At 67.2% G+C, this 52,697-nt stretch carries 56 protein-coding genes; 28 read left to right on the forward strand and 28 right to left on the reverse strand.

The window, feature by feature from the left end; all coding sequences use genetic code 11:
• Positions 1 to 191: transposase (locus tag DIE08_RS31905; protein ID WP_148096083.1), on the reverse strand; the 191-nt coding region annotated here is incomplete at its 3' end.
• Between the two features lie 68 nt (positions 192 to 259).
• Here DIE08_RS31905 and DIE08_RS31910 point away from each other — a divergent pair.
• Positions 260 to 511, forward strand: coding sequence for a hypothetical protein (locus tag DIE08_RS31910; protein ID WP_124905656.1), 252 nt, complete (start codon positions 260 to 262; stop codon positions 509 to 511).
• 70 nt (positions 512 to 581) lie between these two features.
• On the opposite strand, the gene DIE08_RS31915 is transcribed toward DIE08_RS31910, so the two are convergent.
• The 7 genes from DIE08_RS31915 to DIE08_RS31945 all read right to left on the reverse strand — a co-directional run bounded on the left by DIE08_RS31915 (position 582) and on the right by DIE08_RS31945 (position 7,380).
• Positions 582 to 1,241, reverse strand: coding sequence for a hypothetical protein (locus tag DIE08_RS31915; protein ID WP_124905658.1), 660 nt, complete (start codon positions 1,239 to 1,241; stop codon positions 582 to 584).
• A 153-nt stretch (positions 1,242 to 1,394) separates the two neighbouring features.
• Entirely contained in the window at positions 1,395 to 1,934 is a 540-nt protein-coding gene (locus DIE08_RS31920; RefSeq protein WP_185715931.1) for a hypothetical protein, read from the reverse strand.
• Positions 1,935 to 2,016: 82 nt separating this feature from the next.
• Complete coding sequence (locus tag DIE08_RS31925; protein ID WP_124905660.1) at positions 2,017 to 2,256, reverse strand: hypothetical protein; 240 nt, start codon at positions 2,254 to 2,256, stop codon at positions 2,017 to 2,019.
• Positions 2,257 to 2,308: 52 nt separating this feature from the next.
• Positions 2,309 to 3,613: a tyrosine-type recombinase/integrase gene (locus tag DIE08_RS31930; protein WP_124905662.1), complete on the reverse strand. Its 1,305-nt coding sequence runs from the start codon at positions 3,611 to 3,613 to the stop codon at positions 2,309 to 2,311.
• Between the two features lie 84 nt (positions 3,614 to 3,697).
• Complete coding sequence (locus tag DIE08_RS31935) at positions 3,698 to 4,381, reverse strand: Fe2+-dependent dioxygenase (protein ID WP_124905664.1); 684 nt, start codon at positions 4,379 to 4,381, stop codon at positions 3,698 to 3,700.
• Positions 4,378 to 5,133 (reverse strand): tetratricopeptide repeat protein, encoded by a 756-nt coding sequence (locus DIE08_RS31940; RefSeq protein WP_124905666.1) that lies wholly within the window; start codon positions 5,131 to 5,133, stop codon positions 4,378 to 4,380. Before DIE08_RS31940 ends, DIE08_RS31935 begins: the two co-directional genes overlap by 4 nt.
• A gap of 3 nt (positions 5,134 to 5,136) precedes the next feature.
• Positions 5,137 to 7,380 carry a TonB-dependent siderophore receptor gene (locus DIE08_RS31945; RefSeq protein ID WP_124905668.1) on the reverse strand — a complete coding sequence of 748 codons (2,244 nt, stop codon included), beginning with the start codon at positions 7,378 to 7,380 and terminating at the stop codon, positions 5,137 to 5,139.
• A 240-nt stretch (positions 7,381 to 7,620) separates the two neighbouring features.
• Here DIE08_RS31945 and DIE08_RS31950 point away from each other — a divergent pair, with 240 nt between their 5' ends.
• Positions 7,621 to 7,890 (forward strand): hypothetical protein, encoded by a 270-nt coding sequence (locus DIE08_RS31950; protein WP_260436607.1) that lies wholly within the window; start codon positions 7,621 to 7,623, stop codon positions 7,888 to 7,890.
• Positions 7,891 to 8,055: 165 nt separating this feature from the next.
• Here DIE08_RS31950 and DIE08_RS31955 read toward each other — a convergent pair whose 3' ends face one another.
• On the reverse strand, positions 8,056 to 9,351 hold the full coding sequence (locus DIE08_RS31955) for an aspartate carbamoyltransferase (protein WP_059526663.1): 1,296 nt from the start codon (positions 9,349 to 9,351) through the stop codon (positions 8,056 to 8,058).
• 233 nt (positions 9,352 to 9,584) lie between these two features.
• Here DIE08_RS31955 and DIE08_RS31960 point away from each other — a divergent pair, with 233 nt between their 5' ends.
• Positions 9,585 to 9,719, forward strand: a complete 135-nt coding sequence (locus tag DIE08_RS31960; protein WP_006752948.1) for an entericidin A/B family lipoprotein — start codon at positions 9,585 to 9,587, stop codon at positions 9,717 to 9,719.
• A gap of 90 nt (positions 9,720 to 9,809) precedes the next feature.
• Here the strand turns inward: DIE08_RS31960 and DIE08_RS31965 are convergent, their stop codons facing one another.
• The 3 genes from DIE08_RS31965 to DIE08_RS31975 form a co-directional block, all read right to left on the reverse strand.
• A complete protein-coding gene (locus DIE08_RS31965) occupies positions 9,810 to 10,358 on the reverse strand; it encodes a permease (protein WP_124905670.1) in 549 nt (182 codons plus the stop codon).
• Positions 10,359 to 10,509: 151 nt separating this feature from the next.
• Positions 10,510 to 11,433, reverse strand: coding sequence for a DMT family transporter (locus tag DIE08_RS31970; protein ID WP_124905672.1), 924 nt, complete (start codon positions 11,431 to 11,433; stop codon positions 10,510 to 10,512).
• Between the two features lie 193 nt (positions 11,434 to 11,626).
• Positions 11,627 to 12,424, reverse strand: coding sequence for an AraC family transcriptional regulator (locus tag DIE08_RS31975; protein ID WP_124905674.1), 798 nt, complete (start codon positions 12,422 to 12,424; stop codon positions 11,627 to 11,629).
• 170 nt (positions 12,425 to 12,594) lie between these two features.
• Here DIE08_RS31975 and DIE08_RS31980 point away from each other — a divergent pair, with 170 nt between their 5' ends.
• Positions 12,595 to 13,428, forward strand: a complete 834-nt coding sequence (locus DIE08_RS31980; RefSeq protein WP_124905719.1) for a molybdenum cofactor biosynthesis F family protein — start codon at positions 12,595 to 12,597, stop codon at positions 13,426 to 13,428.
• On the forward strand, positions 13,425 to 14,234 hold the full coding sequence (locus DIE08_RS31985) for an SDR family oxidoreductase (RefSeq protein ID WP_124905676.1): 810 nt from the start codon (positions 13,425 to 13,427) through the stop codon (positions 14,232 to 14,234). Before DIE08_RS31980 ends, DIE08_RS31985 begins: the two co-directional genes overlap by 4 nt.
• 100 nt (positions 14,235 to 14,334) lie before the next feature.
• Here the strand turns inward: DIE08_RS31985 and DIE08_RS31990 are convergent, their stop codons facing one another.
• Positions 14,335 to 15,012, reverse strand: a complete 678-nt coding sequence (locus DIE08_RS31990) for a dihydrodipicolinate reductase C-terminal domain-containing protein (protein WP_124905721.1) — start codon at positions 15,010 to 15,012, stop codon at positions 14,335 to 14,337.
• A gap of 321 nt (positions 15,013 to 15,333) precedes the next feature.
• Here DIE08_RS31990 and DIE08_RS31995 point away from each other — a divergent pair, with 321 nt between their 5' ends.
• Positions 15,334 to 16,047, forward strand: a complete 714-nt coding sequence (locus DIE08_RS31995) for an SDR family NAD(P)-dependent oxidoreductase (RefSeq protein WP_059686051.1) — start codon at positions 15,334 to 15,336, stop codon at positions 16,045 to 16,047.
• Between the two features lie 175 nt (positions 16,048 to 16,222).
• Entirely contained in the window at positions 16,223 to 16,426 is a 204-nt protein-coding gene (locus DIE08_RS32000) for an oxidoreductase-like domain-containing protein (RefSeq protein WP_059600306.1), read from the forward strand.
• Positions 16,427 to 16,489: 63 nt separating this feature from the next.
• Here the strand turns inward: DIE08_RS32000 and DIE08_RS32005 are convergent, their stop codons facing one another.
• Positions 16,490 to 17,950 carry an MFS transporter gene (locus tag DIE08_RS32005; protein WP_124905678.1) on the reverse strand — a complete coding sequence of 487 codons (1,461 nt, stop codon included), beginning with the start codon at positions 17,948 to 17,950 and terminating at the stop codon, positions 16,490 to 16,492.
• 160 nt (positions 17,951 to 18,110) lie between these two features.
• Here DIE08_RS32005 and DIE08_RS32010 point away from each other — a divergent pair, with 160 nt between their 5' ends.
• From DIE08_RS32010 to DIE08_RS32020, 3 genes are read left to right on the forward strand one after another with little or no spacing between them, the layout of a single operon-like run.
• Positions 18,111 to 18,983 carry a LysR family transcriptional regulator gene (locus tag DIE08_RS32010; protein WP_124905680.1) on the forward strand — a complete coding sequence of 291 codons (873 nt, stop codon included), beginning with the start codon at positions 18,111 to 18,113 and terminating at the stop codon, positions 18,981 to 18,983.
• Positions 18,984 to 19,034: 51 nt separating this feature from the next.
• Entirely contained in the window at positions 19,035 to 19,301 is a 267-nt protein-coding gene (locus DIE08_RS32015; protein WP_124905682.1) for a hypothetical protein, read from the forward strand.
• 26 nt (positions 19,302 to 19,327) lie between these two features.
• Positions 19,328 to 19,648: a hypothetical protein gene (locus DIE08_RS32020; protein ID WP_124905684.1), complete on the forward strand. Its 321-nt coding sequence runs from the start codon at positions 19,328 to 19,330 to the stop codon at positions 19,646 to 19,648.
• Between the two features lie 40 nt (positions 19,649 to 19,688).
• Here the strand turns inward: DIE08_RS32020 and DIE08_RS32025 are convergent, their stop codons facing one another.
• Positions 19,689 to 20,588, reverse strand: coding sequence for a LysR family transcriptional regulator (locus tag DIE08_RS32025; RefSeq protein WP_124905686.1), 900 nt, complete (start codon positions 20,586 to 20,588; stop codon positions 19,689 to 19,691).
• Positions 20,589 to 20,687: 99 nt separating this feature from the next.
• Here DIE08_RS32025 and DIE08_RS32030 point away from each other — a divergent pair, with 99 nt between their 5' ends.
• A complete protein-coding gene (locus tag DIE08_RS32030) occupies positions 20,688 to 21,668 on the forward strand; it encodes an NAD-dependent epimerase/dehydratase family protein (protein WP_124905688.1) in 981 nt (326 codons plus the stop codon).
• A gap of 76 nt (positions 21,669 to 21,744) precedes the next feature.
• Here the strand turns inward: DIE08_RS32030 and DIE08_RS32035 are convergent, their stop codons facing one another.
• The 5 genes from DIE08_RS32035 to DIE08_RS32055 form a co-directional block, all read right to left on the reverse strand.
• Complete coding sequence (locus DIE08_RS32035; RefSeq protein ID WP_124628223.1) at positions 21,745 to 22,446, reverse strand: DUF2848 domain-containing protein; 702 nt, start codon at positions 22,444 to 22,446, stop codon at positions 21,745 to 21,747.
• A gap of 49 nt (positions 22,447 to 22,495) precedes the next feature.
• The gene (locus DIE08_RS32040; RefSeq protein WP_124905690.1) at positions 22,496 to 23,815 is read right to left on the reverse strand and encodes an MFS transporter; all 1,320 of its coding nucleotides are present in this window, start codon (positions 23,813 to 23,815) and stop codon (positions 22,496 to 22,498) included.
• 68 nt (positions 23,816 to 23,883) lie between these two features.
• Positions 23,884 to 24,582 carry a DUF4286 family protein gene (locus tag DIE08_RS32045; protein WP_124628227.1) on the reverse strand — a complete coding sequence of 233 codons (699 nt, stop codon included), beginning with the start codon at positions 24,580 to 24,582 and terminating at the stop codon, positions 23,884 to 23,886.
• Between the two features lie 98 nt (positions 24,583 to 24,680).
• Positions 24,681 to 25,715, reverse strand: a complete 1,035-nt coding sequence (locus DIE08_RS32050) for a LysR family transcriptional regulator (protein ID WP_124905692.1) — start codon at positions 25,713 to 25,715, stop codon at positions 24,681 to 24,683.
• Between the two features lie 190 nt (positions 25,716 to 25,905).
• A complete protein-coding gene (locus DIE08_RS32055) occupies positions 25,906 to 26,697 on the reverse strand; it encodes an SDR family NAD(P)-dependent oxidoreductase (RefSeq protein WP_124905694.1) in 792 nt (263 codons plus the stop codon).
• Between the two features lie 426 nt (positions 26,698 to 27,123).
• Here DIE08_RS32055 and DIE08_RS32060 point away from each other — a divergent pair, with 426 nt between their 5' ends.
• The 11 genes from DIE08_RS32060 (at position 27,124) to DIE08_RS32110 (ending at position 40,231) form a co-directional block, all read left to right on the forward strand.
• Positions 27,124 to 28,002, forward strand: a complete 879-nt coding sequence (locus DIE08_RS32060) for a neutral zinc metallopeptidase (RefSeq protein ID WP_059599167.1) — start codon at positions 27,124 to 27,126, stop codon at positions 28,000 to 28,002.
• Between the two features lie 421 nt (positions 28,003 to 28,423).
• Complete coding sequence (locus DIE08_RS32065; RefSeq protein ID WP_124905696.1) at positions 28,424 to 29,164, forward strand: helix-turn-helix transcriptional regulator; 741 nt, start codon at positions 28,424 to 28,426, stop codon at positions 29,162 to 29,164.
• Between the two features lie 218 nt (positions 29,165 to 29,382).
• Complete coding sequence (locus DIE08_RS32070) at positions 29,383 to 30,885, forward strand: aldehyde dehydrogenase family protein (protein ID WP_124905698.1); 1,503 nt, start codon at positions 29,383 to 29,385, stop codon at positions 30,883 to 30,885.
• A 95-nt stretch (positions 30,886 to 30,980) separates the two neighbouring features.
• Positions 30,981 to 32,321, forward strand: coding sequence for an aspartate aminotransferase family protein (locus tag DIE08_RS32075; protein WP_124905700.1), 1,341 nt, complete (start codon positions 30,981 to 30,983; stop codon positions 32,319 to 32,321).
• Positions 32,322 to 32,574: 253 nt separating this feature from the next.
• A complete protein-coding gene (locus DIE08_RS32080) occupies positions 32,575 to 34,077 on the forward strand; it encodes an APC family permease (protein WP_059599171.1) in 1,503 nt (500 codons plus the stop codon).
• Complete coding sequence (locus tag DIE08_RS32085) at positions 34,074 to 34,664, forward strand: DUF3156 family protein (protein WP_124905702.1); 591 nt, start codon at positions 34,074 to 34,076, stop codon at positions 34,662 to 34,664. Before DIE08_RS32080 ends, DIE08_RS32085 begins: the two co-directional genes overlap by 4 nt.
• Positions 34,665 to 34,724: 60 nt before the next feature.
• Positions 34,725 to 35,663, forward strand: a complete 939-nt coding sequence (locus DIE08_RS32090; protein ID WP_124905703.1) for a helix-turn-helix domain-containing protein — start codon at positions 34,725 to 34,727, stop codon at positions 35,661 to 35,663.
• A gap of 171 nt (positions 35,664 to 35,834) precedes the next feature.
• Positions 35,835 to 37,043: a porin gene (locus DIE08_RS32095; protein WP_124905704.1), complete on the forward strand. Its 1,209-nt coding sequence runs from the start codon at positions 35,835 to 35,837 to the stop codon at positions 37,041 to 37,043.
• Positions 37,044 to 37,231: 188 nt separating this feature from the next.
• Positions 37,232 to 38,470 carry an ABC transporter substrate-binding protein gene (locus tag DIE08_RS32100; RefSeq protein WP_124905705.1) on the forward strand — a complete coding sequence of 413 codons (1,239 nt, stop codon included), beginning with the start codon at positions 37,232 to 37,234 and terminating at the stop codon, positions 38,468 to 38,470.
• Between the two features lie 34 nt (positions 38,471 to 38,504).
• Entirely contained in the window at positions 38,505 to 39,374 is an 870-nt protein-coding gene (locus tag DIE08_RS32105; RefSeq protein WP_124905706.1) for a carbohydrate ABC transporter permease, read from the forward strand.
• Positions 39,371 to 40,231, forward strand: a complete 861-nt coding sequence (locus tag DIE08_RS32110; RefSeq protein ID WP_124905707.1) for a carbohydrate ABC transporter permease — start codon at positions 39,371 to 39,373, stop codon at positions 40,229 to 40,231. The genes DIE08_RS32105 and DIE08_RS32110 overlap by 4 nt, the downstream gene beginning before the upstream one ends.
• A 9-nt stretch (positions 40,232 to 40,240) precedes the next feature.
• Here DIE08_RS32110 and DIE08_RS32115 read toward each other — a convergent pair whose 3' ends face one another.
• Complete coding sequence (locus DIE08_RS32115) at positions 40,241 to 41,263, reverse strand: LacI family DNA-binding transcriptional regulator (RefSeq protein WP_124905708.1); 1,023 nt, start codon at positions 41,261 to 41,263, stop codon at positions 40,241 to 40,243.
• Between the two features lie 6 nt (positions 41,264 to 41,269).
• Between DIE08_RS32115 and DIE08_RS32120 the strand changes: the two genes are divergently transcribed.
• Positions 41,270 to 42,190 (forward strand): phosphatidylinositol-specific phospholipase C, encoded by a 921-nt coding sequence (locus DIE08_RS32120; protein ID WP_185715932.1) that lies wholly within the window; start codon positions 41,270 to 41,272, stop codon positions 42,188 to 42,190.
• 390 nt (positions 42,191 to 42,580) lie between these two features.
• A complete protein-coding gene (locus DIE08_RS32125; protein WP_124628250.1) occupies positions 42,581 to 43,009 on the forward strand; it encodes a hypothetical protein in 429 nt (142 codons plus the stop codon).
• 90 nt (positions 43,010 to 43,099) lie between these two features.
• On the opposite strand, the gene DIE08_RS32130 is transcribed toward DIE08_RS32125, so the two are convergent.
• Positions 43,100 to 43,711, reverse strand: a complete 612-nt coding sequence (locus tag DIE08_RS32130) for a LysE family translocator (RefSeq protein WP_059686100.1) — start codon at positions 43,709 to 43,711, stop codon at positions 43,100 to 43,102.
• 83 nt (positions 43,712 to 43,794) lie between these two features.
• Here DIE08_RS32130 and DIE08_RS32135 point away from each other — a divergent pair, with 83 nt between their 5' ends.
• On the forward strand, positions 43,795 to 44,322 hold the full coding sequence (locus tag DIE08_RS32135; protein ID WP_124905709.1) for a GNAT family N-acetyltransferase: 528 nt from the start codon (positions 43,795 to 43,797) through the stop codon (positions 44,320 to 44,322).
• 15 nt (positions 44,323 to 44,337) lie between these two features.
• On the opposite strand, the gene DIE08_RS32140 is transcribed toward DIE08_RS32135, so the two are convergent.
• The 3 genes from DIE08_RS32140 to gcvA all read right to left on the reverse strand — a co-directional run bounded on the left by DIE08_RS32140 (position 44,338) and on the right by gcvA (position 46,824).
• Positions 44,338 to 45,399 carry an alkene reductase gene (locus tag DIE08_RS32140; protein WP_124628256.1) on the reverse strand — a complete coding sequence of 354 codons (1,062 nt, stop codon included), beginning with the start codon at positions 45,397 to 45,399 and terminating at the stop codon, positions 44,338 to 44,340.
• A 71-nt stretch (positions 45,400 to 45,470) separates the two neighbouring features.
• Positions 45,471 to 45,779, reverse strand: coding sequence for a helix-turn-helix transcriptional regulator (locus DIE08_RS32145; RefSeq protein WP_059449595.1), 309 nt, complete (start codon positions 45,777 to 45,779; stop codon positions 45,471 to 45,473).
• A gap of 145 nt (positions 45,780 to 45,924) precedes the next feature.
• Complete coding sequence (gcvA, locus tag DIE08_RS32150) at positions 45,925 to 46,824, reverse strand: transcriptional regulator GcvA (RefSeq protein WP_124905711.1); 900 nt, start codon at positions 46,822 to 46,824, stop codon at positions 45,925 to 45,927.
• Positions 46,825 to 46,945: 121 nt separating this feature from the next.
• Here gcvA and DIE08_RS32155 point away from each other — a divergent pair, with 121 nt between their 5' ends.
• On the forward strand, positions 46,946 to 47,650 hold the full coding sequence (locus tag DIE08_RS32155; protein ID WP_124905713.1) for an SDR family oxidoreductase: 705 nt from the start codon (positions 46,946 to 46,948) through the stop codon (positions 47,648 to 47,650).
• A 27-nt stretch (positions 47,651 to 47,677) separates the two neighbouring features.
• On the opposite strand, the gene DIE08_RS32160 is transcribed toward DIE08_RS32155, so the two are convergent.
• The 3 genes from DIE08_RS32160 to DIE08_RS32170 form a co-directional block, all read right to left on the reverse strand.
• Complete coding sequence (locus DIE08_RS32160) at positions 47,678 to 48,817, reverse strand: patatin-like phospholipase family protein (RefSeq protein ID WP_124905715.1); 1,140 nt, start codon at positions 48,815 to 48,817, stop codon at positions 47,678 to 47,680.
• Positions 48,818 to 48,933: 116 nt separating this feature from the next.
• Positions 48,934 to 49,275 (reverse strand): cupredoxin domain-containing protein, encoded by a 342-nt coding sequence (locus DIE08_RS32165; protein ID WP_124628263.1) that lies wholly within the window; start codon positions 49,273 to 49,275, stop codon positions 48,934 to 48,936.
• A 23-nt stretch (positions 49,276 to 49,298) separates the two neighbouring features.
• Complete coding sequence (locus tag DIE08_RS32170; protein ID WP_124905717.1) at positions 49,299 to 50,243, reverse strand: metallophosphoesterase; 945 nt, start codon at positions 50,241 to 50,243, stop codon at positions 49,299 to 49,301.
• Between the two features lie 255 nt (positions 50,244 to 50,498).
• Between DIE08_RS32170 and DIE08_RS32175 the strand changes: the two genes are divergently transcribed.
• Entirely contained in the window at positions 50,499 to 50,723 is a 225-nt protein-coding gene (locus DIE08_RS32175) for a phosphate transporter (protein WP_260436608.1), read from the forward strand.
• 80 nt (positions 50,724 to 50,803) lie between these two features.
• Positions 50,804 to 52,558, forward strand: a complete 1,755-nt coding sequence (locus DIE08_RS32180; protein ID WP_124628265.1) for an ABC transporter permease subunit — start codon at positions 50,804 to 50,806, stop codon at positions 52,556 to 52,558.
• The last annotated feature ends 139 nt before the right edge of the window (positions 52,559 to 52,697 follow it).

A 52,697-nucleotide genomic window follows, 5' to 3' on the forward strand; every position in this document is an offset into this window, starting at 1 on the left:
TTGTTGTTCTCCTGCTCCAGTTCCTTCAGGCGCTGCGCTTCGGAGACCGTCATCCCGCCGAACTTCGCTTTCCAGTTGTAGTAGGTCGCTTCCGAGATGCCGTGCTTGCGGCACAGCTCCGCCGGCTTCAGGCCAGCCTCGGCTTCCTTCAAGATGCCGATGATTTGCTCTTCGGTGAATCGCTTTTTCATTGCCGTTCCTCTCTGGAACGGACTCTACACCGTCACCGTACTAAACGCGGGGAGCAGGTCAAGACTTCATGGCGTCAGAGATCCATAAGAACGCATGCTTCGAAGATTACGTTCCGGAGCGACGCGCTATTCGCAAGGCGATCGAGGACTACCACTACGCGCTCGACACACGCCGGCATGGCGGAGTCGCGCTTAGCCACGCATTCGACGCGATCTGCAAAGCGATGGGCATGCAGTGGGAGCGGGGCAAAGAAGCCGCACGTCGTGCCGAAGCTCAGTCGCGAGAATTGAACCAGACGAACAACGGGGTCAACCAATGAGCTGCATAAGTCGGGACGCGACCAGACAGTCTCAGTCAGATAAGGTCGCAAGTGGCTGTCGAGATTTGCGTCAGTTAAACGACTGTCGCCCCATAATCTTCGCCAGCTTGCAACTCATGTAATACCCCAGGTCCGCGTGTAGCGTTAGGGCTCCACTGTAAAGCCGGGTCCACTGGTCCGATGTGACCATAGCGTCGTTTGGTGAAAGATTTTGTCTTGTTAAGAAGTCTTGCATGTGAAGAGAGTAATCAGTCACGGAAAGGAGCGCTCGTGTAGCACGTTCGAGCTTCTCCGCTTCCGGATTTTTCCGGTATGTCACGAGGACTGGGACTGTCTCAGGTTTGAGAATCTCAGCAATCTTCTGTTTTGCCTCCACAAGTTCTTTGCGAACGTTCCAGACAGCGTAAAGAGGCCGCGCTTCAAGTGCCGCATACCGCAAGTTACCTTGCCCTTGAAGGGGCGTCTTCCAATTGTTCTTTTCCAACTCCTCCTCGTAGACCTTCTTGGCGGCGGCACTTTCTGCCGTCAGGTATCGGTCTTCTTCGGGCGGGATGTTCGGCAATACCCGGTCAGCGTAATCGAGCTGCCCAATGACATTTTTTAGGCTGGCGTCGTCAAAGAAACCGCATCGGGTTTCTGCAGGGTCATAGTCTTTTGGGAGGTCGGCACTGAACGCCGGAACTGCCAAGTTAAACAGCAGAGCAAAAGAGGCCGCATATGCGAATTTCATATGATCCCCGAACGTGGTTTATTACGTCAATTCGCAGAGGCCAGGATGCTGCTTGAGCAGCGCCGGGCTGCGGCCGAACTGCGCCGAACGCGACCTGACGTCGTCTGTCCAATCAAGTCCAAATTCTGCACATGAGCAAGACCATGCTCTTCCTTACACATCGTCGGACTTGGCGACTTTGTCGGAGTCGTAAGCTACCGTTTCGCTGCCGTCCTCAGCAATATGATTGATCAAAACGTGTTCGGAAAGCTGCACGCCGACGTCTTCGTTGAGCCCTACGTGCAGCTTTCCCAACCACTCGCCGAAGTATGCCGCTGTGGTCGATTTCGGGTCGAGCTTAACCTCATGAATGTTGGCAGACGCGGCAACTTTCTTGGCGCCGGATTGCAGCCCCTTGGGCGACACGAGAACCCCCCCTGCGGCATCAGTGTCCTGGATCTGAAAAGCCAGCGAGCCAGTGATTGCTTGGCTGATTGCGGTCGATTTGTGTTTTTTGCACTCGACCAGAAAGTGTGCAGTGTTGCCCTCGGTCCAACCACGGGCGTCCACTTCCCATTCAGTTCCGCTTTTCCCTGCGACATCTTGCTTTCCCTCGACCCTCGATAGGCCGAAGTCCTCCGCGCATTGATCCAGCACGAAAGCCGCGATTTGCTCGTAGGTTTTCCAAGTGGGGTCGGTCTTTTTCTTCGCCATTTCTTCTCCTCAGTGGGTCAGGTCTAGATCTATACGTTGCAGGTGACGGCGGGCGGAACGCAAAAGCCGGTCGTTTCGCGAACTACTCGCCGCGCGCCCAGCCTTCGACATCAGGATCGAAGCGCACGCCGGCTTCCATTTGCTCGCGGAACCACGCCTTTTCAGCCTCCTCTTCTTCTTCGATCGTCGGCCGGCCTTCGGCCTTACGCATAGCGTTCATACGATCGATATCAGCTTGAAGCTCTGAGGCAAGTGCGGCTACATGGGTGGCCGCCCCATAGCCGATCGCGTCGGCTAATTCCTTATCGAAAAATTTCGTCATGACCGGTTTACGGCGTGTCGCTCGGAAGGTTTAGGGGCGGTCGCGGTTCTCATTATGCTGCGGCCTTCATTTCATGCTCCTGCGGGTGCTCCGAGGACGCGGCAGCTAGTTGCTCAAGATGCGTGTCGAGTTTGGTAATCCAGTATCGCCGCTCACGATCGTAGGTATGGCGGTTGTAGGTGCCTTCGACGCCACCCAGAACGTGTCCCAGCATCACCTCGCCCACATCCCGAGGGCAGCCTAGCGACGCCAAGATTGTGCGCACGGTGCGTCGTAGATCATGTGGTGACCAGTGCGTCACGGTCAATCTCGGGTGAAAGCCCCGGCTCTTGCTATAGGGCTGCCAGTGGTAGACGGCAGTCTGAACGATCAACTGGTTCGTCGCTTCTCCCTTCTTGTTGGGGAAGAGGTAGCCGTCTCCGAACCGTAGCATGCGAGCCAATACTATCTCTTTGGCGCGACCCACCAGAGGAACCCGCATGTCGGTAGCGCTATCGACGTTGTGATTCTTGGTTTTGGCTTTCGGTATGGTCCACCACCAACCGTCCGATTCCTCAGAGATTTCCGCTCCTTCCATCGAACAGATTTCGCCGCCGCGCGCTCCAGTCCACCGGTAGAGCGTCAGTGTGTCGTGGAGTAAATCTGAGCAGCGGGGGAACCAGCGGAATAGTTCAATGAGCTCCGATGCGGACAGGACGCGCTTCTCTTTACGGAGAGTGCCACCTTGCCGTTTCCCTTTGCTCCGCAGCTTGCCTCGCATTATGTTCTGCCACCAGTTCGGTGTGGTTTCCGGAATGCGGCCTGCGTCCATGGCATGAACCCAAGCCAGGTTGAGTTCGCATCGTAGCTTGGTCGCCATCGCTGGAATGTGTGCAAGTGACTGGAGCAGATCGAAGCACTCGGCGCGTTTCAGATTCTTGACCTCGATGTTCTCGATGCGCTCAAGATACTGTTCGAACATATACTCAACGAGTTCGGCACCTCTGGTCTTCCGTGCCTTGAGGATATGCTCGTTGTAGTAGTCCGTGCAGGCCATCCTGACGGTGTAGGGCGGTCGAGCCGCTTCCCTCTGCTGCTCAAGTAAGCGCTGCTTTTCCAGCTTTCGGTTCAGAGCTACGTCTAATCCTGAGCTGCGAATGCGACGCTGCTCCTCCCAGGCTGCTATTGCTGCCGCGAAGGGCATGGCGGGCCATTCACCGAGCTTGACCCGCTTCATCTTGCCGTCAAGTGGGGATTTGTATCTGTAGATCCATACCTTGCGTTTGCTTGTTGTCGCGATCCGAAGCCCGGCGAAGCCATCAATTGGTTCGTTAGCTCCAGTGGTGAGTTTTCTTATCTCATTCGCGTCAAATTTCAATTTGCCCCCCCCCAAATAAACTTACGCCAAAAGTTACGCTGTGGTTTTGGCTTGGAGGGGAATTCAGGTGCTTACCGACTCGCGCTACGCATCCGCCCACTTCCTCAACAGGTTGTGATAAACCCCCGTCAACGCAATGACCATCGGATCCTTCGCCCCTTTCTCGCCAGATAGCGCCTGAATCTGCGTATCGAGCTGGAACAGCAGCGTGCGATCGCCGTCGTCGCGCACCATGCTCTGGATCCAGAAGAACGACGCGACGCGTTCGCCGCGCGTCACGGGCGTCACCCGATGCAGGCTCGACGCCGGATACAGCACGAGATCGCCCGCCGGCAGCTTCGCGCGATGCACGCCGTATGTATCTTCCACGCACAGCTCGCCGCCGTCGTACGCGTGCGGTTCCTCGAGAAACAACGTCGCCGACAGGTCGCTGCGCACGCGAAAATCCGTACCGCGCAGCAGCCGGATCGCGTTGTCGACATGCGTGCCGAACGCCTCGCCGCCTTCGTAGCGATTGAACAGCGGCGGAAACACCTTGAGCGGCAGCGCCGCCGAAAAGAACAGCTGATGCCGGGCCAGCGCATCCTGGATCGCATCGCCGACCGCGCGCGCGACCGGCGAATCTCCCGGCAACTGCCGGTTGCGTTTCGCGAGCGCCGACTGCGTGCCGGACGTTGCGTTGCCGTCGACCCAGTCGACGGTATCGAGCATCTCGCGGCATTGCGCGACCTGCGCCTTGGTCAGCACGCCGGGGATCTGAAGCATCATGATTCGGACTCCATGTCATGAGACGGCAGCTGCAGCGCCGCCGCGCGCAACGCATCGAGCGGCGACGACGCGAGATACGCGCGCATCTTCGCGACGAATGCGGGGGTGGCGGTGGCCGGCACGCGCGCGAGCCAGACGAGGGCTTCGTCAACGCGCCCGCGATCGGCGAGCAGCCGCGCGTAGTTAAACTGGCCGCGAAAATCACCGGCCTCGGCGGCGCGGCGATAGTGGTCGAACGCGGCGTCGACATCGACGGCCACGACCCAGCCGTCCTCGTAGAAGCCGCCGATCAGGTTGATCGATTTCGCATGGCCGAGCGCAGCGGCGCGGCGAAACCAGTCGAGGGCGGCGGCGCGATCCTCGGCGATGCCGTTGCCGAGCGCGAGCGCCGTCGCATGGTTGTACATGCCCCAGTCGAGGCCGGCCTGTGCGGCGAGCCGGTACCAGTACACGGCCACCGGTGCGCATGCGGCCGTACCCCAGCCGAACTCGTAGCAGCGGCCGAGCATGTTCATCGCCATCGGGTGACCGGCTCGTGCCGCATGCCGGAACCAGCCGAATGCGGCGGCCGGATCGCGCGCGACGCCGTGCCCGTCGAGCAGGTACTGGCCGTAGACGGCTTGCGCGTCGACGATCCCGTTTTCGGCGGCTGCCGCGACCCACGCCGCGGCGCGCTCGGGCGGCCCGGCCAGGATGTCGGCGAACGCGCGCGGCGACACCGACGCGAGCGCCTTCAGCGAGACGGTCTCCATCGATCAGTAGCGCGCGTTCAGCGTGACGAACGCGGAGCGGCCCGGCGCGATCGACGCATAGTGCGCCGGATACGCCTGATCGAAATACGTGCGGTTGAACAGGTTGTTCATGTTCAGTTGCAGATCGAGCTTCTTGTTGATCCGGTATTGCGCCATCGCGTCGAAGCGCCAGTACGACGGCACCGCACGCAGGTTCGCGGGATCGCCGAACACTTCCGACATGTAGAACGCGCCGCCGCCGACGGTGAACTTCGGCGTCACGTCGTAGTTCGACCACATCGTCAGGCTGTGCTTCGGCGTATTGGGGAACCGGTGGCCGTTGTTCGCGGCATCCTTGCCGTTGTCGCGCAGCTCGCTCTTCATGTACGTATAGCCGCCGAACACCTGCCACTGCTTCGTGATCTGGCCCGCGACACCGAGTTCGAGGCCCTGCACACGCTTGTTGCCGACCATCGCGTACTGGTTGTTCGGCAGCGTCACGCGCGCGTTCGTCGTGTCGATCTGGAACAGCGCGGCGGTCAGCGACAGCTTGTCGTCGAGCACGTTCCACTTCGTGCCGAGTTCGATGCTGCGGTTCTTCTCGGGCGACAGCTGATCGGCGTTCGCCCCGACGCCGCCGCGACCGGGCGTGAGCGACTGCGTTTCGCTGCCTTCGCCGAGCAGCATGCCGGCCGGCGTCGACGACGTCGCATACGACGCGTAGACGCTGCCGTTCCGCGCGGGCTTGAACACGACGCCGGCCTGCCAGTTCACGAGCGTGTCGTCGCGCGTGTAGGTCTTGCCGCCGTTCGCCCTGGTGTCGGTGAAGCGGGTCGAGTAGTCGTCGACGCGCACGCCCGCGTTGACTTGCCAGCGCGGCGTGAGCTCGATCGTGTCGAAGCCGTAAATCGACTTGGTCGTGGTTCGCGCATGTGCATAGTCGTTGTTGCGCGTGACGGAACCGGCCCACGGATCGTTCGGGTTCGGCGACCACAGGCTCGTGCAGTTGTAGCCGGACGGCGCGCCGATGCCGTTCTGACAGATCGTGCCCTTGTCGGTCGCGACCGTGTACGAATCGCGCTTGCCCCATTCGCGCGACAGCTCGATGCCGGTCGTGAAGCTGTGCTTGAACGGGCCGGTGCGGAATTCGCCGAACAGTTCGGTCAGGTTCGCGAGGCTGTTGATCGAGCTGTTGCGGTTGTTGTTGCGGCGCCAGACCCTGCCGTTGACCACGTTGCCCTGGCTGTCGTCGGGCTGCGTCCAGATGTAGTCCTGCGTCGATTCCGTGTAGCGCGTGGTGTTGCGCATCGTCAGGTTCGGCGTGATGTCGTGCTCGATCCTGATCGTGCTGATGTCCGACGTGGTCTTGCGGAAGTCGCGGTCGATCAGGCCGTAGAAGTTGTGGCGGTCGACGGGCGCCGGATGGATCGTGTCGACGTTCGCGGGCTTGTTCGCCGTCGTGTAGAAGTACGGAATGCCGCCGTCGGGCAGGTCGTCGGTCGACAGGTGGTAGTAGCTCGCGGTCACGCGCGTCGGCGTGCCGAGACCGAACGCGATCGACGGCGCAACACCCCAGCGCTCGTTGTTGACGGCGTCGCGGCCGGCGACGTCGTTGTTGTGGCTCATCAGGTTCAGGCGGAACGCCGCGTGATCGGCGAACTGCCAGTTGCCGTCGGCGGTGAAGCGGCGGTAGCGGTCGGTGCCGAGGCCGGCGCTCGCGGCAGCCGTCGTCCCGAGGTGCGGCGCTTTCGTGATCAGGTTGATGCTGCCGCCCGCGCCGCCGCGGCCGCCGTATGCACCGTCGGAGCCCTTGGTGATCTCGACGCGCTCGGTGTTGAAGATCTCGCGCGTGGTCGCGCCCGTGTCGCGCAGCCCGTCGACGAACATGCTGCCTTGCGTGTCGTAGCCGCGGATGAACGGACGATCGCCGAGCGGGTTGCCGCCTTCGCCGGCGCCGAACGTGATGCCCGGCACGGTGCGCAGCGCTTCGGTCAGCGTTGCCGCACCGCTGTTCTGGATCAGCTCTTGCGGGATCACGGTCACGGACTTCGGCGTGTCGACGAGCGGCGCGGTGAATTTCGTGGATGCGGAGAAGTCGGCCTTGTAGCTGTGCTCGGTCTTGCCCTGGACCTCGATCGGCGCGAGATGGCCTTCGGTGCTGACCGGTGCGGGCGGCGGCGTGCCGTCGGCGAACGCCGGGCTCGCGGCGAGCACGCTGCACAGGGTGGTGAATTTGCCGAGCTTCAGCTCTTCAGGACGGGACTTCATGATGCGCTTCGACCTCGCGGTGTGGCCCCCGGAACGACGTGCCACGGGAATGTGCACGCCGTCGGGAATTATTACGATTTGGTTTCAGGCGGCATTCTATGTAATTTCCAAGTAAATGAGAAGCGTTCTTGTTTGCATTTGTGATGAGAGTGTTGACGAATGTTGCAGAGGGTTTGAACGCTTGCGGGGCGGGCAGGATGGTCGAATCGGTCTCGCGGAAATGCGATTCGGCGTGGCGGCGTGGCGGTGTTGCCGGAAGGGCGGAGGCGGGACTGGCTGCACCAGAGCATCGAGGAGCGCATCCTGCCGCTGTTTCGCGGCCTGGTCCTGGCGTTCGCTGATGCAGCCAGCAAAGCATATGGGAGCCTTCGTGCGAAGGCTCGTGCGACGGGCAACGCGCTGGCATCGGCCAATGGCCTTATCGCCACGACGGCCGCAGCGAACGGCTTGATCGTGGCCACACGCGACGTCGCGACGTCGCGCCGTTCGCAGCGGCGGGCTTGTGCGTGATCGACCCCGCGGGCCAGCTGACGCGGGGGCCGGCCGCTCCCGCATTATCCGCATCGAAAATGAAAAACGCGCCGTGCAAGGCGGCGCGTCGTATGCGTTACTTCTGTGCGCGGCCCTTGAGCCGAAGCAGTCTCAGGACCGGACGGGCGCGACACTGGATGCGGGTCAATCGATCCCGTGAAACACCGCATCCTCCGGCCCGAGGTACGCCGGTGGGCGCCACGTCGCGTCGCGCATCGAGTGTTGAACCAGATTCTCGACGCCGAGCAGCACCGCGAAGATCGCCATCCGCACCGGAATGCCGTTGTCGGTTTGCCGGAAGATCGCGAGGCGCGGATCGCGGTTCAGGTCGACCGACAGGTCGTTCGCGCCGGGCCGGCTGTCGCGCGGCAGCGGGTGCATGATCAGCGTGTCGGGTTTGCAGACGGAGTCGACGAGCGCCTGGTTGATCTGGAAATCCGGCGTGTAGCCTTCGAACGACTCGTCGGTGAAACGCTCCTTCTGGATCCGCGTCGCGTAGACGACGTCCGCGCCGCGCAGTCCGGCCGCGAGGTCGTTCGTCTGCTCGATCACGTGGCCGTTCGTCGCGATCTGGTCGATGATGTACGCGGGCATTTCGAGCGTCGGCGGCGACACGAGCGTGAACTTCAGCCCGCGGTACAGTGCGAGCAGCTTGACGAGCGAGTGCACGGTGCGGCCGTATTTCAGGTCGCCGACGAGCGCGATATGCGCGCCGTCGACGATCTTGCCGAGGCGCGAGAACTCGCGCTGGATCGTATAGAGATCGAGGAGCGCCTGGCTCGGGTGCTCGCCCGGGCCGTCGCCGCCGTTGATCACCGGCAGGTTGGTCGCGCGCGCGAACTCCGCAACCGAGCCTTTCTCCGGGTGGCGGATCACGAGCGCGTCGACGTAGCCGGCCATCACGCGGCTCGTGTCGTAGATCGATTCGCCCTTGGCCATCGACGAGAACGTGAAGCCGGTCGTGTCGCATACCGAGCCGCCGAGCCGGCAGAAAGCCGCGCCGAACGACACGCGGGTGCGCGTGCTGGCCTCGAAGAACAGGTTGCCGAGCACGGCGCCTTCGAGCACGCGGGAGATCTTGTGGCGGCGCGCGATCGGCTGCATCACGTCGGCGACGCGGAACAGCGCCTCGACCGAATCGCGGGAGAACTGGTCCACGGAAATCAGCTGCGGCTTGCCTTCGAACAGGAATTGCTTCGCGAGCCCCTGCTTTTCTACGCTTTGCGTATAGTCCCCGCCGTCCGGTGCCGGGCGTTCGACGATTTCCGACACGAATCGCTCGACGATCTCGGGCATGCCGCGCGATTCCTGCGAATCGTCGGGCAACAGCCACGTGTCCAGCGCACGGCGGCTTACGCCGATGCGGTTCGCGAACGCTTCGCGGGTCATGTTGAGGCGGCGCATCGCGTCGCGCAGGAAGGCTTGCTGGGGAACGGTCATCGGCGGCACCTGATGAGAAATATACGCGGTGCGTATATTAGTTCGAGGCCGGCCGAAGTCAAGGAAAATCTGCGCGACGGCCCGTGTGGCCTGCGTCACGCCGGCCCGGCGAACACTGGCGCGCGGCGGCTGTCTCCGTATAATCAGGTCAGGCCCCGTGTCCTGCGAGCCGCAGGGCATCACGCCGCATACGCTTCGCCCGGTCGGGCATGTTGACTCGAAGGAGAATGAGAATGACGCGTACGATTGCTGCAGTGCTGCTGGTCGTGACCGCCGCGCTCGCTGGTTGCAATACCGTTGCAGGCGTGGGACAGGACATTTCGAAGGGTGGCCAGGCAATTAGCGATACCGCCGAGAAGGCGAAGTAAGCCACCGGGTTCCGGAATGTGGAAGGCGCCGGGCCGTCCCGCGATCGCGGGGTGGCCCGGCGCCTTTTTCATGGCGCGCGGTGGGCGGCGTCAGGCACTTTCCACGAACGCGTAACGGCCCTCGACCTTGCGCGGCGTGAACCAGCCGAAGTCCGGGAACAGCCGGTTGCGGACGAACCAGACGTAGCCGACCAGGATGACCGTCACGCCGAGGGTCGGCAGCGCGGTCGACGGATCGCGGCCGAGATCGGCGATGGTCCTCGGCACTTGCAGCAGCGACAGAATGATGAACGCGTGATACGCGCCGACGCGATGGGTCGCGAAGCCCCAGATGAACAGCAGCGACAGCGGCACCGTCAAAGCGAGGAACAGCACCGCGGCGCCCATGTTGAGTCCGTCCACCAGGATGAGATAGGCGAGTGCGACGCTGATCAACAACTGCGCGATGCCGAGCGCGATCAGGACCCGGGTATGCACCTTGTTTTTCCTGCACAGTTCGGGGTCGGGGCGCGACGCGATCAGGCGCGCGAGCACGCGATCCTTGAGGCCCTGTCCGGCCAGCTCGGCAAGCACGTCGGCTTTCCTCGCGCCCGCGGACAGCAGCGCCGCGATTCTTGTTTTGGCTTCCTTCTTGTTCATGGCGATGCGAATTATTGTTCGATGGTGGTCAAATGGCCCGGCCACGCGAATATTGCATCTTGCGCGACGGTACGCAACGATTTTGCCGCGTGCGGACACATTCCTACAGTCGTCGATGGCGGGCGGCGATGGCCATCGATCGACGAACGGGCTAGCCATCGAGACAACCGGCTGACGTGATGCGTGCCGGCGGCTCGCGCCGCCGTGTCGCACCCACCAGCATCCCCGCGACGACGAGCGCGATGCCGAGCACGCGCGTGCCGCCCAGCGACTCGCCGAACAGCGCGACCGCGAACAGCACGGCCGAGACCGGCGCGACCGCCGTGAACAGCGCGGCTTCGGTGCCGCTCGTGCGAGCCGAACCCGCGTACCAGCACAGATAGCCGAGCACGGTCGGCACCAGCGCGTAGTACGCGATCGCCGACACCGCGCCGATGTTCCAGCCGGTCGCCAGCGTGTGCCATTCGAACGCGGCCGGCACCAGCGCGAGCACGAAGCCGAGGCCCGACATCGCCGCCGACAGCGCGAGCGGCGGCAACGGCGCTGACAGCCGCCGGTTGAGCAGGATGAACACGGCCTCGCAAGCGACGGCGGCCAGCACCAGCGCGTCGCCGGCGAGCGTCCGGAGCGACGGCATGGCCTGGCCGGGCGCGAACGTGACGAACAGCACGCCGGCGGTGGCCAGCGCGGCCGCGCCCCAGTCGCGCCGCGTCTGCCGCTCGCGCAGCACGACCGCCGCGATCAGCGTCGACATTGCCGGCAGCGTGCCGAGCATCACGCCTGCATCGATAGGCGACGACAACTTCGTGCCGATGATCAGCAGCACCGTATAGCCGACACCACCCGCCGCAGCCTGCACGACCAGCAGCACGGCGTCGCGTCTGGAGACCCGCGGCCATCGCATTCGCTGCGCTCGCATCAGCGCGAACAGCAGCGGGGTTGCGATCAGGAAGCGCAGTGCGGTGGCCGCGAACGGCGGCAGGCCGCCGGCCGCGAGGCGGCTCGCGATGACGGTGCTGCCTACGCCTGCCATTGCGGCGGCGAGATAGAGATAGCCGATCAGTCGTGTCTTCATGTGCCGCATCGTCGCGTGCGGCGGCACGGGCGTCTTGAACGAAATTGCAGCGCGTCGGCGAGCGGGGCGGGTGAGCGGGACGGCGATGCGTCCGGTGTCTCCCGTTGACCGGCAGCGCCGCCATCCAACGTGCCGGACGGCGACGGTCGACATCGTCGCGCACCGGTGGCCGCGCAGCGACGGCGAGGCCTGTTCAGCCTGCCTGCGTGAATCGTCCCGGCGTGATCCCGAACTGGCGTGCGAACGCGCGCGTCAGGTGGCTCTGATCGGCAAAACCGGCTTCGGCCGCGGCATCCGCGATCGGCCGGCCGTTCGCGAGCAGTGCGCGCGCCAGCCGCGTGCGCGACTGCACCAGATACGCGTGCGGCGTGATGCCGAGTTCGCGCGCGAATCCGCGTAGCAGCTGGAAGCGGCTCACGCCGCTCAGGCCGGCGAGTTCCGCCAGCGAAACGGGTGCGGCGGGCGCCGCATCGAGTCGCTCGCGGGCGACTCGGATCGCCGGTGCGACGCCGGCGGGTGGCAGCGCGCGATTCGAGTGCCGCGCAAGCAGCCCGGCGACCAGCGTGACGAGCGCCTCGTCGCGGGCGAGCGGCAGCGTGTCGTTTCCTGCGACGATCCGTGCATGCAACCGTCCGAACGCGGCCGCGAGCCGCGCGTCACGCACGGCGGGATGTGCGAGCTCGACGCCCCCGAGGCCTTCTTCCGCCGCGATGCCCGCGACCAGTGCGGGCGCGAGGTACAGCATCCGCCAACGCCGGCCCGTGCCCGTTTCGATCGGCATGCCGTCGTGCATCTCGCCCGGATTGACCATGATGGCGTCGCCGGTCAGCGCGTCGACCTGCCCACGGCCGCTCCAGGACCGGTGCGCGCCGCTGACGATCACGCCGACCCCGAAGTCGTCGTGCGCGTGCCGCGGAAACGTGCGGTCGGACTCGAGGCTGATCGCCTCGATGCCTTCATCGGTGCGTCGGTAATGGGTGACACGGTGCATGGGCGCTCCTCGCGCCGGCAGCGGCGCGGATCACGTGCACTTTAGCGCGTTCCGGCGCCGCGCGTCCTTCATCCTTTTGGCCGATACCGCGCGGCGTGCGCAGCCCGCACCATGTGCACATGAGCAGCGTACACGGCCCGCCGGGCCTGAAGCTGCGCGGGAGACGGCAGGTGGAACGACAGGACACGGTATTCATTCAGGTGGGCGCGCTCGCGGACGGCTTCGCGCCGGACGCGAACATCCTCGCGCCCGTGGACGAGCTCGTCGGGCGGTCGCTGGCACTCGGCAACGCATCGGGCGCATGGCGCGTCTATACGTTCGAAGCGGGCGCGCTGCAATGGCGCGACGCGGCGACCGACACGGGCGGCCGGGCGCCTTGCCGTGTCACGCGGCTGCGCGACGAGCTGTACTTCGTCGACTACATCGACCCGGCAGCACGCGCGACGTCGGTCAGTCTCGTGATCGACGTCGGTGACGGCGTGTGGACGTCGGTGATCGGCACGCTGCCGACCGAAGCCGAAACGCATGTCGACGCGTTCACGCGTGTCGCGCGCGGGCTGCCGCTGACGGGCGTCGGTGCGACGTTCCGGCACGGCACGCTCGGCGGCCATGCGCAGCCGGGCCCGCTGCACGGGCCCACGCGCGAACTGATCGGCAAGCGGACGATGTATCGCTACAGCCCGACCGAATGCTACGAGCACATCTACCTGAACGAGAACTTCTACGCATGGCAGTGTCTGCAGGGCGTCGAAGGCGGGCTGGCCGACGTGGACCGCTGCCATTACTTCAGGCTCGCCGAGCAGCTGTATCTGTTCGTATGGCGCGAGAAGGTGGTGCCGACGCTCGGCGTCGTGCTGATCGACCTCGCACAACGTAAGACGGACGGCAAGATCTTTGGATACCAGGGCGCCGATTTCGGCATGCTGTCGAATTTCCCGATCGGCGCGCATGCGCAGGTGCTGAACGAAACCGTGCATCCGCTCGCCGGCGAGGCGCAGCGATGAACGCCGTGCCGGGCAGCGGCCGCCTGCGTGCGGATTTCAGTGGCCGCGTCGTGCTCGTCACGGGCGCGGCGCAGGGGATCGGCGCGGCAATCGCGCGCCGTTTCGCGCAATCCGATGCATTCGTCGCGCTGGCCGATCTCAACGGCGATGCCGCTGCCGTGCAGGCGGACGCGCTTGCCAGCGCGGGCGGCGCTGCGCGTGCGTATCGCGTCGACGCCGCGAGCCGAGACGAACTCGTCGCGCTCGTCGCGGCGGTCGAGCGCGACGGTGGCCGGCTCGACGTCGTCGTTCATAACGCCGCGTACTTCCCGCTGACTCCGTTCGAGCAGATCGATGCGCCGCTGCTCGAGCGCACGCTGTCGGTCAACCTGTCGGCGCTGTTCTGGCTCGCACAGGCCGCGCTGCCGGCATTCGAGCGTGCGGGGGCGGGGCGGCTGCTCGTCACGTCGTCCGTGACCGGGCCGCGCGTCGTCTATCCGGGGCTCGCGCACTACGCGGCGTCGAAGGCAGGCGTGAACGGCTTCATTCGCGCTGCGGCGCTTGAACTCGCGCGCCGCAACGTGACGGTCAACGGCGTCGAGCCGGGGATGATCCGCACGCCGGCAGCCGGCAATCTCGGCGATGCGTCGGTCGCCGCGCAGATCGCGCGCGACATTCCGCTTGCGCGCATGGGCGAGCCGGAGGACATCGCGAACGCGATGCTGTTTCTCGCGTCGGCCGATGCGGGGTACATCACCGGGCAGACGATCGTCGTCGACGGCGGCGCGACGTTGCCGGAGAGCGGAGCCGTGCTGGGTGACGGGTAAGGGCCGCGCGCGCGATCGTGCGACGAGGGCCGTCGAATGGGCCGGCAGGGGCGCAGTCGGTGCGACCCGCGCACCGTCGCGCCGGTCGCGCCCGTCGCTACTATAGCCAGCCGTTATGAATGAACTCGACGATCGAGTACCGGCGAGGTTCGAGTTCATGCTGCCGGACGGCCTCGACGATCCGCGACACGCCATCCGCGTAAGGCGACGCGCCGTACACGCGGGATTCGAATTGCAGGCTGCATGCGCCGTCCTCGATGTGGATCCGGTGGAACGCATGGCGGCCGAGCTGATCGTCGGGAATCTGCAAGGCGTCGCGCTGCTCGGCGGGGTCCCGCACGGAGTGGATGTCCTGCGCCGGAACGCCGAGCGACTGAGCGACGCCGACTGCGGTGCCGGGCACGGACGTCTTGCTGGCCTGGTGCGACTCCGTCACGCTGATGTGGCAGTCGCGAAAGAGATGGCCGCTGGTTTCCAGCATGCTCATGAACTTGAGCATCAGGATGTTCGTATTCGGACAGAGCACGACGGGGAAGTCGTGCGATCCGGTTTCGAGGTCGGAGCCGGTGGACAGCTCGACGAGCGGCGACCCCGTGGCGCGGCAGAATTCGATCGCGGCAGGCAGCTCGCGGCCGGATCCGGCGTGAACGACGATCGAACGGACGTTGCCACGGGCGGGGTCCGACCAGGCCATCACGCGACAGGTTGCCGGTGCGAGCCGGTGCGAGCCGAGCAGTTCGGTTGCCAGCTTGCCGGTGCCAACGACGAGTACTTGCATGGGATAGACGGATTGAGGTTCGGGGTTCGATACGGAAACGGCGCGGGTCGTTCGACGACCCGGCGCGATCACGGTGCACCGCGCGGCGCGCCGTGATCGCGCATTATGCCCGGCGGCCTGCCGCTGTGTGTGGTGCGCACCTGCACGGCCGCGGCGGATCAACAGATCGACCTCGTCGATGATGACGCATCCGTCGCAGCACACACGGAAGCGTGAATGGCGCTACGCTGCCGAAACACCGGCCGGGCATGCCCCTGTCGCGGCCGGCATCGCACCGAACCGCGTATCATCCAACCCCCTTCGACCCTGGAGAGCACATCGATGGAACACGACCTGAAAGGCAAGGCAGTCGCGATCACCGGCGGATTCGGCCACCTCGGCGTCGCAACAGCCGCCTGGCTCGGCCAGCGCGGCGCTCGCGTCGCGCTGATCGGCCGTGGCAGCGCGCCGGACGCGCAGGCGTTGCCCGGCGTGCCGGCCGATGCGCTGCGCCTCGGCGGCATCGATCTCGTCGATCCGCAGGCAGCTGCACGCGCGCTTGACACCGTGAATCGCGAATTCGGCCGGGTGGACGCGCTGCTGAACATTGCAGGCGCGTTCGTGTGGCAGACGATCGCCGATGGCGACGCGGCCACGTGGGACCGCATGTACGAACTGAACGTGAAGACGGCACTGAATGCGTCGAAGGCCGCGCTGCCCTATCTGGTGGCGAGCCCGGCGGGCCGCATCGTCAACATCGGCGCGGGTGCGGCGTTCAAGGCAGGCGCGGGAATGGGCGCCTATGCGGCCGCGAAGGCGGGCGTCGCGCGACTCACCGAGGCGCTGGCGGCGGAACTGCTCGATCGCGGCGTGACCGTGAATGCGCTGTTGCCCAGCATCATCGACACGCCGCCGAACCGTGCGGACATGCCCGATGCGGATTTCACGCGCTGGGTCCGGCCCGAACAGATCGCCGCGACGATCGGGTTCCTGCTGTCGACTGACGCGCAGGCGATCACCGGCGCATCGATTCCCGTGAGTGGTCGCGTGGCGTAGCGGCTGACGGGCGATCGCACTCGATTTCGACGTCAGGGCATGCGAAATCGCGCACGCGGAATGTGCGCGATCGGCGCGTTTCGATCAGCAGGTTGCACGGCTGCATACGGCCGGCGGCCTGCATGCCGCAGACCATCACCGTATACTGGGCGTTCGACATCATGTGACTGAAGCCGTGACCAAGCCTGCCTCCGCGGATACGCTCGCCGACGATCCGCGTCCGACCCCGCCCGAACAACCCGAACTGGAAGACTGCTGCAACAGCGGCTGCTCGCCGTGCGTTTTCGACCTGTACGACGAAGCGCTGGCGCGCTATCGCGTCGAGCTGGCCGAATGGGAAGCGCGGCACGCGCAACTCAAGCATCACAAACGGGCTTGATGCCCGCAAGCGGTCGCGCATGCCCCGATTCGCTGCCGGCGATGTGTGGTCCGACCCGTGTCGTCACGTACCGGCGCGCACGCGTCGATGCATCGGTCCCAGCGCGGCAGACAACGCGACGCACACGAGCAACACGACCGTCAGCCCCCACATCGCCGTCCTGAACCCCTGCACGTAGTCGAGCGCACCCGGCTGCGCGCCGAGCCGCGCGAAGAACAGCCCGCCAAGTGTCGCCGCCCCGACGGCCGCGCCGATCTGCAGCATCGTGCTGACCATGCCCGATGCGACCCCGGCGCGCGCCGCGTCGACTTCCGCGAGCACGATCCGCACGACCGACGGCAGCACGAGGCCTTGCCCGATGCCGATCGCCGCGATGCCCGCGTAAAAGCCCGGGCCGGGCGCGTGTTCGCCGGCCAGTGCGGCGGCGGTCGCGACGCCGGCCGCGAGCATCGCGAAGCCGAGCATGAGCACGCGATGGCCGCCGAACCGGTCGACGAGGCGCGGCATCAGCAGCGGGCTCGCGAGGAAGCCGATGCCGAGCGGCAGGATCGCCAGCCCCGACGCGAGTGGCGACCAGTCCAGGCAGCCCTGCAGATAGATCCCGTAGCTCAGGAAGAACGCGCTCAGCATGTAGAACAGAAACGCGAGCGTGAGCCCGAGCACGACGACCGGATTGCGCAGCAGGCGCACGTCGAGCAGCGGATCGCGGCCGCCCGCGATCCGGCGCGCTTCGACCGCCAGCAGCGCGCCGAGCATCGGCAGCGCCCCGGCGATGCACGCGACCATCCACAGCGGCCAGCCCGCCTCGCGTCCGTGCGTGAGCGGATAGACGAGCATCAGCAGGAACAGCGACAGCAGCACCGTGCCGGGCACGTCGATACGCTGGCCGCGTGGCGGCCGGCTTTCCGGGATGAAGCGCCAGCTGCCAAGTAGCGCGAGGATGCCGATCGGCACGTTGACGAGGAAGATCGCGCGCCAGCCGAGCCCGAACGGATGGAGGCTGATCAATGCGCCGCCGCCCAGTTGGCCGATCACGGCCGCGAGACCGAACACGAAACCGTAGAAACCCATCACGCGCACCTGCTCCTGCGGGCTGAACACGCTGCGGATCGTCGCGAGCACTTGCGGCGCGAGGACCGCGGCGAACAGGCCCTGGAGCACGCGGCTGCCGACCAGCACCGCGCCGCTGCCGGCGAGCCCGCACAGCGTCGATGCGACGACGAAGCCGGCCATCCCGATCATGAACATCCGCTTGCGGCCGTACAGATCGCCCAGACGCCCGCCGGTGATCTGCACGACCGCGTTCGCGCACGCGTAGGCCGACACGACGAGCTGCAGCTCGGACGGTCGTGCGCCGATGCCGTCGCGGATGGCCGGCAGCGCGAGATTCACGATGAAGTAGTCGAGCGGCGGCAGAATGGCGCCGACCAGCAGGACCACGAGCGCCCAGCCGTGATGGCTGCGCGGCGGTGCCGCGGCGGCCGTGCCTGCCGGCGCGCAAGGGGCGAGGGTGTTGTCGGTCATGAACGGAAGTCCGGAAGAATGAGGGCTGCAACGCATGTCGAAGCCCGTTGAACCGGGCTCGTGCGAGCCGTTGAACCAATATTCTGCGGATTGCCGATGAATCGGAAAAGCGGGAATTGGTGGTAGCATCCATCGGGTTATTCGATGGATGGAGAGGGCGATGCGCGGTTTCGACCTGGATCAGTTGCGCACTTTTGCGGCGGTGGCGGATGCGGGCAGCCTTTCGGCGGCCGCGCCGTTGCTGCATCTGTCACAGTCGACGGTGAGCGAGCAGGTGCGCAAGCTCGAATCGCGCGCCGGCGTGCCGCTGTTCGTGCGCAGCAAGCGCGGCGTGGAGCCGACACCGGCCGGCGCACGTTTGCTGCAGCATGCGCGCCGCATCGTCGCGCTGAACGAGGCCGCGTTCGACGAAGTGCGCGGCCAGGCGATCAAGGGCGAGTTGCGCGTCGCGATCACCGATTACTACCGGACACACGAAGTCGCGGGCCTGCTCGCGCGGTTGCGGGAGTGCTACCCGCAACTGAGCCTGCACGTGAGCGCGATGAAGAGCGCGGAGATCGAAGCCGCGCATGCGCGCGGACAGATCGATCTCGGCGTCGTGATGAACCTGTCGAGCGGCCCGTTCCGGCCCGCGTCGGCCGATACGCGCTGGGTGCTGCGGCGCGAGCCGCTGTCGTGGGTTGCATCGCCCGCGCTCGCCGAGCAATTGCCCGAGCCGTTGCCGCTCGTGCTGCTGCCGGACGACTGCATGATGCATCAGATCGCCGTGCGCTCGCTCGACGAGCAGCACGCGCCGTATGTGCTCGTGCACAGCGCGTCGGGCGTCGCGGGGCTGCAGTCGATGCTGGCGGCGGGGCTCGGCGTCGGCTGCCTGTGCGCATCGGCGATCGGCGAGGGTCTCGTGCGGCTCGGCGCGAAATACCGGCTGCCGGCGCTGCCCGACGCCGTGTTCTCGCTGACGCCGCCGATGCCGGGCGAACGCGAGACGGTCACGCAGGCACGCGAGGTGCTGTCGCGGCAGTTGCTGATGTGACGCAGCCATGCGCGTCGGCGCAGACGCACGTATTCGACGGGGGCGGCACCAATGAAAATATCGAGAGATTTCGGGATCGTCGTTCGACGCGCGGCGCTGGTCGAGAAAGCGGTCGACCTGTCCACGGTCATGCGCGAATTCAATTTCGCCGACTATTTCGACGAGTCCGACCGGCTGGTGTCGCTCGGCCCGTTCTTCGGCGGCGACGCTGCCGATGCGTGCATGAGGCCGCTCGAGCGGCTCGGGCTGGTCTACTTCGACGATTTCTTCATTGTCGAGGAAACGTATCCCGGTTGGTGCGAGGTGGAAGCTTTCTGAACGTTGCGTAGCAGGGAACGATACGCATGAACGACGAACTGAAAAGCGAAATGGCGGCGCGGCTGCAGCACGCGCTGGAGCGGGTGGTCGACGAGCGCTCGCTGATCCAATTCCTGCGCGTGCTCGGCCATGACTGGCACAAGGAGCGCCAGCTCGACGCAGACGTGCCGCCGTCGCCATTCGCGGCCGCCGCGCTCGGCTGGGAAAACCGCTCGATCGGCGAGTACCTGGAGGCGATGGTCGACTGGGCCGAGGCGTCCGAGGACGGGCTGCGCTGCTACGACCTGCCCGACAATCCGTGGCGGCGCATGGCCGACATCCTGTTCGCCGGCAAGATCTACGAATAGCGCATCGCGGCGACTGGCGGGCGCAGCGGGCTGGAGCGGCCTAGTCGGCCGTCCCTTCGGCATACGTGCGCAGCCCGGTAGCCAGTGCATCGAACACGGCCCGGCAACGCGGACTCGCCCGCAGATCCTCGTGCATGACCACCCAGGTTTCCAGTTTCATCGCGGGCCCGTCCGGCAGCAGGCGCACGAGCCGCGCATCGCGCTGTGCGAGCCGGTTCTGGCAGAAGCCGATCCCGTAGCCGGCGCGAATCATCGCGAGCTGCGCGAGATTGCTGTCGGTGCGCAGCGCGAACGCATCGCGGTTCCACAACGGCATCCCGCGTCCTGCCGAGCGGATGAATGGCGTCACCGTATCGAAGCCGATCAGCGCGTGGCGCGCGAGTTCGTCCGTCGACGACGGCGTCCCGTTGCGCGCCAGGTAGTCGTCGCGGGCATACAGCGCGACGTCGATCTCGCCAATGCGCCGTGCGACGAGCGCGTCCTGCGCGGGCGGCGCCATCCGCACTGCGATGTCGGCCTCGCGGTTCAGTACGTCCTGGATGCGGTCGGTCGGCACCAGTTCGATGACGAGCCCCGGATGATCGCGCCGCAACTGCGCAAGCATGGGCGGCAGGACTTCGACCGCGATCACGTCGCTGGCCGAGATCCGCACGGTGCCGCGCACGCCCGCGCCGTGGCTCGCGGCCGCGCGCTCGAACGCGGCTGCCGCGCTGCGTAGCGCCTCGGCGTGACCGCGCAGCGCGAGCGCTGCCTCGGTCGGCAGCAGCCCCGACGGCGAGCGCGTGAAGAGCGTCTGGCCGAACGTGGCCTCGAGCGCCGCGACGTGACGGCCGGCCGTTGGCTGCGTGATGCCGAGCGCGCGCGCTGCGCCCGACAGCGAGCCTTCCGTCAACACGGCGAGGAAGGTGCGGTAGCGTTCCCAGTTCAGATCGATGGCCATACATAAATGTATAGCTAATCAATCATGTTCGGCAATTCCTTGCTAGGCTGCCTCGCGCCAGAATGCGTGCAGACAACGGTTCATTCACGGAGAACGACCATGACGGCAAACGCAGGCAGAACGCAACGACAGGCACTCGTGCTCGGCGCGAGCGGAGGCATCGGAGGCGAGGTCGCGCGTCAGTTGCGCGATGCCGGCTGGCAGGTGCGCGCGCTCAAGCGCGCGCTCGACGCCGAGACGGTGGAGCGCGACGGGATCGCCTGGATGCGCGGCGACGCGCTCGATCGCGAGGCGGTGGTCCGCGCGGCGCGCGGCTGCAGTGTGATCGTGCATGCGGTGAACCCGCCCGGTTACCGGAACTGGTCGACGCAGGTGCTGCCGATGCTCGACAACACGATCGCGGCGGCGACGGTGGCGCAGGCGACCGTCGTGCTGCCGGGGACGATCTACAACTACGGCCCCGACGCGTTTCCCGTGTTGCGCGAAGAGGCGCCGCAGCATCCGGTGACGCGCAAGGGCGCGATCCGCGTCGAGATGGAGCGGCGGTTGCAGGCGGCGACCGCGCAGGGCGTCCGGACGATCATCGTGCGGGCCGGCGATTTCTTCGGGGGGCATGCGGGCAACAACTGGTTCGGGCAGGGGCTCGTCAAGGCCGGGCGGCCCGTCGCGGCCATCAGCGTGCCGGGCCGGCCGGGCGTCGGCCATCAATGGGCGTACGTGCCGGACGTCGCGCGCACGATGGTCGAGCTGCTCGAGCGACGCGACACGCTGGCGCCGTTCGCGCGCTTCCATCTCGGCGGGCACTGGGACGCGGACGGCACGCAGATGACGCAGGCCGTGCGCCGCGTCGCGCAGCGGCACGGGATGCGGCCGACGGTGCGGCGATTTCCGTGGTGGCTTGTGTGGGCGGCGGCACCGTTCGTCACGACGATGCGCGAGATGCTCGAGATGCGCTATCTGTGGCGCGAGCCGCTCCGGATGGACAACGCGCGGGTGACGGCGGTGCTGGGCCGCGAGCCGATGACGCCGCTCGATACCGCGGTGGAGGCGGCGCTGGCCGGGCTGGGCTGCTTGCGATGACGGCGAGCGGGGCACGCGGATGGCGGGCCCGCATGCGGTTCATGTCCGTGATCGCATGCGCGCCTGCCACCTGCCGTCACGCGACGACCGGCAATACCTCGACCGCATACCGGTGCCGGAGGCTGCGCCCGAGCACCGGGTCGTGCAGTTCCATCTCGAATGTGTCACCGTCGCCCATCGCCGCGATCGCGCCGTGCACGGCGACCGTGCCGCCGAACATCGCGCAGCGCGCGGGCATCGTGCGCCGGTCGTCGAAGCGCTGCCACAGCGCATCGGGCGCGAGCAGCCCGCTGACGGCGCCGTGCTGATACGCGACGCGTTCTCCGCCAGGTCCGATCAACCATGAACGCATCTCGATCGCGTCCCAGTGATCGGCAACGTCCGCATGGCGCCACGCATCGCGGCCGAGCGGTTTCGCGCATACCTGCTTCGACACCGCGACGCCGTAGGCCTCGACTTCCCGATCCGTATGATCGGAACCGACCGTCACCAGCGTGCCGACCGGGCTGTCGATCAGCACGCACTCGATCTCGCCGCCCGAGCGCGCGCCGAGCACGCCGATCGACGCCGCCTGCGTGAGCAGCGCGGATGACACGCGATAGAAGCACGGCGTGGTCGACGGCGGCGCGACGCCGAGCGCCGCGAGTTCGTCGATGTGCGCGCGGATCGCGGCCGGATCGCGGCCGGCCCAGCCGGCAATCACGACCCGTTCGATCTCGACGTCGACATGAGCGGACGCACCTTGCGGGGACATCACGTTGAACGACAGGGCTTGCATGCGGGTATCCGTTTGAAGTGCGAATGAATGAAACGATCGGCAGGGACGCTCAATCCGCGAGCGGCCGGTGCGCGGTCTCGCGCGCGGCCAGCAGCGCGATCGACGTGACGACGAGCGACGCGGTGACGTACAGCGACACGGCCGTCGTCGTTCCCGTCTCGCGGAACAGCGTCGCGATCACGAGCGGGGCGAAGCCGCCGCCGACGATGCCAGCGAGCGTGTAGGCCAGCGACGAGCCCGCGTAACGCACGCGCGTCGGGAACTGTTCGGTGACGAACGCGCCTTGCGGGCCGTACATCGCCGCATGGATCACGAGGCCGATCGCAACCGCCGCGACGATCGCACCCGGCCGCGCCGAATCGAGCATCGTGAAGAACACGAACGCCCACACGATCCCGGCGATCGCGCCGGCGAGGTATACGGGGCGGCGTCCGAAGCGGTCCGACAGCGCGCCGAAGAACGGCACCGCGAGCGCGTTGCACGCCGTGCCGATCATCACGGCCGTCAGTGCGACGGGGCGCGACAGGTGCAGAACGGTCGTCACGTAGGTCAGCGTGAACACGACGATCAGCGCGTACAGCACGTCCGAACCGATCCGCGACCCGCCCGCGATCAGCAGGCGCTTCCAGTGATACTTCAGCACGTCGGCGACGGGCACCTCGGCGGTCGCGTGCGATTCGGCGAGCTGCTCGAACTGCGGCGTTTCGTCGACGCCGCGCCGCAGCCGGAAACCGAACACGACGAGCAGCGCGCTGGCCGCGAACGGCACGCGCCAGCCCCACGACAGGAAGTCGCCCGACGTGGTCGACAGTGTCACGAGCGCGATGCAGCCGGTACCGAGCAGCGTGCCGAACGACGGGCCGATCTGCGTCCACGATGCGGACAGCCCGCGCCGCTTCTGGTCGCCGTGCTCGACCGACAGCAGCACCGCGCCGGCCCATTCGCCGCCGAGCGCGACGCCCTGCACGAAGCGCAGCGCGACGAGCAGGATCGGGCTCAGGATGCCGGCCTGCGCATAGGTCGGCAGCGCGCCCATCAGCGCGGTCGTGACGCCCATCAGCACGAGCGTGAGCATCAGCACCGCACGGCGGCCGATGCGGTCGCCGAGATTGCCGAACACGAAGCCGCCGAGCGGGCGCGATACGTAGCCGACCGCATAGGTCGAGAACGCGAGGATCGTGCCGGCCAGCGGATCGACCGACGGAAAGAACAGATGATTGAAGACGAGCGCGGCGAGCGTGTTGTAGATCGTGAAGTCGTACCACTCGAGCGACGTGCCGATCATGCTCGCGGTCGCGAGTCGGCTGTTGCGGACGCGGCGGGGTGCGTGGGCGGCGGGCTGGGCGAGAGTGCTCATGGTGTCGGGCATGTCGTGAAGGATGACGGGATGACGCGCGTGCCGATGACGGATGACGCGGCCGGTGGCGAAGTCGGGATTCAGGCCGGCAGGGCGGCGGCGGCCGCTTTCGTTTCGGCATCGCGACCGGCCGCCGGCGGCGGCGCGGCGGCGCGCCACAGCAGGTCGAAGGTGCGCACTTCGTCGTGACCGGCGATGGCGGTAGCGATGGCGGTGGCGACGCGGCGGGTGGCCGCCGCATCGCTGCCCTCGATCAGCACGAGCGCGTCGGCGGCCGGACGCGCGGCCGCATCGGCACCGATCGGCGCGGACAGGTCCGGCACGGTGCGGAACAGCCGTGCCGCATGGATGCCGGGTTCGCTCAGCACCGCGTCGAAGCGCTCGCGCAGGTGCGGCACGTCGATGCGCTCAGGCTGCAGTACGAACAGCGCGAGATGCATGCCTTCGCCGTCGCCGGCCTCGATCGTCAGGTCGCCGACTCGCCGCTGCGTGCCCGTCATCCGTTCGAAGTTCGCGAGCGACCAGGCGGTCTGCCGCGTGAATGCGCGCCGATACGCGTCGCTGCGGAACACGTCGAGCGTGTCCGTCACGTAGAGCGCGAGGTACTTGCGCGGGCCGCCGTCCGTCGCGCGAAACCGTCGCGCATGCGTGAAGCCGGGAATCGCGACACGCTCCTGCATGTGCTCGCGGTCGTACCACGCGTTGAAATCGGCTTCGTGCGCGGGGTCGATGTCCGTCCAGACGCAGAGCTGGCCGTGTGGAAGGGAAAGGCGGGTCATGGCGGGTTCCTCGTGACGGGTGTGTCAGGAACCGCAGTGTCCCGAAGACGGGCCGTGCCCGTCCAACAAGAAAACAAATTCGCGGTGAACAGGTTTTCTTATGAGCGGCGCGGACGGCGTTTCGCCGGGGTGGCGGGCGGCGCGGATTCCGGCATGCGTTTTGCCGCTGCGGTCCGGGGTTTTCTTGCCGGGTGGACGGGAGCTTCGTCGACAGCCTCGGCCTTTGCCGATGCGCCCGTCTTCGCATGACTCGATGCGGCCGGCATCGCGCGTGCAACTTCGCTCGCCAGTTCCGCGATGCGCGCGGCGACCGGCAGGCCCTGCGTGCGATACGACGCGACGAGCGGCAGCGCGGGGAATTCGGGTTCGACGTCGAGCAGTTCGAGCGCGCCTTCCTGCAGTTCGCGCCCGATGATCGCGGGCGGCAGCGCGGCCACGCCGAAGCCGTCGGCGACGAGCCGGATCATCGCGGCGACCGACGTGATGCAGTTGATGCTGGCCGGCCGTTCGACGGCCGCGAACAGCCGCTCGATCGTTGCGTGAGGCCCCGAATGTCGCGAGAAGCTGATGATCGGATACGCGGCGAGCCGCGCGATGTCGAGCCGTTCGCGGCCGAGCCCGAGGCGCGGGCTGGCCGCCCAGCGCACCGGGAATTCGCATAGCGGCAGGTTCGTGAAGTCGGGGCCCGGCACCGGGTCGGTCTGCAGGATCAGGTCGACGCCGTCGGTGCTCAACAGGCGAATCAGGTGCAGCGTCGTATCGCTCGTGATTTCGACGTCGAGGCGCGGATAGCGCTCGCGCAATTGCGCCATCAGCGCCGGAAACCAGCTGTGAACGATCGATTCGATCACGCCGATCCGGATCAGGCCCGCGTCGCTCGCCGCGTCGATGTCGCGCCGCATCTCGCTGTCGAGCCGCACGATTCGCTCCGCGTAGGCGAGCATGCGCCGCCCGGCGGGCGTGAGCGTGGCCGAGCGCGTGTTGCGGTCGAACAGACGCACGTCGAACGCCTCTTCGAGCGACGCGATGCGGCTCGACACGGCCGCCTGCGTCGTGTGCAGTTTCTCGGCCGTGAGCCTGAAGTTCTCCAGCTTCGCGAGCCAGACGAAGGTTTCAAGAAACCGGATGTTCATCGAATTCCGAGCGGTGAGGCAGTGCCGCGCGGGGGCGGCGGGATCGGTCGATGTTAGCGGATTTCCGGGGCGTGAACGCGCGCCGTGCGTGCCGGGGCGGGGGGCGGGCGTTCGAGTGCCGGAAGACACGCGCCCGACCTTGTGCGGCCGCCCGCAACGCGGTGTCACGTGGGCTTCGTGTCTTCAGGCATCACGGCTTGTCGAACGCGAGCGTCGGCACATCGACGACCATCGCGCCGCCGTCAGCCACGAGCGTCGCGCCGGTCACGAACGACGCGTCGGGCGAGGCCAGGAACGCGCACACGGCCGCGATCTCGTCCGGATCGGCCGCGCGCCGCAGCGGCACGTCGGCACTGACGCGCGCATAGGCGCCGTCGAGCGTGTCGCCGTGAGCGGACATCAGCGGCGCCATTTCCGCATCGGCCATCGGCGTGCGGACCCAACCCGGGCACACCGCATTCGCGCGCACGCCGTGCGGCCCGTAGTCGCGTGCGAGCGAACGCGCGAGCCCGAGCAGCGCATGCTTGCCGACCGTATAGCCGCATACGCCGGGCCCGGCCGCGAGCGCGGCGATCGACGCGACCAGCACGATGCTGCCGCGCCGCGCGATCAGGTCGGGCAGGCACGCGCGTGCGCTGACGAACGCGGTGTCGAGGTTCGCATGCATCGCGTCGCGCCATTGCGCGTCGTCGGTTTCATCCGCGCGGCCGAGACCGTGGCCGCCCGCGCATGCGACGAGCGCATCGACGGGGCCGAACCGTGCAGCGATCTCAGGCAGGAAACGCGCCCAGTCGGCCGTGCTCGCGGCGTCGCCGGCGAGCGCGAGGCCGCCCGTCTCGGCGGCGAGCGCGTCGAGCGGCGCCCGACGCCGCCCGATCAGCGCGACGCGATCGCCGCGGGCGGCGAAGCGGCGCGCGCACGCGGCGCCGATGCCGGTGCCTGCGCCGGTGATCGCGATCGTACGGGGTTGCGGGTGCGTCATGTCGTTCTCCGGAGGGTGTCGTTTCCGGTCACTTTAGGTGGCGCCGACGCACGCCGGTATCCGCCGAAAGGATGAACGCATACCGGCCGGACGGGCGAGGGCGGTATCGCGCACCGGGCCGACCGGCCGGATCGCGGTCATTTTGCAAAAGCTGACGATGTCCGGCGCCGAATCGCTCTATCCTCCGTATTTTTGCGATGCGTCGCAAAAGCCCGGCAAAATGGCGCGGGCGCGCCCGCCCATCAGTGCGGGGCGCGACGGCCGCCCGATTCCGTCGTGCAAGCGGAGCGGCAGGCGGCAAGATCGGCGTGCGCATGCGACCGATACGGATACATGAGCTCTGCCGATGGCGCAGGGCGCGGTGGCTGATCGCCCGGTCGCGCATTGCGCGGCCGGACCATCGACAGGAACAGGGAGGGGCCGGCAATGAGGCTGGACGACGAAAGAGAAAGCGTGAACGTCGAGGATCGACGCGGCGGTGGCGGGTTCGGCGGCGGGCGCGCGACGATCGGCATCGGCACGATCGTGGTCGCGCTGGCTGCATCGTATTTTTTCGGGATCGACCCGCGCGTCGTGCTCGAAGGCGCGTCGGCGCTGCAGGGCCGGCAGCAGCAGGCCCAGCCCGCGCCTACGCAGCACCAGGGCGCACCGGCGAACGATCCCGGCGCGGTGTTCACGCGCAAGGTGCTCGGCAATATCGAGCGCACGTGGACGGGCGTCTTCAACACCCAGTTGCATGCGCAGTACCAACCGCCGAAGCTCGTGATGTTCACGAACTCGACGCCGACCGCGTGCGGCACCGGCCAGACCGCGATGGGGCCGTTCTACTGTCCGGGCGACCACAACGTGTACATCGATCTCGGCTTCTACGACGAACTGCGCAAGCGCTTCGGCGCGGGTGGCGATTTCGCGCAGGCCTACGTGGTCGCACACGAAGTCGGCCATCATGTGCAGAACCTGCTCGGCATTTCCGACAAGGTCGATGCCGCGCGCCGCCGTTCGAGCGAAGCGCGCTCGAACGCGCTGTCGGTGCGGATGGAACTGCAGGCCGACTGCTTCGCCGGCGTGTGGGCGAACAACGCGCAGCGCGCGAACCAGCGGCTGATGGAGCCAGGCGATTTCGAGCAGGGGCTGAAGGCGGCCGCCGCGATCGGCGACGATCGGTTGCAGCAGCAAGGCCAGGGCTACGTCGTGCCGGAGAGCTTCACGCACGGCACCAGCGAGCAGCGTGTGTACTGGCTGCGGCGCGGGATGGAATCGGGCGAAGTGAGCGCCTGCGACACGTTCGCCGCGAACGCGCACTGATATTCACTGACAGGGCGGGGCGCGCATGGTGCCGCGCCTTCGTTTCGAGGCCGCCCGCGCGGCCGCTCCGGAAACTTCGCCGATCGTTCCGATCGCGCTCGATCGGCGTGCGCGATGTTCCGCGCCGTCTTCTACGTCCATGCTCGGTCCTGCGGCTCACGGCGCATGCCTTGCCGACGCGGATTCCGTCGTCGGGACACGGCCGGTGCGTGCGATGTCTCGCGCCACCCTCGACGGCCATCGTCGACCGCAGGGTTCGCGGCGCATGATGTCCTGACGTCGATTCGGTTGTCGCAACACGGCCGGCGCGTCCGCCATCCAGCACCGGCAGACGAATTGCCGATTTGTGCTCACTGGCCCATTTTCGGCGCCGGTAGGCTGGCCCGAACTTCGACGCGTGCGGCCGCCGGCCGCTCCCATCATGCCGACCTCATCCATTCCAGCCGATCACGAAGCCGCCGACTGGCAGCGCGCGCTGCGCGCGTGCGTCGATGCGTTCGACGCGTTTGCGAGCCCGTCCGCGATCGTGTTCTACCGGCTCGACCTGAGCGGAGAGCCGGCCGATTTCGAGCTGTTCGGCATGCCCGAGTCGATGCATCGCACCTACATCGCGCGCTACCGGATGCTCGATCCGCTGCACCCGTCGCGCTGCGCGGCAGGCGCTCACGCGGTCGTGACGCTCGCTTCCCAATTGCCTGAGGAAAGACGCGACGCATCCGCATACTGGACCCGTTTCCTGCGGCGGCACGATGTTGCCGACGTCGTCGAGATCTGGCTGCGCGACGACGCGGGCCGGACGATCGGTGCGTTTTCGCTGCTGCGCTTCGGGAAGGGCGTAGCGGGCGGTGGCGTCGGCAACGGCACGGCGGGCCGGTTCGCGCCGGGCGAGATCGACGCGCTGGCACGGCTGCAGCCTGTTGCCGAAGCCGCGCTGAGCCCGCTGCTGCGCGCACGGCGCGGGATTCACCGGATCGATTGCGAGGCGCGGCTGACCTACCGCGAGGAGCAGATCGCCCGCCTCGTACGCGACGGCCGCTCGAACAAGGAGATCGCGCGCGATCTTGCGCTCGGCCAGCCGACCGTCAAGACGCATCTGATGCGGATGTACCGCAAGCTCGGCGTGTCGAACCGCACCGAGCTGGTCGGCACGTTGTTCCTGTAGTTTTTCCGCGTCCGCACCAGCATGCATCCCGCGCCATTCATCTGACGATAGCGCGGCGCTCGCACGCCGCCATTCCCCGTTCCCGGCTCACCCGCGTTTCGATCTCCCGCGCGCTTGCCAATTTGCGCTCACGGGGCGCGATCCCTCGTCGATACAGTGGTTCGACACCCGCATGCCGGAGCGCACGCGGCCCAGCCACGACAATCATCGAGACGCCCATGAGCACCACACACTTCGTCGCGGTCAGCGACACCGTGCGCACCTTCGTCGCACGCGATTTCGGCCTTTTCATCGACGGCGCCATGCAACCCTCGCACGCGGCCGCGCGACTCGACGTGTACGACCCGGCGACGGGCGAGCGGCTCGCGACGGTCGCGGATGCCGACGCGCACGACGTCGACCGCGCGGTCGCCAGCGCGAAGCATGCATTCGACACCCGCGTGTGGAGCGGGCTGCGCCCGGCCGACCGCGAGCGCATTCTGCTGAAGCTCGCCGACCTGATCGAAGCCGATGCCGAAACGCTCGCGCAGCTCGAAACGCTGAACCAGGGCAAGTCGATCCACGTGTCGCGCGCGATCGAGGTCGGCGCGAGCGTCGAATACGTGCGCTACATGGCCGGCTGGGCGACCAAGATCACCGGCCAGACGCTCGACGTGTCGATCCCGTTCCCGCCCGGCGCGCGCTACACGGCCTATACGCGCAAGGAGCCGGTCGGCGTGGTCGCCGCGATCGTGCCGTGGAATTTCCCGCTGATGATCGCCGTGTGGAAGCTGATCCCGGCACTCGCGGCCGGCTGCACGATCGTGCTGAAGCCGTCGCCGGAAACGCCGCTCACCGCGCTGCGCCTCGCCGAACTCGCCCTCGACGCCGGCGTGCCGCCCGGCGTGTTCAACGTCGTCACCGGCGGGCGCACGTGCGGCGCCGCACTCTCGAGCCACCCGTCGATCGCGAAGATCTCGTTTACGGGTTCGACCGCGACCGGCAAGCAGGTTGGCGCGGCGGCCGTGCAGAACATGACGCGCTTCTCGCTCGAACTCGGCGGCAAGAACCCGATCGTGATGCTCGACGACGTCGACGTCGCGCAGGCGCTCGACGGCGTCGCCGCCGGCGCGTTCTTCAACCAGGGGCAGGTGTGCGCGGCCGCGTCGCGCATCTACGTGCACCGCAGCAAGTTCGCGCAACTCGCGGACGGCCTCGCGGGCGTCGCGCAGTCGATGAAGCTCGGCGCGGGCCTCGACACCACCGCGCAGATCAACCCGCTCGTCTCCGCGCACCATCGCGACAAGGTCGTCCAGCACATCGAGGGGGCGCGCCGCGCGGGCCTCACGTTCCTCGCGGGCGGCACGCCGGCCGACGACCTGCCCGGCTACTACGTGAAGCCGGCCGTGATCGCCGATCCGCATCCCGACAGCGCGATCGTGCGCGACGAGGTGTTCGGCCCGGTGATCGTCGTCGTGCCGTTCGACGATGCGGCCGACGCCGTGCGCCTCGCGAACGCGTCGCCGTACGGGCTCGCCGCGAGCATCTGGAGCAACGATCTGAAGCGCGTGATGAATCTCGTGCCGCAGATCGAGGCCGGCACCGTGTGGGTGAACTGTCACATTCCACTCGACCCGTCGATGCCGTTCGGCGGCTACAAGCAGTCGGGTATCGGCCGCGAGTTCGGCCAGTACGCGATCGAAGGCTTCACCGAAACCAAATCCGTGTGCATCGCGCACTGACGCGCGGCATCCGTTCCGAACACCCCGAAAACCTCGAAACCCGATCCTCTAACGCGAGCGATCGCGGTTCAAACGATCCGAAAGTGGAGATTGCAATGAGCTACAACGAAGCGAAGTTCTGGCACCCGATGCTGCACCCGAACGAAATGAAACGGCGCAAGCCGATCCGCATCGTGCGCGGCGACGGCTGCTACGTGTTCGACGAAACCGGCAAGCAGCTGGTCGATGGCGTCGCGGGTCTGTGGAACGTGAACGTCGGGCACAACCGCCAGGAAGTGAAGGATGCGATCGTGCGCCAGCTCGATGAACTCGAATACTTCCAGCTGTTCGACGGCATCTCGCATCCGCGCGCGGAAGAGCTGTCGAAGAAGCTGATCGACATGCTGGAGCCGGAAGGAATGCGCCGCGTGCTGTACAGCTCGGGCGGCTCCGACTCGATCGAGACCGCGCTGAAGATCGCACGCCAGTACTGGAAGGTGCGCGGCCAGGCCGATCGCACCAAGTTCATCTCGCTGAAGCAGGGCTATCACGGCACGCACTTCGGCGGCGCGTCGGTGAACGGCAACACGGTGTTCCGCCGCAACTACGAACCGAACCTGCCCGGCTGCTTCCACGTCGAGACGCCGTGGCTGTACCGCAATCCGTTCACGCAGGATCCGGAGGAACTCGGCCGGATCTGCGCGGAAATGCTGGAGCGCGAGATCCAGTTCCAGAGCCCCGACACGGTCGCCGCGTTCATCGCCGAGCCGGTGCAGGGCGCGGGCGGCGTGATCGTGCCGCCGGCCAACTACTGGCCGCTCGTGCGCGAGGTGTGCGATCGCTACGGCGTGCTGCTGATCGCCGACGAAGTCGTGACGGGCTTCGGCCGCAGCGGCAGCATGTTCGGCAGTCGCGGCTGGGGCGTGCGCCCGGACATCATGTGTCTCGCGAAAGGGATCTCGTCCGGTTACGTGCCGCTCGGCGCGACGGCCGTGAACGCGCGGATCGAGGACGCGTTCGCCGCGAATGCGGACTTTGGCGGCGCGATCATGCACGGCTACACGTACGCCGGCCACCCTGTGGCCTGCGCGGCCGCGATCGCGAGCCTCGACATCGTCGTGAAGGAAGACCTGCCGGCGAACGCGGCGAAGCAGGGCGCGTATCTGCTTGAAGCGCTGCAATCGTTCCCCGAACGCTTCGCGGCGGTCGGCGAGGTGCGCGGCAAGGGGCTGATGCTCGCGCTCGACCTCGTCGCGAACAAGCAGACCCGCGAGCCGATCGACCCACTGTCGGGCTACGCGAACGCCGTCGCGGAAGTGGCGCGCGAGCATGGCGTGCTGGTGCGCCCGGTCGGCACGAAGATCATCCTGTCGCCGCCGCTCGTGATCCAGCGCGAGCAGCTCGACCGGATCGTCGACGCGCTCGCGGCGGGCTTCGAGGCCGTGCCATTCGCGTGAGGCCGTAAAGCGGGAATCGCGTGACGCCGAACCGGCGGTGGAGGGCGGGATAACCCGTTCTCCACCGCCGGTTTGCCGATTTGCGCTATGACCGGATTATTTTGCCTGCGTATTTTTTCGACATCGGATCCGGATTGGATCGACTGGGGCTCCGGTGGCGACGTGCTGATGCGCCGCCCCGGGCCGACCGCGAAGCACGGAACGGAGCGGGCGCCGCAGCGCCGGCTCCGCCCAAAAAGGGAAGGAGACGAACATGTCGGGATGGTCTGGAGTGACCGGCGCCGCGGGCGATACGCCCGCCGGCAAGTCGGCTGAAGCAGGCGGCGGCACGGTGCTGAAGGCGGGCGCGGTCGGTTTTCCGACCGCGCTGGCGAGCGCCGTCGGCCTCATCATGGCGAGCCCGGTGATTCTCACCGCGACATCGGGCTTCGGAATGGGCGGCTGGGCGTTCGCGGTCGCGATGATCATCGCGTTCGTGATGATGCAGGCGCAGGCGACCACCTTCTCCGAAGCCGCCGCGATGCTGCCCACGGCCGGCTCGGTTTACGATTACCTGTCGTGCGGGCTCGGCCGCTTCTGGGCGATCACCGGCACGATTTCCGCGTATTTCCTCGTGCACGTGTTCGCCGGCACGGCGGAGACGATCCTGAGCGGCATCATGGCGCTCGTCAACTTCGAATCGCTGAACGCCGCGTTCGAGAAGCACAACAGCTCCTGGCTCGTCGGCGTCGGCCTCGTCGTCACCTTCGCGATCACCAACATCATCGGCATCAAGGTGTTCAGCAAGCTCGAGATCGTGCTGACGGCCGGCATGTGGCTGTCGCTGATGATCTTCGGCATCCTCGGCCTCGCGGCCGCGCCGGCCGTGCATCTCGACGGCTGGTTCGGCGGCTCGGAAGTCGGCACGTCGGTGCCGGCGGTGCTGTCGCTGGTCGGGATGGCGATGTTCATGTTCGTCGGCTGCGAGTTCGTCACGCCGCTCGCACCGGAAATGAAGTCCCCCGGCCGCACGATCCCGCGCGCGATGGCGCTCGGCCTCGTCGGCGTCGCGATCTGCATGTTCCTGTACGGCGCGGCAATCCGCCGCCAGGTCGCGAACGTGCCGGTGAGCCCGGACGGCCTCACGCACCTGCTCGACACGCCGGGCGCGATCCCCGCGTTCGCGCTGCAGGTGCTGGGGCCCTTCGGCCGCGTGTGGTTCGGTATCGCGTTCCTGTGCGCGGGCGCCGCGACGATCAACACGCTGATGGCCGGGCTGCCGCGCATCCTGTACGGGATGGCGATCGACGGCGCGCTGCCGCGCTGCTTCGCGTATCTGCATCCGCGCTTCAAGACGCCGGTGGTCGGCATCGTCGCGTCGGCGATCGTGCCGATCTTCCATGCGTGGCTGATCAACGGCAACCTCGACAGTATCCTGCACCTCGTGCTCGCCGCGACCTGCGCGTGGGGCACCGCGTATCTGCTCGTTACCGCGTCGGTCGTGATGCTGCGCATCCGCCGCCCGGATCTGCCGCGTCCGTATCGTTCGCCGCTGTTCCCGCTGCCGCAGATCGTGTCGAGCGTCGGTATCGTGCTCGCGATCTGGTACATCACGCCACCCGGCATGAACGCGCGCGACATCTACGTGCCGTTCGGCGCAATGCTCGGGCTCACCGCGCTGTACGCGCTGTTCTGGACGGTGGTCGTGCAGCGCCGGCATCCGTTCAAACCGGTGCCGGTCGAGGAAGTGCTGCGCAACGAGCACGTCGCGTCGTGAGGCTCGCATTCATCCGATGGCGCGCGGCGCCCGACACGCCGCCGCCCGGCTACCGGCCCGGCGCGATCGCCGCGCGCGTGCTGGCGGACCTCGGTGCGGTGCGCGATGCGCACTGCGGCGCTGCCGAACCGCTGGCCCGGCTGCCGAACGGCGTGCGCGTGAGCATCGAGGAACGCGTCGACCGTCAGTTCCTGATGCATACGGTCAGCGTGCAGGTGTCGATCAGTGCCGACGGCCCGGCCGCGCAGGGCCATGCGCGCGTGCTGCAGACGGGCTGGCTGCGGCGCACCGGCATCGCGGCAGCGCCTGCGCCGGGATGCGACCCCGGATTCGTGAGGGCGGTGGCCGCGCTCGTCGCCGATTCGTCACTTGCCGATGCGCTACGCCCGCTGCACCTGACCGAATGCGGAATCGCCGCGCGCGACGGGCGCTGGACGCTCGCCGTCGTGCCGTTCGGCGGCAGCGAGATCGTGAACCGGATGCCGTCGTTTCGGCGCTATGTCCGCCTGACCGGCGAGCAGGCCACCGCGCTGTCGGTGGCCTGCCTTGCATTCGAAACTGCACTACGCGGAATTTTGCGGGGGTAAGCTATGCCGCTGCGCGCCGTGCGGGCGCAACGCGGATTCAGGGTTTCACCGGAGATGCCGATGCTGTTCCAGTCACGCTCACACGAAGACGTGCATGACCACGGGCTCGCGATCGCGGGTTGGCATCAGGTCTACCGCCAGATGACGCCGGGCCGGTTCAGAGGCACCGTCACGCAGGTGCTGTACGACGAGTTCCATTTCTTCCGCGAGACGACCAACCGGCGTGTCGCGCAAACCGGCGTTGCGCCGGCCGGGCGTACGTCGCTCGCGGTGCCGCTGTCGATGCCGCTCGCCGGCACGTTCCAGGGCCAGCCGGTCGACGGCTATGCGCTGCTCGCGCTGCGCGCCGGCGAGGATTTCGAATTCCACACGCCGGAAGGGATGGGGCTCGTCGGGATCAGCGCCGCGTCGGACATGATCGACGAGCTGTGCGAAGCCGAGTTCGGCGCGGCCGGCGCGCGCAAGCTGCGGCACGTCACGCGGCTGTCGGACGCGCAAGGCGTCGCGCTCGGCGCGCGGCTGTCGTCGCTGATCGACGACGCGCAGCGCAACCCCGGCTGCCTCGAATATGCGGCCACCCGCAAGATGTTCCGCGACGCGATGCTCGGCATGTTCCTCGATGCGCTCGACCAGGGCATCGGCGTCGAGCGCCGCGACATCACGCACGCGACCTACAGCGACATCGTCAGCCGTTGCGAGAAACACCTGCGCGACCGGCCCGAGGAACCCGTCACCGTGCTCGAACTGTGCCGCGCGCTGCGCTGCAGCCGCCGCACCCTGCAGACGAGCTTCCAGCGCGTCGCCGACGTCACGCCCGTTGGCTATCTGCGCACGATCCGGCTGAATGCGGTGCGGCGCCTGCTGCGCACGACCTCGGCACAGCAACTCGGCGTCGGCGAGGCCGCCGCGAGCTGGGGCTTCACGCATCTTGGCTATTTCGCACGCGAGTATCGCGACCTGTTCGGCGAGTTGCCGTCGCAGACCCTGCGTCCCGAATGACGCTTGCGCATCGCGCCGGTTTTTCCGGGCGCGGTCGCGTGTCGCCCTTGCGCTTCATCATTTGCTGATTTGGGATAGGGGTCCCGAATTTTCGCTGGATAGAGTCCTGTCACCCATATCGACAACACCATCGATCTGCACTGCGAATCGATGACATCAGAGGGGCGGGACATGAAGATCGGACGAAGACTGGCCGCGGCCGCGGCCGCGCTGGGCTGCATGAACGCACACGCGCAAACATCGGGCAGCGTGACGCTGTACGGCACCGTGGACACAGGCATCATCTATTCGACGAACCAGCAGTTCACGCGCGCCGACGGCAGCACCGGCAGCGGCCACGCATGGCAGATGGGCGGCGGCAACCTCGTGCCGTCCCGCTTCGGATTTCAGGGCGCCGAGCCGCTCGGCGGCGGGCTCGACGCAGTGTTTTCGCTCGAGCAGCAATTCCTGTCCGCGAACGGGCAGGCGCTGCAGGGCGGCACCGCGTTCAGCCGGCAGGCGTGGGTCGGGCTGCGCCAGGATTCGATCGGCACGCTCGGCCTCGGCCGCCAGTACGATTCGTACACGGACATGCTCGGCGCATACGTATCGAGCAACAACTGGGCGACGCCGTACGGCTCGCATCTCGGCGACGTCGACAATCTGAACGCCGCGTTCAACTTCAACAACGCGGTGAAGTTCACCAGCGCCGACTTCAACGGCCTGACGTTCGGCGGCACGTTCAGCTTCGGCGGGCAGGCCGGCGACTTTTCCGCGAAGCGCGGCTATGCGGTCGCCGCGACCTACACGCGTGCGCCGGTCGCGTTCTCGATCGGCTATCTCGACTTGCACCAGCCGCTCGACGCCGCGCTCGGCGGCGCGAGCGGCTATATCGGCGACTTCGCGTGCAGCAATCCGGGCGCGATGTACTGCCTGCTCCAGGACGCCGGCTCGATGCGTGCGTTCGGCGCGGGCGGCTCGGTGACGCTCGGCGCGGCGACGGTCGCACTGACCTACACGCACACGCGCCTCGGCGACAGCCGCTATTTCTCGACCGACGCGCAGCCGCGCAAGCAGGCGTTCACGTTCGACATCGGCGAGCTGAACGTCACGTACATGTTCACGCCCGCGCTGCAGGGCGGCGTCGCATACATCTTCAATGCCGCGCACACGGACGGTCGCGGCACGACGCGCTTCCATCAGGTCAACGTCGGGACGAACTACAGCCTGTCGAAGCGCACCGCGCTGTATGCGGTCGCGATCGGCCAGGTCTCGAGCGGCACGGGGCTCGGCACCGACGCGAACGGCAATGCGGTGAACTACGCGCAGATTCCGGTGCTCGCGAACAGCAATTCGAGCCGGCAGCTGGCGGTGATGGCCGGGATTCGCGTGAACTTCTGACGGCGCGCACGTGGCGAGGCGGTCGGGGCGGCCGGCTGCGATGGCCGGCCGGTTCCGCCGCGTGCCACAAATTCTTAACGATCGACGTGAACAATGGCGTTCGCTTCAGGACGCCCGAAGCGTCGCCCGTGTTGCACACGTGTGCAACGCGAGGCCGACCCGCCACCACGCCGATCGAGAGAGACCACATGACCCTGCTGAGCCGCCTGCGCGCGCTGTCCGCCGCCGTTGCGCTGTCCCTTGCCGCCTCGCACGCCTTCGCGGCGGATCTCGTCATCGCGGGCCGCGACGACATCTATGGCAAGGGACTCGCCGACGCCGTCGCCGGCTTCACCAAGCTGCATCCGGGCACCGATATCGAGCTGCTCAAGCTGCCGAACGCGAACCTGTACCAGAAGCTGAAGCTGTCGATGCGCGAAGGAACCGGCACGTACGACCTCGTGATGATGGACGACACGTGGGCGCCCGAATTCATCGGCAACGGCTGGCTGAAGCCGCTGCCGGCATCGCTCGCGGACGCCGATCTCGTGCCGTCGGCGGTCGCGCTGGGCCGCAACTCGGCGGGCGCGCTGTACGCGCTGCCGATCGTCGGCAACGTCGAGATGTTCGCGTACCGGAAGGACCTGCTCGCGAAATACAAGCTGCAGCCGCCGCGCAACTGGGACGACGTCCTGAAGATCGCGCAGACCGTCGGTGGCGCGGACAAGAGCGTGTCGGGCGTCGTGTTCCGCGGCACCAAGGGCAACCCCGTCGTGACGGGCTTCCTGCCGATCCTGTGGGCCTATGGCGGCGACGTGTTCGACCGTGCCGGCAACGTGACGATCGATTCGCGCGAGTCGCAGGCCGCGCTGAAGACGTTCCTCGCGCTGAAGGCCTCCGCGCCGAAGGACGTCGACGTGTATGGCGCCGCCGAAGTGCGCGATGCGCTGCAGCGCGGCACGGCCGCGCAGTCGATCGAGGTGTGGCCGGCGTGGATTCCGGCGCTCGACGATCCGAAGCAGTCGCGCGTGGTCGGGCAGATCGCGTTGCAGCCGCCGCCCGGGCAGACGGCCGGCCCGGCGCCGATGCTCGGCATCTGGCAGATGGGTATTCCGAAGGACGCGCCGCACGCGAAGCTTGCGCAGGACTTCCTGGCCTACCTGAGTTCGCGCGACACGCAAACGCGCCTCGCCGGGATCGGCATTCCGCCGACGCGCCGCAGCGTGTTCGCCGATCCGGCGCTGGTGCGCCAGTACCGCTGGTATCCCGATCAGCTGAAGGCGCTCGAGGCGGGCCGTGCGCGGCCGCGCGTGAAGGACTGGCAGCAGGTCGAGAGCATTCTCGGCGACCAGCTGCAGCTCGCGCTGACCGGGCAGGCCGCACCCGACGCCGCGCTGCGCCAGGCGCAGCAGAAGATCGCGCAGGCGATGGCAGCGGCGGGCAAGTGACGGCTTGCCGCCACGCTTCATCCGGAATCCGCGCATGAAAGCCCTCGGCCGCAGCTTGCCATTCGTCGCGCTGCTCGGACCCGCGCTCCTGGTGCTGGCCGCGCTCGCGCTGTACCCGGTCGCGCAGGTGCTGATCGACTCGTTCTGCCAGGTCGACTACACGGCGGGCCGCCGCGCATTCGCGGGGCTCGCGAACTATCGCGCGGTGCTCGGCGACGACGCGTTCGCGGCCGGCTTCGGCAACACGCTGCGCTTCACGATCGCGGCATCGCTCGTCGAAGTCGCGCTCGGCTTCGGTCTCGCGCTGCTGTTCGTGCGCGCGTTTCCGGGGCGGCGCATTGCGCTGCCGCTCGCGATCCTGCCGATGATGCTGTCCACGCTCGTGTGCTCGGCGATCTGGCGCAACTGGCTCAATTTCGACGGCTTCCTCAACGCGCTGCTCGCCGCGTTCGGCATGGAAGGCGTGCGCTGGCTGTCCGATCCGCATCTCGCGCTGTGGTCACTCGCGCTCGTCGACGTGTGGCAGTGGACGCCGATGGCGTTCCTGATCGTGCTGGCCGGGCTGCAATCGATCCCGCAGGAGCTGTACGAAGCCGCGCGCACCGACGGCGCGAGCGAGTGGCAGTGCCTGCGCGACATCACGCTGCCGCTCGCGGCGCCGCAGATCGGCCTCGCGCTGCTGCTGCGCTCGATCGACACGTTCAAGCTGTTCGACAAGGTCTATGCGCTCACGGGCGGCGGCCCCGGCAACGCGACGCAGACGCTGTCGACCTATATCTACGACACGGGCTTCCGCTTCTTCAACGTCGGGCCGGCGAGTGCCGCGTCGGTGCTGATGCTCGCGGCGTCCGCGCTGCTTGTTTCGGGGTACGTATGGCAGACGGTTCGCAATCGGCGCGCATGATGGCGCGACCCGCGGGCATCGCGCACGCGCGAACGCGTGCCGCATTCGGTCGCGCAGTGCCGTGGATGCTGCGCGCCGCCGCGCTCGCGCTGTTGCTGCTGCCGTGCCTGTGGATGGCCGGCGCGGCGTTCATGCCGACGCTCGAGCGCCTCGATCATCCGCTGCGGATCTTGCCGGCCGCGCCGACGCTCGAGCATTTTGCGTCGGTCTGGTCGAACGGCATCGGCGCGCCGCTCGCCAATTCGCTGCTGGTCGGGTTCGGCACGACGCTGCTCGCGCTGACGCTCGCGCTTCCTGCCGCGTATGCGCTCGTGCGGCTGCGGTTTCCGGCCCGGCTCGACTTGCTGTTCCTGATGCTCGTGCTGGCATTGAAGCTGATGCCGCCGATCACGATCGCGGTGCCGCTGTTCGCACTCGCGAAGCGGCTGCATCTGCTCGATTCGACACTCGGGCTGATGCTCGCTTACCAGATCTACGCGCTGCCGATGGCGATCTGGATGCTGCTCGCGTTCGTGCGCGACGTGCCGATCGAATACGAGGAGGCCGCGTGCATCGACGGTGCGGGGCTCGCGCGGCGGCTCGTGCAGATCGTGCTACCGCTGTGCGCGCCGGGGTTGATCGCGACGGCGATCTTCGTGTTCATCGCCGCCTGGAACGAGTTCCTGATCGCGCTGCTGTTCGTGTCGACGCCGAGCCGCTTCACGCTGCCGCTCGCAATCGCCGGCTACGTGACGGAGAACGGCATCGACTGGGGCGACCTGATGAGCGCGGGGTTGCTGGCGTCGCTGCCGACGCTCGCCGTGGCCGGCTACGTGCAACGCTACCTGCTGCGCGGCTTCGCGGGCGGACTGAAGTGACGCGACGCGTTATACGCAGCTGTGCCGGACCACGTGCGTAACCGGCACGACGCGCGTGCGCGATGCGCCGTCGAACGTCTGGATCCGGTCGGCGAGCAGGTCGACTGCCGCGTGCGCGAGACCTTGCGTGTCCTGGCGCAGTGTCGTGAGCCGATACGCGTCGTATTCGGCGGCGGGGATGTCGTCGAAGCCGATCACGCGCAGGTCGTCGGGCACGCGCAAGCCGAATGTGCCGCGGGCGGCGTCGATCACGCCGAGCGCGAGCAGGTCGGACGAGCAGAACACGCCGTCCGGGCGGTCGCCGGATGCGAACAGTTGCCGCGCGGCGTCGATGCCGCATGCATGTGTATCGGAGCGCGTATCGATCATGTTGACGAGTACCGCATCGAACGCGTCGCCGCGTTGCAGCGCCAGCGCGAACGCATCCGCACGTGCGCGTGCGCTGTAGCTCGCAGTGCGCGGCCCGACGAACGCGAGCCGGCGCGCGCCGGCCCGCACGAGCCGTTGCGCGGCATGGGCGGCGCCCGCCGCGTTGTCGCTGATGACGACATCCGCACCCGGCAGGTTCGCTTCGCGATTGATCATCACGACGGGAATCCGGTGATCGAGATACTGCCGCGCGACCGACAGCGGCGGCGACGCGGACGTCATCACGAGGCCCGCGATCCGGTAGCTGAGCAGCCGTTCGAGCGATTGCCGGACCTGGTGCGGATCATCCGCGTTGGTGACGAGCGGCGTGAACGCGCGCTGACCGAGCACGGCCATCAGGTCCGACAGAAGCCGCGCACGGAACGGATTCTCGAACCCGGCCGTCACGACGCCGATCATGCTGCTGCGCTGCGTGATCATGTCGCGCGCGATCAGGTTGACCTGGTAGCCGAGCGCACGCGCGGCCACCATCACGCGTTCGCGCGTTTCGGGTGCGATGCTCGCCGTCGGCGAGAACGCACGCGACACCGCCGAGCGCGACACGCCGGCCCGCACGGCGACATCCGACGCAGTCACCCACGTTTTTCTTTCCTTGTCACTCATCGATTCATGATCCCTTCGCGATACGAAGCTTCCACGCCGCTGGCCGACTGGATGTCGGCGCTCGACGACGCGCGGCCGCTGCATACGCTGACCCTACCGGGCAGCCATGACACCTGTGCGTATACGGTCGACGATCCGCTCGTGCGCACGCAGTGCGCATCGCTCGCCGCGCAGCTCGAGCATGGTGTGCGGCTGCTCGACATCCGCTGCCGGCACCGGTGCGATGCGTTGGACATCCATCATGGCGGGATCGCGCTCGGCATGTCGTTCGACGATGTGCTCGCGGACTGTACGCGTTTTCTCGAAGCGCATCCGCGCGAATGCATCGTGATGTCGGTGAAGGACGAATGGCCTGCGCAGGCGTGCACGCGCAGTTTCGATGCGACGTTCGACGCGCATCGTGCGCGGCACCCGCGGTTGCGCTGGCATGCGGGCGGCGCGCTGCCGGCGCTCGGCGACGTGCGCGGCGCGGTGGTGTTGTTGCGGCGGTTCCGCAGCAGCCGGCCGCTGGGCATCGACCTGACCGCGTGGCCCGACAACGCGACCTTCACGATCGATCATCCCGATGCGGCGTTCGTGATCCAGGACGAATACCGCGTGCCCGTTGCCGGGTCGATCAACTACAAGTGGCGCGTGATCGATGCGCTGCTGACCGGCATGCCGTCACCGGAAAGCGGCCGCTGGGCGATCAATTTCTGCAGCGGTACGGGGATGGGCGCGAATCCGTCGGTGGTCGCGCGCGGCGACGGCAGGGTGCAGGGGATTCAGGTGCGGCTCGCGGCGCGGTTGCGCGAGCAACGGGGTTCGTATGGCGCGATGCTGCTCGATTTCTGCGACGACGATGACTGGGCGTTGGTGCGGGCGCTGGTTGAATGCAACGATCACGTGCCCGGGCCGGGTGATGGGCGCAGGCTGGCGGGGTGCTAGTGAAGACCGGCAGGGCGAGCGTTTGGTGGAAGGTTGGGCAACCGAAATCTTGCGCGTCGGTGCCGACGCATGGCCTGCGGCCCGCTGCATGCCTGCGCCTGCTTTTGCGCGGCGTGTGGCGGGACGCCCGCTTCCCGTGAAGATCGGCACGTTGCCGAATGTATGACGAGCGGTCCATGTTGCGAACCGAGGCCGATGGATAAGGTTGAACCGTTCGTGGCGGGCGCGGATCGATCGAGTCCGTCGCGGATATCCGGATGTTTCTCAACTCGGCGGGAGGCAACGGGCACTGTGTGCCCGGCATCGCGCCGGCCCATGAACGTCGTCGTGGAAAGCAGAGCCTGCTTCGCCGCGAACTGTCCACGACGCAGGACTGCAAGGAGAGAGGTCATGGCAACGCTCGTCAACATCATGAAGGGCACCCCGAACGCGGTGCAGATCTGGGGCTTTCACGGCCCGTGCAACGTCAGGGACGTCGCAGCGGCATTGAATACCATCGCGTCGGGATTGAGCGGTGACGGTCACACGATTCACATCATGTCGGGAACGCACGGCTATTGCGCGGGGCAGGTCGGTGCAGTCGCCACGCGCGATCAGCGATTCGCCGCGGAAGACCGGGCGCTGGCATCGCCGAAGACGAAGGACAACAAGCCGGTCGCGGTTGCGGTACACGACTTCAATACGGCGAAGCTGCCCGCGCCCGATTACGTGACGGCAGCGATGGCGAAGCTGAACGGCGACATGCGCGCGATCGTGCAGGGCGACCCGGGCACCGCGACGTTCCTGCTCGCGTATTGCTGCAGCGCCGGGACACCGTAACGCGCTGTTGTGCGCTGACGGGCGGACGCGGCGGTCCGCCCCGCTTCGCAACGACGTGGCGTCGTGCGGATACGCGTGCGGCCGTGGCGTTCAGCGCGTCGCGATCGCCACCGCCGCACCGGCCATCGCCGTCGCGCTCGTGCGGTTCGCGATCCGCTTCGCGCGTGCCGACGTGAGGAACGCACGCGCACGCGAAGCGAGCAGCGACCAGAAGCAGTCGGCCAGGATCAGGACCGCGAGCATCGTGCCGACGAGCTCGGTCCACGCGAGGACACCGACATGCGTCAGGTCGACGATCGTCGGCAACAGCGCGAGATAGAAGAGCATGATCTTCGGATTACCGAGCGTGACCAGCGTGCCCGCGACGAACATGCGCCACGGCGACTGGCCGCGCGGCAGGTCGCCGGCCTTCGTGTCGGTCGGCGCGGTCCACATCTTCCACGCGAGAAACAGCAGGTACGCGACACCGAGCAGCTTCAGCACGAGCAGGCCCGTCGCGAACGTGCGCGCGAACGCGGACAGCCCGGCAACCGCCAGCGTGAGCCATAGCGCCTCGCCGATCCACATCGCGGCGAGGAACGGCAGCACGTCGCGCACGCCGTTCGTCAGCACGCGCGCGACGAGCGCGGCGACGCTCGGGCCGGGCGTGCCGGCGGTGACGAGCAGGGCGATGGCGAACACGGCGAGCGCGGACAGCGTCATGACGGACCTCGTGGGCAGGGCGTTCGAAACGTATGAAGTTTCGATTATAGTGACGGCCGTTCCCGCCTGCCTACCTCGTCGTGATGACAGTATCGATCCGGATTCGTCCCGCCACGCGGGAAGACGCGGCCGCGATGGCCGCCGTGGAAGTGGCCGCCGCCCAGCGCTTTCGTGACATCGGCATGCCCGACATCGCCGAAGGCGAGCCGACCGATGCGGCCGACGTGCGCATGCGCATCGACGACGGTCGCGCGTATGTCGCGACGGACGAAGCGGGGACGTGCGTGGGCTTTGCGTTCTACCGGCTGCTCGATGCGCGGCGGCTTTATCTGGAGGAGCTGGATGTCGCGCCGTCGCACGCGGGGCAGCGGATCGGCGCGCGCCTGATCGAACGGATCATGACGCGCGCCGCGCAGGACGGCATCGCACAGGTCGTGCTGTCGACGTTCCGCGACGCGCCATGGAACGCGCCGTACTACGCGCGCCTCGGCTTCGACGTCATCGACGACGCATCGCTCGACGACACGCTGCGCGCGATTCGCGCGCATCACGTGGCACGCGGGCTCGACGAGACGCAGCGCGTGTTCATGCGCGCTCACGTGCGCGCATGAACGCGTCGCCGCCCGTCAGGCCGCGTCGCTGAGCGCCGGGTAGTCGGTGTAGCCCGTTTCGCCTTCGGCGTAGAACGTCTCCGGCACCGGCTTGTTCAGCGGTGCGCCGAGTTCGAGGCGGCGCGGCAGGTCCGGGTTCGCGATGAACAGCTTGCCCCACGCGATCGCGTCGGCGTGACCGCTCGCGAGCGTCTCCTGCGCCGATTCGAGCGTGAATTGCTCGTTTGCGATCAGCGGGCCGCCGAACGCCTCCTTCAGACGCGGGCTCAGATGGTCGCCCGAATACGATTCACGCGTGAAGATGAACGCGATCTTGCGGCGGCCGAGTTCGCGCGCGACGTAACCGAACGTCGCGGCCGGGTCGGAATCGCCCATCGTATGCGCGTCGCCGCGCGGCGCGAGATGCACGCCGACACGGCCCGCACCCCACACGTCGATCGCCGCGTCGACCACTTCGAGCAGCAGGCGCGCGCGGTTCTCGATCGGGCCGCCGTATGCGTCGGTGCGGTGGTTGGTGCTGTCCTGCAGGAACTGGTCGAGCAGGTAGCCGTTCGCGCCGTGGATCTCGACGCCGTCGAAGCCGGCCTTCTTCGCGTTTTCGGCGCCCTTGCGGTACGCGGCGACGATGCCCGGAATTTCATCCAGTTCGAGCGCGCGCGGCGTCACGAACGGTCGCGGCGGCCGCACGAGGCTCACGTGACCGCCGGCGGCGATCGCGCTCGGCGCGACCGGCAGGTCGCCGTTCAAGAACACCGGGTCCGAAATCCGGCCGACGTGCCAGAGCTGCAGCACGATGCGGCCGCCGGCCGCGTGCACGGCCTGCGTCACGCGCTTCCAGCCTTCTACCTGCTCGTCGGACCAGATGCCCGGCGTGTCCGCGTAGCCGACGCCCTGCGGCGTGACCGAGGTTGCTTCGCTGATGATGAGGCCGGCCGACGCGCGCTCGGCGTAATAGCGGGCCATCAGGTCGTTGGGCACGCGCGCGCTGCCTGCGCGGGCACGGGTGAGCGGCGCCATCACGACGCGGTTCGGCAGGGTCAGGTCGCCGAGGGTAACGGGATCGAACAGAGTGGGCATGGCAGATAACCTTTTCAGAAAGGCGGGATTACCGCCGCGTCGTGCGCGGCGTGCGGCCCGCATGGCCTGGGTCAGAGTTCACGGCGCAGGGCGTCGAGAAATGCATCGATGACGGCCTCGTTGCGCCGGAAGAACGCCCACTGGCCGATCCGCGTCGACGTCACGAGCCCCGCGCGCTGCAGCGTCGCGAGGTGCGCGGAGACGGTCGACTGCGACAGCCCGCAGCGCGCGTCGATCTGCCCGGCACAGACGCCGTGGTCGTACGGCAGCGTCTGCTCCGGGAAATGCGCGCCCGGCGTTTTCAGCCAGACGAGGATTTCCCGGCGCACGGGGTTCGAAAGCGCTTTCAGGATCGCATCGATGTCGAGTTCGGTCGGCATGGAAGGGTGATGGTGTTTGGGGCGTTCGTCCGGAAAACCGGTGCAAGCGGGTATCGTCGATGGGCGAATCATATATCGGAAAATTGCGATACGCACGAAGGCACTGATGGAAGTGGGGTTGTTCATCGGTCGGAGCATCAGCGAATCACGCGCCCCCGTACTGCGCGAACAGCCAGCGGCGCATGGCCTCGAGCGCTTCCGAATGGGCATTGGCCTGCGGAAAGACGACGTAAAACCCGAGCGACATCGGAAACGAAAAATCGAACACGCGGCGCAGCCGGCCTTGCGCGATATCGCGTTCGACGAGCGGCTCGCTGGTCAGCGCGATGCCTTGACCCGCGACGGCGGCGTCGATGGCGAGCAGCGACTGGCTGAACCGCGGCCCTTTCGTAGGATCGGTCTGCCCCTTTCCGCCGAGCTTCTCGATGAACTCCGGCCACAGGTCGTGCGCGTCGTGCAACAGCGCATGCTTCGACAAGTCTGCGGGTGTGCGGATCGGCGGGCCGCTTTCGAGCAGTTTCGGGCTGGCGACGGCGAAGATGTCGAGCGGAAACAGCAATTCCGCGACCAGGCCGGCGGGGAACGCGGGCTTGCCGAGCCGGATCGCGATGTCGACGCCGTCGGCCCGGAACGACGCAAGGCGCTCGTCGGCGATGACGCGAACCTCGATGTCGGGATGCAGGCGACCGAAATCCGACAGGCGCGGGATCAGCCACTTCGACGCGAACGACGGCGTCGTGCTGACCGTCAGGACCATGGGACGCTGGCCCAGTGCGTCCGTGGCATCGGCGATTATCTGCAGCGCGCGCTGGACCGACGAAAAGTACTCGAGCCCTTCGCGCGTCAGCGCCAGCCCCCTGGGCAGCCGCCGGAACAGCTGAATCTCCACGACGTCCTCCAGATGCCTGACCTGCTGCGCCACCGCGCCCTGGGTCACGCCGAGTTCGTCGGCGGCCAGCCGGAAATTGAGGTGGCGCGCGGCGGCTTCGAATGCGCGAAGCGCATTGAGCGGCGGGAAGCGACGGGTACGCGACAGAGCCTTCATGCAGTAGAAAATCTACAGTGTGTGTGGAGAAATCATCGTTCGACAAGGCGATTATAGAGTCCTAGAGTGGCGCTTCAGGACGACGATCGCGGCGTTGAGCCGACCTATTCGGGAGAACAGCATGACTGTAGAGAAAGTGGCATTGGTGACGGCGGCGGGCAAGGGCATGGGCGCCGCGATCGCGCGGGATCTTGCGAGCAACGGTTATCGCGTCTCGTTGATGTCGCCGTCCGGCAGCGCGGTCGAGCTTGCCGCGGAACTCGGCGGTTTGGGTATGGCGGGATCCGTCACCGACGACGCCGACATCGAGCGTTTCGTGAACGGGACGCTCGCGAAGTACGGCCGCATCGACGCGGTCGTCAACAACACCGGGCATCCGCCGAAGGGCGACCTGCTCGCCATCGAGGACGACAAGTGGCACGAAGGGCTCGACCTGATCGTGCTCAACGTCGTTCGCGTGCTGCGCCGGGTGACGCCCGTGTTCCTGAAGCAGGGCGGCGGCGCGGTGGTCAACATTTCGAGCTTCGCGGCCGACGCGCCCGAGCAGGCGATGCCGGTGTCGTCCGCGCTGCGCGCGGCGCTGAGTTCGGTCACGCGCCTGTATGCCGATCGGTATGCGAAGGACAACATCCGCATCAATTCGGTGCTGCCCGGCTTCATCGACAGCTGGCCGGCGACGCCCGAGATCGTCGCCCGCATTCCGGCCGGCCGCTTCGGCAGGACGCAGGAGATCGCGCAGACCGTGACGTTCCTGCTGTCGGAAGGCGCCGGCTACATCACCGGGCAGAACATTCGCGTCGACGGCGGGATCGTGCGCGCGCTGTAAGCGGAAGGCGGCGCGCGACGCCTGGCATCAGTTGTGCCGCTCGCCGATCCGGTTTTCTTCCGGACTCCAGACGCTGAGCCCTTCCGTCGGGTCCATCGGCAGATCCCAGGGCCGCGCGGCGATCGCCTGCATCGTCGCGTCGAACCCGGCCTGCCGGCGGGCCGCGATGCCGGCGGGTGTGAAATCGATGTCCTTCCACTGATCGTCGCCGTCGAGCCGGGGCGCTGCGAGCTTGATCACGTGCATCGTGGTCTGGCAGCCCCACGCGGCGAGCGCTTTCACATCGGCCGACGTGCGCTCCGCCTCCGGCAGCCGCATGACCAGTTCCCGGATCACGTGGCGCAGCCGGTGAATCTGCTGCTGCCGCGCGATGTTGCTGTCCGTGCGGCTCGCGTACTGGATGTCCTTCTGCCGCTCCGACACCTGCCAGATGCTTTGCGGCTCCGGCCCGACCGGATTCCACATCTGCACCGAGAAGATGATCGAGCTGCGACGCGGCGCGTCGTCCAGCACGACTTCGACCGGCGTATTCGAGTAGATGCCGCCGTCCCAGTAGGGCGTGCCGTCGACCCGCACGGCCGGGAACGCGGGCGGCAGCGCGCCCGAGCTCATCACATGATCGATGCCGAGCGGCCGGTCGCGCGAATCGAAATAACGCATCGTGCCCGTGCACGCGTTGACCGCGCCGACGGTCAGTCGTGGCCGGCCCGCGTTCAGCAGGTCGAGATCGACGAGCGACGCAAGCGTGTCGCGCAGCGGCTCGACCACGTAGTAAGACGCACGCTCGACGCCGACCCGCGCCAGCGGCCCGAGCCAGGCGGCGGGATTCGGCCGGAAGAATCCCGGCAGGCCCGCGCCGATGACCGCGAGTTCCGAGCCGATCTTGTCCCAGCTCGTCGGGAAGCCCGGCACGTTCACGGCGGGCCGTTCGGTGACGTGTCGCCAGAATTCGGCCATCCGTTGCGCGCGATGTCCGGGCGCGTTGCCGGCGATCAGCGCCGCGTTGATCGCGCCGATCGACGTGCCGATGACCCAATCGGGCTGAATGCCCGCCGCCTCCATCGCCTCGAATACGCCGAGCTGGTATGCACCCAGCGCGCCGCCGCCCTGGAGCACGAGCACGACCTGGCCCGGCAGTTTCGGATGTGCGGGTTGACTTGCCGTCATCGCTTGCCTCGTGTTCGGTGACGGCCGGCGGGTGCCGGCCGGATGGAACCAGTGTAGGCGATCGTCGGGCAGCGTCCGCGGCGCCGGATGCTCGCGGGACCTTGCGGTGCGCCGCGTCATTCCACGGTGATGGTCTCCTTCATGTACGGATGAATCCCGCAGAACACCTTGTAGACCCCCGGCTTGTCGAAACGGAACGAGTAGGTCTCGTCCTGGTCGAGCGCTTTCGAGTGGAAGATGCCCGCGTCGTTGACGACGGTATGCGGCTCCGCGTCGAGGTTTTTCCACGTGACCGTCGTGCCGGCCTTGATCGTGGTCGACATCGGCGAAAACATGAAATTGTGGATCGTCACGAGCGGGCCGGCCGGGGTCTGCGCGAACGCGGCGAGCGGCGTGCCGACGGCGGCCGCGCTCAGGATCAGCGCGGCCGCCAGCGTCGAGGGCTTCAGGAAGGTCATGTCGGTCTCCTTGTGTATCGGCATCAGGCCAGCGTCGTGTCGTGCAGCGACGCCGCGACGGGGTGGCCGGCGAAGTCGACGGTCGTCACGCCGAGCATCGCGGGCAGCCGGTCGCGCGGCACCGTGAGCGGCACCGGACCCGGGCCGTTGCCGGCGGTCGGCTGCGGGAACGCGGTGGAACGCGCGGTGTGGAACGTCACGTTGCCCTCGACCTTCGACACGATCTGGTGGATGTGCCCGTTCAGCACGGTGACCGAGCCGAAGCGGCGCAGCAGCGCCATCGTCTGCGGCGCGTCGCCGGTGCCCCAGCCCCACGGCTCGTAGATGGTCCACATTGGCATGTGCGAGAACACGACGATCGGCGTGCTCGATGATTGCCCCTTCAGATCCTGCGCGAGCCACGCGAGCTGTTCGTCGCCGAAGCTGCCGAGCCCGTTGGGCTTGAAATGCATCACGTTGACGAGTGCGACGAAGTGCACGCCCGCGTGATCGAAGCTGTAGTAGCCACGGTTGTCGGAAGCCTTGCCGAACCGGCTGAAATATTCGGCGCCCGAGCCGTCGGTCACGTCGTGTTCGCCGGGCACCGTGTGCAACTCGGGCACGCGCAGCGCGGACAGCAGTTGCGACGCGTGGTCGAATTCTTCCGCCTTGGACAGGTGCGTGATGTCGCCGGTATGGATCGCGAGCGCGGGCGCGGCAGGCATCCCGTTCACCAGATCGATCGTCTGCCGCAGCGTGGCCGCGACGTCGGGATTCGCGTCCTTGTTGAAGCCGATGTGCGTGTCGCTGATCTGCACGAACAGCGGCCGGCCCGCATTCGCGGGGGGTGCGGCGCCACTTTGCGCGAGCGCGAGATCGAACGGTGTCAGGATGCCGCCCGACAGCGTAAACAGCGTGCCGAGGCCGCCGAACGCCATGCATTGCAGGGCCTTGCGGCGCGACGGGCGGGTGGGGGTCGATGAAGACATGTAAGCCTCGCATTCGTATGACGGAACCGGACGGCCGGATCGTCCTGGAGTTAGCCGGCGCCTTCGCATTCCATACCGATGCGGCGACGGATTTATTCCCGCTTCTTTGCGAGGCCCGACGCGGGCGTTCGATGCTTGCGGATCGCTGACGGAGCGCTGATGGATGGCCCGTCAATGTCCTGTAAGTGACACGTCACGTTTGCGTCATGTTCGCCCGATAGCCTGCGACACCGAATCATCTATCCGGAGCCCCTCATGCCGAATCCCGCGGCAACGGAAACCAGCGGTGCGGGCGGTCGGAGCACGCGCACCATCAGTCTCGCGTCGTTCTTTCCGATCGTTGCCTGCGGCATCGTCCACGTCGGCGCTCACCCGAGCGCGGATCCCGGTCTGGTCAAGGAAAGTTCGGTCCTGCCGATCGTGCTGCTCTTCGTCGCGCAGTCGGCGGCACTGTACTGGGCGCTCCACGAGCTGTTCTGAGCCGCGCAGGCCGATGCCATACCCGGCCGCGCGGCACGCGGCCGGTCCCATCGATTTTCAATTCGACCAAGACGCTACCGATGGATATCCGCTTCTTCAATCCGAATCGCACCGCCAACGCGTCCGCGTGGCGCGTGCTTCCCAACCGCTGGGATGCGGTCGCGTTTCCGCTGATGATCGGCATACTCGCGATGGCGATCGTCGGCTTTCACGAGACGATGGCGCCGATCGCGACCCTGCAGACGCAGAAGATCTCGCTCGATCCGTCGAACCTGCCCGAATACGCGTTGCGCACCACGCTGCGGATGCTCGCCGCGATGATCGCGTCGCTCGCGTTCACGCTGGTCTACGGCACGCTCGCCGCGAAAAGCCGCCGCGCCGGCATGGTGCTGATCCCGATCCTCGACATCCTGCAGTCGGTGCCGGTGCTCGGCTATATCTCGTTTACGGTCACGTTCTTCCTCGCGCTGTTCCCGGGCCGCGTGCTCGGGGCCGAGCTCGCGGCGATCTTCGCGATCTTCACGAGCCAGGCGTGGAACATGACGTTCAGCTTCTATCAGTCGCTGCGCACGGTGCCGCGCGACCTGAGCGAAGTGTCGCGCGGCTTCCACCTGACGTCGTGGCAGCGCTTCTGGAAGCTCGAGGTGCCGTTCTCGATGCCGGGACTGATCTGGAACATGATGATGTCGATGTCGGGCGGCTGGTTCTTCGTCGTCGCGTCGGAGGCGATCACCGTCGGCAACCAGACCATCACGCTGCCCGGGATCGGCGCATATCTCGCGCAAGCCATCTCGGACAAGAACATCGGCGCGGTCGGCTGGGTAATCGTTGCGATGTCGGTCGTGATCCTGGCCTATGACCAGTTCCTGTTCCGCCCGCTCGTCGCATGGGCCGACAAGTTCCGGATGGAGAACACCGCGTCGGGCGACGCGCCGCAATCCTGGCTGCTCGACATGATGCGCCGCACGCACCTGATTCATCAGTTGCTCGTGCCGGCCGGCTGGCTGCTGTCGCAGGCCGCGCGGATTCCGCTGCGCGTGCCGTCGTTCGGCGGTATCGGCGCGCGTGGCGCAGCGAGCCATCGCCCGTCGCGCATCGGCGACATCGTGTGGGGCGCATTCGTGATCGTGCTGACCGCGTACGTCGCGTGGCGCGTCGTCAGCTTCGTCGCGACCGGCGTGACGATGAGCGAGGTCGGCCACGTGCTGATGCTCGGGCTGATCACGCTGCTGCGCGTGATCGTGCTGATCGCGATCGCGTCCGTGATCTGGGTGCCGCTCGGCGTGCTGATCGGGCTGCGCCCCGCGCTGGCCGAGAAGATCCAGCCGCTCGCGCAATTCCTTGCCGCGTTCCCGGCGAACCTGCTGTTTCCGGTGTTCGTGATCGTGATCGTCCACTTCCATCTGAACGCGGACATCTGGCTGTCGCCGCTGATCGTGCTCGGCACGCAGTGGTACATCCTGTTCAACGTGATCGCGGGCGCGATGTCCTATCCGAACGACTACAAGGAAGCGACGAAGAATTTCCGCATCCGCGGCTGGCAGTGGTGGCGCCAGGCGATCCTGCCCGGCATCTTCCCGTATTACGTGACCGGCGCGATCACCGCGTCGGGCGGCGCGTGGAACGCGAGCATCGTGTCCGAGTTCGTGCAGTGGGGCGACACGAAGGTCGTCGCGCACGGCCTCGGCTCGTATATCGCACAGACGACCGCCGCCGGCGACTTCCCGAAGATCATCCTGGGCATCGCGGTGATGTCCCTGTTCGTTACCCTGTTCAACCGCCTGCTGTGGCGTCCGATGTACGCCTATGCGGAATCCCGGCTCCGTCTCGATTGAGAGTAAGCGCGATGCAAAATTCGACCGTAATCAACGCCCCGGCCCAGACGTCCCAGCCGCTTCAGCCGCCGCGCCTCGGTGAGGAAATCCTGCGCGTGGATCACGTCTGCCGCGGCTTCAACAAGACGCAGGGCGAACT

This window comes from Burkholderia sp. Bp9004 (assembly GCF_003858025.1).
GTDB lineage: Bacteria > Pseudomonadota > Gammaproteobacteria > Burkholderiales > Burkholderiaceae > Burkholderia > Burkholderia diffusa.

What these genes read in the sequence shown, in the direction of transcription:
- DIE08_RS31910 (WP_124905656.1), top strand. Translation starts at nt 260, where the DNA reads ATGGCGTCAGAGATCCATAAGAACGCATGCTTCGAAGATTACGTTCCG.
- DIE08_RS31915 (WP_124905658.1), bottom strand. Translation starts at nt 1,241, where the DNA reads ATGAAATTCGCATATGCGGCCTCTTTTGCTCTGCTGTTTAACTTGGCA.
- DIE08_RS31920 (WP_185715931.1), bottom strand. Translation starts at nt 1,934, where the DNA reads ATGGCGAAGAAAAAGACCGACCCCACTTGGAAAACCTACGAGCAAATC.
- DIE08_RS31925 (WP_124905660.1), bottom strand. Translation starts at nt 2,256, where the DNA reads ATGACGAAATTTTTCGATAAGGAATTAGCCGACGCGATCGGCTATGGG.
- DIE08_RS31935 (WP_124905664.1), bottom strand. Translation starts at nt 4,381, where the DNA reads ATGATGCTTCAGATCCCCGGCGTGCTGACCAAGGCGCAGGTCGCGCAA.
- DIE08_RS31940 (WP_124905666.1), bottom strand. Translation starts at nt 5,133, where the DNA reads ATGGAGACCGTCTCGCTGAAGGCGCTCGCGTCGGTGTCGCCGCGCGCG.
- DIE08_RS31945 (WP_124905668.1), bottom strand. Translation starts at nt 7,380, where the DNA reads ATGAAGTCCCGTCCTGAAGAGCTGAAGCTCGGCAAATTCACCACCCTG.
- DIE08_RS31955 (WP_059526663.1), bottom strand. Translation starts at nt 9,351, where the DNA reads ATGACCGTTCCCCAGCAAGCCTTCCTGCGCGACGCGATGCGCCGCCTC.
- DIE08_RS31960 (WP_006752948.1), top strand. Translation starts at nt 9,585, where the DNA reads ATGACGCGTACGATTGCTGCAGTGCTGCTGGTCGTGACCGCCGCGCTC.
- DIE08_RS31965 (WP_124905670.1), bottom strand. Translation starts at nt 10,358, where the DNA reads ATGAACAAGAAGGAAGCCAAAACAAGAATCGCGGCGCTGCTGTCCGCG.
- DIE08_RS31970 (WP_124905672.1), bottom strand. Translation starts at nt 11,433, where the DNA reads ATGAAGACACGACTGATCGGCTATCTCTATCTCGCCGCCGCAATGGCA.
- DIE08_RS31975 (WP_124905674.1), bottom strand. Translation starts at nt 12,424, where the DNA reads ATGCACCGTGTCACCCATTACCGACGCACCGATGAAGGCATCGAGGCG.
- DIE08_RS31985 (WP_124905676.1), top strand. Translation starts at nt 13,425, where the DNA reads ATGAACGCCGTGCCGGGCAGCGGCCGCCTGCGTGCGGATTTCAGTGGC.
- DIE08_RS31990 (WP_124905721.1), bottom strand. Translation starts at nt 15,012, where the DNA reads ATGCAAGTACTCGTCGTTGGCACCGGCAAGCTGGCAACCGAACTGCTC.
- DIE08_RS31995 (WP_059686051.1), top strand. Translation starts at nt 15,334, where the DNA reads ATGGAACACGACCTGAAAGGCAAGGCAGTCGCGATCACCGGCGGATTC.
- DIE08_RS32005 (WP_124905678.1), bottom strand. Translation starts at nt 17,950, where the DNA reads ATGACCGACAACACCCTCGCCCCTTGCGCGCCGGCAGGCACGGCCGCC.
- DIE08_RS32010 (WP_124905680.1), top strand. Translation starts at nt 18,111, where the DNA reads ATGCGCGGTTTCGACCTGGATCAGTTGCGCACTTTTGCGGCGGTGGCG.
- DIE08_RS32015 (WP_124905682.1), top strand. Translation starts at nt 19,035, where the DNA reads ATGAAAATATCGAGAGATTTCGGGATCGTCGTTCGACGCGCGGCGCTG.
- DIE08_RS32020 (WP_124905684.1), top strand. Translation starts at nt 19,328, where the DNA reads ATGAACGACGAACTGAAAAGCGAAATGGCGGCGCGGCTGCAGCACGCG.
- DIE08_RS32025 (WP_124905686.1), bottom strand. Translation starts at nt 20,588, where the DNA reads ATGGCCATCGATCTGAACTGGGAACGCTACCGCACCTTCCTCGCCGTG.
- DIE08_RS32030 (WP_124905688.1), top strand. Translation starts at nt 20,688, where the DNA reads ATGACGGCAAACGCAGGCAGAACGCAACGACAGGCACTCGTGCTCGGC.
- DIE08_RS32035 (WP_124628223.1), bottom strand. Translation starts at nt 22,446, where the DNA reads ATGCAAGCCCTGTCGTTCAACGTGATGTCCCCGCAAGGTGCGTCCGCT.
- DIE08_RS32040 (WP_124905690.1), bottom strand. Translation starts at nt 23,815, where the DNA reads ATGCCCGACACCATGAGCACTCTCGCCCAGCCCGCCGCCCACGCACCC.
- DIE08_RS32045 (WP_124628227.1), bottom strand. Translation starts at nt 24,582, where the DNA reads ATGACCCGCCTTTCCCTTCCACACGGCCAGCTCTGCGTCTGGACGGAC.
- DIE08_RS32050 (WP_124905692.1), bottom strand. Translation starts at nt 25,715, where the DNA reads ATGAACATCCGGTTTCTTGAAACCTTCGTCTGGCTCGCGAAGCTGGAG.
- DIE08_RS32055 (WP_124905694.1), bottom strand. Translation starts at nt 26,697, where the DNA reads ATGACGCACCCGCAACCCCGTACGATCGCGATCACCGGCGCAGGCACC.
- DIE08_RS32060 (WP_059599167.1), top strand. Translation starts at nt 27,124, where the DNA reads ATGAGGCTGGACGACGAAAGAGAAAGCGTGAACGTCGAGGATCGACGC.
- DIE08_RS32065 (WP_124905696.1), top strand. Translation starts at nt 28,424, where the DNA reads ATGCCGACCTCATCCATTCCAGCCGATCACGAAGCCGCCGACTGGCAG.
- DIE08_RS32070 (WP_124905698.1), top strand. Translation starts at nt 29,383, where the DNA reads ATGAGCACCACACACTTCGTCGCGGTCAGCGACACCGTGCGCACCTTC.
- DIE08_RS32075 (WP_124905700.1), top strand. Translation starts at nt 30,981, where the DNA reads ATGAGCTACAACGAAGCGAAGTTCTGGCACCCGATGCTGCACCCGAAC.
- DIE08_RS32080 (WP_059599171.1), top strand. Translation starts at nt 32,575, where the DNA reads ATGTCGGGATGGTCTGGAGTGACCGGCGCCGCGGGCGATACGCCCGCC.
- DIE08_RS32090 (WP_124905703.1), top strand. Translation starts at nt 34,725, where the DNA reads ATGCTGTTCCAGTCACGCTCACACGAAGACGTGCATGACCACGGGCTC.
- DIE08_RS32095 (WP_124905704.1), top strand. Translation starts at nt 35,835, where the DNA reads ATGAAGATCGGACGAAGACTGGCCGCGGCCGCGGCCGCGCTGGGCTGC.
- DIE08_RS32100 (WP_124905705.1), top strand. Translation starts at nt 37,232, where the DNA reads ATGACCCTGCTGAGCCGCCTGCGCGCGCTGTCCGCCGCCGTTGCGCTG.
- DIE08_RS32105 (WP_124905706.1), top strand. Translation starts at nt 38,505, where the DNA reads ATGAAAGCCCTCGGCCGCAGCTTGCCATTCGTCGCGCTGCTCGGACCC.
- DIE08_RS32110 (WP_124905707.1), top strand. Translation starts at nt 39,371, where the DNA reads ATGATGGCGCGACCCGCGGGCATCGCGCACGCGCGAACGCGTGCCGCA.
- DIE08_RS32115 (WP_124905708.1), bottom strand. Translation starts at nt 41,263, where the DNA reads ATGAGTGACAAGGAAAGAAAAACGTGGGTGACTGCGTCGGATGTCGCC.
- DIE08_RS32120 (WP_185715932.1), top strand. Translation starts at nt 41,270, where the DNA reads ATGATCCCTTCGCGATACGAAGCTTCCACGCCGCTGGCCGACTGGATG.
- DIE08_RS32125 (WP_124628250.1), top strand. Translation starts at nt 42,581, where the DNA reads ATGGCAACGCTCGTCAACATCATGAAGGGCACCCCGAACGCGGTGCAG.
- DIE08_RS32130 (WP_059686100.1), bottom strand. Translation starts at nt 43,711, where the DNA reads ATGACGCTGTCCGCGCTCGCCGTGTTCGCCATCGCCCTGCTCGTCACC.
- DIE08_RS32135 (WP_124905709.1), top strand. Translation starts at nt 43,795, where the DNA reads ATGACAGTATCGATCCGGATTCGTCCCGCCACGCGGGAAGACGCGGCC.
- DIE08_RS32140 (WP_124628256.1), bottom strand. Translation starts at nt 45,399, where the DNA reads ATGCCCACTCTGTTCGATCCCGTTACCCTCGGCGACCTGACCCTGCCG.
- DIE08_RS32145 (WP_059449595.1), bottom strand. Translation starts at nt 45,779, where the DNA reads ATGCCGACCGAACTCGACATCGATGCGATCCTGAAAGCGCTTTCGAAC.
- gcvA (WP_124905711.1), bottom strand. Translation starts at nt 46,824, where the DNA reads ATGAAGGCTCTGTCGCGTACCCGTCGCTTCCCGCCGCTCAATGCGCTT.
- DIE08_RS32155 (WP_124905713.1), top strand. Translation starts at nt 46,946, where the DNA reads ATGACTGTAGAGAAAGTGGCATTGGTGACGGCGGCGGGCAAGGGCATG.
- DIE08_RS32160 (WP_124905715.1), bottom strand. Translation starts at nt 48,817, where the DNA reads ATGACGGCAAGTCAACCCGCACATCCGAAACTGCCGGGCCAGGTCGTG.
- DIE08_RS32165 (WP_124628263.1), bottom strand. Translation starts at nt 49,275, where the DNA reads ATGACCTTCCTGAAGCCCTCGACGCTGGCGGCCGCGCTGATCCTGAGC.
- DIE08_RS32170 (WP_124905717.1), bottom strand. Translation starts at nt 50,243, where the DNA reads ATGTCTTCATCGACCCCCACCCGCCCGTCGCGCCGCAAGGCCCTGCAA.
- DIE08_RS32175 (WP_260436608.1), top strand. Translation starts at nt 50,499, where the DNA reads ATGCCGAATCCCGCGGCAACGGAAACCAGCGGTGCGGGCGGTCGGAGC.
- DIE08_RS32180 (WP_124628265.1), top strand. Translation starts at nt 50,804, where the DNA reads ATGGATATCCGCTTCTTCAATCCGAATCGCACCGCCAACGCGTCCGCG.